The 57,671-nt window shown below is 42.9% G+C and carries 51 protein-coding genes, 1 tRNA gene and 1 other annotated feature (1 of these 53 running past the window's edge); of the genes, 3 read left to right on the top strand and 49 right to left on the bottom strand.

Translation table 11 applies throughout. The features are described 5' to 3' along the window. Positions 1-208: 208 nt before the first annotated feature. Entirely contained in the window at positions 209-538 is a 330-nt protein-coding gene (gene yneA, locus GT575_RS09610; protein ID WP_055222647.1) for a cell division suppressor protein YneA, read from the bottom strand. 312 nt (positions 539-850) lie between these two features. Here yneA and lexA point away from each other — a divergent pair, with 312 nt between their 5' ends. Beyond that, complete coding sequence (gene lexA, locus GT575_RS09615; protein WP_022216463.1) at positions 851-1,471, top strand: transcriptional repressor LexA; 621 nt, start codon at positions 851-853, stop codon at positions 1,469-1,471. 295 nt (positions 1,472-1,766) lie between these two features. Here lexA and GT575_RS09620 read toward each other — a convergent pair whose 3' ends face one another. The 38 genes from GT575_RS09620 to GT575_RS09805 form a co-directional block, all read right to left on the bottom strand. Beyond that, positions 1,767-2,954: an HD-GYP domain-containing protein gene (locus tag GT575_RS09620; RefSeq protein WP_161171918.1), complete on the bottom strand. Its 1,188-nt coding sequence runs from the start codon at positions 2,952-2,954 to the stop codon at positions 1,767-1,769. A gap of 54 nt (positions 2,955-3,008) precedes the next feature. Further along, on the bottom strand, positions 3,009-3,359 hold the full coding sequence (gene rsfS / locus GT575_RS09625) for a ribosome silencing factor (RefSeq protein WP_015534942.1): 351 nt from the start codon (positions 3,357-3,359) through the stop codon (positions 3,009-3,011). A gap of 1 nt (position 3,360) precedes the next feature. Further along, a complete protein-coding gene (yqeK, locus tag GT575_RS09630; protein WP_161171919.1) occupies positions 3,361-3,939 on the bottom strand; it encodes a bis(5'-nucleosyl)-tetraphosphatase (symmetrical) YqeK in 579 nt (192 codons plus the stop codon). A gap of 69 nt (positions 3,940-4,008) precedes the next feature. After that, positions 4,009-4,632, bottom strand: a complete 624-nt coding sequence (gene nadD, locus GT575_RS09635) for a nicotinate (nicotinamide) nucleotide adenylyltransferase (protein WP_022216459.1) — start codon at positions 4,630-4,632, stop codon at positions 4,009-4,011. 13 nt (positions 4,633-4,645) lie between these two features. Next, positions 4,646-4,933, bottom strand: a complete 288-nt coding sequence (gene yhbY / locus GT575_RS09640) for a ribosome assembly RNA-binding protein YhbY (RefSeq protein ID WP_022216458.1) — start codon at positions 4,931-4,933, stop codon at positions 4,646-4,648. 14 nt (positions 4,934-4,947) lie between these two features. After that, positions 4,948-6,243, bottom strand: a complete 1,296-nt coding sequence (gene obgE, locus GT575_RS09645) for a GTPase ObgE (protein WP_120123029.1) — start codon at positions 6,241-6,243, stop codon at positions 4,948-4,950. A 193-nt stretch (positions 6,244-6,436) separates the two neighbouring features. Next, positions 6,437-6,724 carry a 50S ribosomal protein L27 gene (gene rpmA / locus GT575_RS09650; protein WP_004850948.1) on the bottom strand — a complete coding sequence of 96 codons (288 nt, stop codon included), beginning with the start codon at positions 6,722-6,724 and terminating at the stop codon, positions 6,437-6,439. Positions 6,725-6,729: 5 nt separating this feature from the next. Then, positions 6,730-7,056: a ribosomal-processing cysteine protease Prp gene (locus tag GT575_RS09655; RefSeq protein WP_015534943.1), complete on the bottom strand. Its 327-nt coding sequence runs from the start codon at positions 7,054-7,056 to the stop codon at positions 6,730-6,732. A 28-nt stretch (positions 7,057-7,084) separates the two neighbouring features. Next, positions 7,085-7,393, bottom strand: coding sequence for a 50S ribosomal protein L21 (gene rplU / locus GT575_RS09660; protein ID WP_004850943.1), 309 nt, complete (start codon positions 7,391-7,393; stop codon positions 7,085-7,087). Positions 7,394-7,549: 156 nt separating this feature from the next. Further along, a complete protein-coding gene (locus GT575_RS09665) occupies positions 7,550-8,716 on the bottom strand; it encodes a ribonuclease E/G (RefSeq protein ID WP_161171920.1) in 1,167 nt (388 codons plus the stop codon). A 46-nt stretch (positions 8,717-8,762) separates the two neighbouring features. Further along, positions 8,763-9,461 (bottom strand): TIGR03936 family radical SAM-associated protein, encoded by a 699-nt coding sequence (locus GT575_RS09670; protein ID WP_055222657.1) that lies wholly within the window; start codon positions 9,459-9,461, stop codon positions 8,763-8,765. Next, positions 9,445-11,313, bottom strand: a complete 1,869-nt coding sequence (locus tag GT575_RS09675) for a TIGR03960 family B12-binding radical SAM protein (RefSeq protein ID WP_161171921.1) — start codon at positions 11,311-11,313, stop codon at positions 9,445-9,447. Before GT575_RS09675 ends, GT575_RS09670 begins: the two co-directional genes overlap by 17 nt. A gap of 169 nt (positions 11,314-11,482) precedes the next feature. Then, entirely contained in the window at positions 11,483-12,847 is a 1,365-nt protein-coding gene (locus GT575_RS09680; RefSeq protein ID WP_022216453.1) for a PFL family protein, read from the bottom strand. A 36-nt stretch (positions 12,848-12,883) separates the two neighbouring features. Continuing rightward, positions 12,884-13,156, bottom strand: a complete 273-nt coding sequence (locus GT575_RS09685; protein ID WP_015534945.1) for an ACT domain-containing protein — start codon at positions 13,154-13,156, stop codon at positions 12,884-12,886. 73 nt (positions 13,157-13,229) lie between these two features. Next, positions 13,230-14,027, bottom strand: a complete 798-nt coding sequence (locus GT575_RS09690; protein ID WP_161171922.1) for an MBL fold metallo-hydrolase — start codon at positions 14,025-14,027, stop codon at positions 13,230-13,232. Continuing rightward, complete coding sequence (locus GT575_RS09695) at positions 14,024-15,463, bottom strand: ASKHA domain-containing protein (protein WP_055280065.1); 1,440 nt, start codon at positions 15,461-15,463, stop codon at positions 14,024-14,026. The genes GT575_RS09690 and GT575_RS09695 overlap by 4 nt, the downstream gene beginning before the upstream one ends. Before the next feature lie 15 nt (positions 15,464-15,478). After that, the gene (gene ilvA, locus GT575_RS09700; RefSeq protein WP_015534949.1) at positions 15,479-16,723 is read right to left on the bottom strand and encodes a threonine ammonia-lyase; all 1,245 of its coding nucleotides are present in this window, start codon (positions 16,721-16,723) and stop codon (positions 15,479-15,481) included. Positions 16,724-16,830: 107 nt separating this feature from the next. Further along, on the bottom strand, positions 16,831-17,808 hold the full coding sequence (gene ftsY / locus GT575_RS09705) for a signal recognition particle-docking protein FtsY (RefSeq protein ID WP_022216450.1): 978 nt from the start codon (positions 17,806-17,808) through the stop codon (positions 16,831-16,833). Positions 17,809-17,838: 30 nt separating this feature from the next. Beyond that, positions 17,839-21,396 (bottom strand): chromosome segregation protein SMC, encoded by a 3,558-nt coding sequence (gene smc, locus GT575_RS09710; protein ID WP_161171923.1) that lies wholly within the window; start codon positions 21,394-21,396, stop codon positions 17,839-17,841. 3 nt (positions 21,397-21,399) lie between these two features. Further along, on the bottom strand, positions 21,400-22,089 hold the full coding sequence (rnc, locus tag GT575_RS09715; RefSeq protein ID WP_022216448.1) for a ribonuclease III: 690 nt from the start codon (positions 22,087-22,089) through the stop codon (positions 21,400-21,402). Continuing rightward, positions 22,089-23,099: a phosphate acyltransferase PlsX gene (plsX, locus tag GT575_RS09720; protein WP_022216447.1), complete on the bottom strand. Its 1,011-nt coding sequence runs from the start codon at positions 23,097-23,099 to the stop codon at positions 22,089-22,091. The genes rnc and plsX overlap by 1 nt, the downstream gene beginning before the upstream one ends. Before the next feature lie 229 nt (positions 23,100-23,328). Next, on the bottom strand, positions 23,329-23,511 hold the full coding sequence (gene rpmF / locus GT575_RS09725) for a 50S ribosomal protein L32 (protein ID WP_004850916.1): 183 nt from the start codon (positions 23,509-23,511) through the stop codon (positions 23,329-23,331). 13 nt (positions 23,512-23,524) lie between these two features. Beyond that, positions 23,525-24,040 carry a YceD family protein gene (locus GT575_RS09730; RefSeq protein ID WP_015534953.1) on the bottom strand — a complete coding sequence of 172 codons (516 nt, stop codon included), beginning with the start codon at positions 24,038-24,040 and terminating at the stop codon, positions 23,525-23,527. A gap of 118 nt (positions 24,041-24,158) precedes the next feature. Next, entirely contained in the window at positions 24,159-25,352 is a 1,194-nt protein-coding gene (locus tag GT575_RS09735; RefSeq protein ID WP_161171924.1) for an acetate/propionate family kinase, read from the bottom strand. Positions 25,353-25,409: 57 nt separating this feature from the next. Continuing rightward, on the bottom strand, positions 25,410-26,441 hold the full coding sequence (gene pta / locus GT575_RS09740) for a phosphate acetyltransferase (protein WP_015534954.1): 1,032 nt from the start codon (positions 26,439-26,441) through the stop codon (positions 25,410-25,412). Between the two features lie 132 nt (positions 26,442-26,573). Further along, positions 26,574-27,182, bottom strand: coding sequence for a dephospho-CoA kinase (coaE, locus tag GT575_RS09745; RefSeq protein WP_242992605.1), 609 nt, complete (start codon positions 27,180-27,182; stop codon positions 26,574-26,576). After that, the gene (gene polA, locus GT575_RS09750; RefSeq protein ID WP_161171925.1) at positions 27,169-29,814 is read right to left on the bottom strand and encodes a DNA polymerase I; all 2,646 of its coding nucleotides are present in this window, start codon (positions 29,812-29,814) and stop codon (positions 27,169-27,171) included. Before polA ends, coaE begins: the two co-directional genes overlap by 14 nt. A gap of 42 nt (positions 29,815-29,856) precedes the next feature. Further along, positions 29,857-30,396, bottom strand: coding sequence for an anti-sigma factor family protein (locus tag GT575_RS09755; protein ID WP_022216444.1), 540 nt, complete (start codon positions 30,394-30,396; stop codon positions 29,857-29,859). Positions 30,397-30,405: 9 nt separating this feature from the next. Then, positions 30,406-30,903, bottom strand: coding sequence for a transcription elongation factor GreA (gene greA / locus GT575_RS09760; RefSeq protein ID WP_015534956.1), 498 nt, complete (start codon positions 30,901-30,903; stop codon positions 30,406-30,408). 203 nt (positions 30,904-31,106) lie between these two features. Next, on the bottom strand, positions 31,107-32,132 hold the full coding sequence (gene ilvC / locus GT575_RS09765; RefSeq protein WP_015534957.1) for a ketol-acid reductoisomerase: 1,026 nt from the start codon (positions 32,130-32,132) through the stop codon (positions 31,107-31,109). A 70-nt stretch (positions 32,133-32,202) separates the two neighbouring features. After that, positions 32,203-32,679 carry an acetolactate synthase small subunit gene (gene ilvN, locus GT575_RS09770; RefSeq protein WP_015534958.1) on the bottom strand — a complete coding sequence of 159 codons (477 nt, stop codon included), beginning with the start codon at positions 32,677-32,679 and terminating at the stop codon, positions 32,203-32,205. 186 nt (positions 32,680-32,865) lie between these two features. Continuing rightward, entirely contained in the window at positions 32,866-35,292 is a 2,427-nt protein-coding gene (locus tag GT575_RS09775) for a homocysteine S-methyltransferase family protein (protein ID WP_161171926.1), read from the bottom strand. A gap of 17 nt (positions 35,293-35,309) precedes the next feature. After that, complete coding sequence (gene rnhA, locus GT575_RS09780) at positions 35,310-35,792, bottom strand: ribonuclease HI (protein WP_022216442.1); 483 nt, start codon at positions 35,790-35,792, stop codon at positions 35,310-35,312. Positions 35,793-35,807: 15 nt separating this feature from the next. Beyond that, entirely contained in the window at positions 35,808-36,623 is an 816-nt protein-coding gene (locus tag GT575_RS09785) for a purine-nucleoside phosphorylase (protein ID WP_242849647.1), read from the bottom strand. 68 nt (positions 36,624-36,691) lie between these two features. Then, a tRNA-Ser gene (locus GT575_RS09790) sits at positions 36,692-36,779 on the bottom strand. 9 nt (positions 36,780-36,788) lie between these two features. After that, positions 36,789-38,393: a L,D-transpeptidase family protein gene (locus tag GT575_RS09795; RefSeq protein WP_161171927.1), complete on the bottom strand. Its 1,605-nt coding sequence runs from the start codon at positions 38,391-38,393 to the stop codon at positions 36,789-36,791. Positions 38,394-38,519: 126 nt separating this feature from the next. Next, positions 38,520-39,374, bottom strand: coding sequence for a metallophosphoesterase (locus tag GT575_RS09800; protein ID WP_243147873.1), 855 nt, complete (start codon positions 39,372-39,374; stop codon positions 38,520-38,522). Between the two features lie 10 nt (positions 39,375-39,384). Next, positions 39,385-40,632 (bottom strand): D-alanyl-D-alanine carboxypeptidase family protein, encoded by a 1,248-nt coding sequence (locus GT575_RS09805; RefSeq protein WP_161171928.1) that lies wholly within the window; start codon positions 40,630-40,632, stop codon positions 39,385-39,387. Between the two features lie 149 nt (positions 40,633-40,781). Between GT575_RS09805 and GT575_RS09810 the strand changes: the two genes are divergently transcribed. Further along, the gene (locus GT575_RS09810) at positions 40,782-41,810 is read left to right on the top strand and encodes a 3-deoxy-7-phosphoheptulonate synthase (RefSeq protein WP_022216437.1); all 1,029 of its coding nucleotides are present in this window, start codon (positions 40,782-40,784) and stop codon (positions 41,808-41,810) included. A 109-nt stretch (positions 41,811-41,919) separates the two neighbouring features. On the opposite strand, the gene GT575_RS09815 is transcribed toward GT575_RS09810, so the two are convergent. The 7 genes from GT575_RS09815 to GT575_RS09845 form a co-directional block, all read right to left on the bottom strand. Next, positions 41,920-42,249 carry an SCP-2 sterol transfer family gene (locus tag GT575_RS09815; protein ID WP_015534963.1) on the bottom strand — a complete coding sequence of 110 codons (330 nt, stop codon included), beginning with the start codon at positions 42,247-42,249 and terminating at the stop codon, positions 41,920-41,922. A 15-nt stretch (positions 42,250-42,264) separates the two neighbouring features. Beyond that, positions 42,265-42,927 carry a DivIVA domain-containing protein gene (locus GT575_RS09820; protein WP_055144408.1) on the bottom strand — a complete coding sequence of 221 codons (663 nt, stop codon included), beginning with the start codon at positions 42,925-42,927 and terminating at the stop codon, positions 42,265-42,267. Between the two features lie 166 nt (positions 42,928-43,093). Next, positions 43,094-43,540, bottom strand: a complete 447-nt coding sequence (gene dtd / locus GT575_RS09825; protein WP_022216435.1) for a D-aminoacyl-tRNA deacylase — start codon at positions 43,538-43,540, stop codon at positions 43,094-43,096. A 76-nt stretch (positions 43,541-43,616) separates the two neighbouring features. Further along, positions 43,617-44,123, bottom strand: coding sequence for an acetolactate synthase small subunit (gene ilvN / locus GT575_RS09830; RefSeq protein ID WP_022216434.1), 507 nt, complete (start codon positions 44,121-44,123; stop codon positions 43,617-43,619). An 81-nt stretch (positions 44,124-44,204) separates the two neighbouring features. Further along, on the bottom strand, positions 44,205-45,929 hold the full coding sequence (gene ilvB / locus GT575_RS09835) for a biosynthetic-type acetolactate synthase large subunit (RefSeq protein WP_055222683.1): 1,725 nt from the start codon (positions 45,927-45,929) through the stop codon (positions 44,205-44,207). A gap of 101 nt (positions 45,930-46,030) precedes the next feature. Beyond that, positions 46,031-46,319: a binding site (T-box leader), on the bottom strand. 74 nt (positions 46,320-46,393) lie between these two features. After that, positions 46,394-47,704, bottom strand: coding sequence for a GNAT family N-acetyltransferase (locus GT575_RS15140; protein ID WP_243147874.1), 1,311 nt, complete (start codon positions 47,702-47,704; stop codon positions 46,394-46,396). Between the two features lie 77 nt (positions 47,705-47,781). After that, on the bottom strand, positions 47,782-49,167 hold the full coding sequence (locus GT575_RS09845; RefSeq protein WP_161171929.1) for an MATE family efflux transporter: 1,386 nt from the start codon (positions 49,165-49,167) through the stop codon (positions 47,782-47,784). 210 nt (positions 49,168-49,377) lie between these two features. Here GT575_RS09845 and asnB point away from each other — a divergent pair, with 210 nt between their 5' ends. Beyond that, on the top strand, positions 49,378-51,234 hold the full coding sequence (asnB, locus tag GT575_RS09850; protein WP_161171930.1) for an asparagine synthase (glutamine-hydrolyzing): 1,857 nt from the start codon (positions 49,378-49,380) through the stop codon (positions 51,232-51,234). Between the two features lie 106 nt (positions 51,235-51,340). Here the strand turns inward: asnB and GT575_RS09855 are convergent, their stop codons facing one another. The 3 genes from GT575_RS09855 to GT575_RS09865 all read right to left on the bottom strand — a co-directional run. Continuing rightward, positions 51,341-55,942, bottom strand: coding sequence for a leucine-rich repeat protein (locus tag GT575_RS09855; protein WP_161171931.1), 4,602 nt, complete (start codon positions 55,940-55,942; stop codon positions 51,341-51,343). A gap of 42 nt (positions 55,943-55,984) precedes the next feature. Then, entirely contained in the window at positions 55,985-56,638 is a 654-nt protein-coding gene (locus GT575_RS09860; protein WP_022216428.1) for a TetR/AcrR family transcriptional regulator, read from the bottom strand. 163 nt (positions 56,639-56,801) lie between these two features. Then, on the bottom strand, positions 56,802-57,671 hold the 3' portion of the coding sequence (locus GT575_RS09865; protein ID WP_015534970.1) for a HipA domain-containing protein. The gene runs 81 nt beyond the window's last position; 870 of the gene's 951 nt are visible here — the last part of the coding sequence; the start codon falls outside the window, past its right edge — the gene reads right to left on this strand; the stop codon is at positions 56,802-56,804.

The raw sequence follows: 57,671 nt of genomic DNA on the forward strand, positions 1-57,671 counted from the left end.
AATGCCTTAAAATGCGAATGTAGGGGTTAATTCGTAATATGAATATGATTTAGTTGCATTAACTTTGTCATTCAAGCAATACATTCCAATTGCACTGCTTTCACTGATTCTTACGACTCTCTAAGCAAAAATCTAAACAGAAAACGCATATAGAATCTATCATTTAATAGAATCTATATGCGTTGATCAAGAACATCTAATTCCTTGTTTAATTGAGATCAGTCACTTCATAATATGGTATTACCAGGTTGGTTCCGGCTACTATCGATGAATCGTTGTTCAGATTGTTGATCGAGACAACTTCATCGATATAATCCTGGGTTGATGTATATTCATCAGTCATATACTTCTGGGCTATATCCCAAAGTGAATCGCCAGACTCAACGGATATACATGTGTAATACTTGGTGCTGGCATTGGTGGCATCAGCTTCGGATGCATCCATGTGTGTGATCGAAACATATAATACTGCTACTATGATTATGGCTACAATTATTGTCACCTTTTTATTGCTAATGAAATTAAATAATCTATTCATCTCTATCCCTCCTGAACGTATGTTTGTTACTATGTTCGTATTATATCGAACAGATGTTTTGTTGTCAAGTGATTTTCGAACACTTGTACGACTGCAGTTCGTATTGTAACTCTGAATCCTTAATACTCCTATATTATGCACTATCAGGTGTCCATTTTTATTCCCACGAAAGAATAGATCCGGTCAAGAATATTCAAAACAAAGCAAAATTAAAACAGAACATTCGTTTGCAATATCAGAACATATGTGCTATCATATTTTGTATACAACAGATTATGTTAAATAGAATTTATTTGTGGAGGTTCAATATACATGGGAAAAGGAAAGATATCTGATAAACAGACAGAGATTTTGGAATATATCAAGGAAGAACAGCTTAAGAAGGGCTATCCACCTTCAGTAAGAGAGATCTGCAAGGCTGTTGGACTCAAGTCTACATCATCAGTACATGCTCATCTCGCATCTCTTGAGGAGAACGGATATATAAGGCGTGATCCAACAAAACCAAGGGCTATAGAGATAATAGATGATGATTTTGCATTGTCAAGGCGTGAGGTTATTAATATACCTGTTGTTGGACAGGTTGCAGCGGGACTTCCTATCCTTGCCACACAGAATATTATGGATTATTTTCCTATTCCACCGGAATATTTACATAACACCAATAATCAGACATTCATGCTTCGCGTTAAGGGCGAAAGTATGATCAACATCGGAATCAACGATGGTGATCTCCTTATTGTTGAACAATGCTCTTCTGCTTCCAATCGTGATATTGTGGTTGCACTTATCGATGATGGGGCTACAGTAAAGAGATATTTTAAGGAGAATGGTCATATAAGACTTCAGCCGGAAAATGATTATATGGATCCAATTATCGTAGACCACTGCGATATACTCGGAAAGGTTATCGGATTATTTAGGCAGATGTAATTACAATATAATATAATAAATCCATTAAGAAAGAGATCCCCAGGTCAACATACGTCAGCAACATTTACGTATATGACCTGGGGATCAATTTATGTCATATTTTTTAAGAGGGGGCTTATTAAAAGTAAATTAACTTCAAAATAGTTAATTTATATCAACTTGTTAATTACATTATACCAATTAATTAGCTTATTTCAAGCCTAAATTCAACAAAAATAGGCTAAAAAACCATAAAAAACAGCTTTTTAGCCTATTAGCTTAATGTATATTTAGCCTATTTTTAAGTAATCACATTTTAGTATATGTGCTTATCAGCATTCTGTTCTGCTATCTGTTTGAATTCCTTGAAATGAGCCTGGAATAATAATACCACCTTTGGATCAAACTGTTTACCACTCTGGCTTACTATCTCGGTATAAGCCTCCTCCATAGACCAGCCTTTCTTGTAGTATCTTGCTGATGTAAGGGCATCGAATACATCACATACAGCCATAAGCCTGCTGATATATGCGATCTCTTCTCCCTTCATATGCAGATATCCAGAGCCATCCCACTTCTCATGATGTTCCTTGGCGATCGTTCTTGCAATCTGAAGGATCTGTCCCGGACATTTTGAGAGAAGTGCGTCACCATATAATACATGACTCTTCATAATGGCGAACTCCTCATCTGTAAGACGGGAAGGTTTGTTGAGTATTTCCTCGCTGATCATCAGTTTGCCGATATCGTGCATCATGGCTGCGGTTGAAAGCATGTCAACATAATCGTCATCAAAACCGGATGCCTTTCCAAGAACCTCCATGTATTTTGCAACTCTCTTGATGTGCTCACCTGTTGATTTTGACTTGCTCTCTGAGAGCTCGGCAAACGCATATATGAGTTCCTTCTGATTAGTTTTGACCTCTTCAGCATGGTCTATAACATTATTGAGCATTGTTGAGTTTCTTGATACTATGAAATATGATACAAATGACATGATAAAAATGGCTATAACACATGGCGCTATGACCAGTATCATATTGTCAGCAAAATCATCATGTGCGGGTGGAATAACAAGATCACATAATCTGTAATTGACTATATCTGCAGCGAATACACCGACTGTAGATAAAAGCGCAGTATAGAGAACCATTGTCTTGTTATAATAAAGGGAAGCTACAAGCATAGGAAATATCCAGACGATCATAGCTGTGTACGATAAAGTTGTATTGAGTATGGAGCATATGAGTACAGCCAATGCAATTACCACATATTTTATACATTTGCCCTCATTGTTCTTAAGTAGATCAATAAAAATCGTAGGTATAAGGGTCAGAATACAGCATATTCCCATGCAGGAACACAGGAGCACTATATTGCACTGCCCTCCAATATATGTAAATACCCAGTACAAAAGTATCAATATAGCAAAAAGCCTCATACATTTGGAGGCAATATGATTGATCTTGATATAATTGTCGCTTAATAGCCTGTTACTCTCCATGTTTTAATCCCCAAATTCTTACTTGCAACCCAATCTTATTTTAAACTGAATATCTTATATGCTGTCCAGAGATATAATATCTCCGTCACTCCATATCTTCTCTATGTTGTAGAATCTTCTTGATTCTTCAGAAAATATATGGATTATTATATCATAATAATCCAGCAAAATCCATCCACCTTCAGAATATCCCTCCACTCCCTTGTGGGAATATCCAGCTTCGTGCATATTGTCCTCAACATTATCGCTGAGTGCCTGAACCTGTTTTTTATTTGTTCCGTCAGCTATCACTATATAATCACATAAGGTTGAAATTCTGCTTATGTCTATGATCTTAATGTCAAATGCTTTTTTATCCTCAAGAGCAGCACATGCTATCTTGAGCATCTCTCTGGAATCTGCCATATTAGTCCTCACTGTTCAATGATGTATAATATTTATATGTCCGGACAGACATTTCGTCCGTGTCTCCACAGCTGCCACTGTCCAGATAAGTTAAAGTATTCTTTAATATGTGGGCCACCGAAGCGTCAATATCGGAGAATGCCTCATTTCTTATTTCATCTATCTCCGGCAAAGGCTTACGGTTCGGCTCTATATAGTCAGCCACAAAAACAATCTTTTCCAGAAGCGACATAGCCGGTCTTCCAGTGGTATGGAATTCTATAGCCGATCGGATGTCCTCATCGTCAACTTCGTATTTTTCTCTTGCGTAATATGCTCCCAGCTTTGCGTGTAAAAGCTCAGGGTTAGCAAATTCGACCTGGCTTATTGGAAGTCCGTGTTTTTTGCATCTTGCTATCTTCTCGTCTGCAGGCAGACATTTGGCGCAGTCATGTAGAAGTCCGGCAGTCAAAGCTTTGTTAACATCTGCTCCGTGAACCATGGCCAGGCAGCCTGATACATATTCCACACCAAGTGAATGTTCAAATCTTTTCTTTGTGAGCTTGTTTTCAAGGCGCTCACGCATCTCAAATCTGTTCATCTTATCTCCTATCTGTTGCAAATGTTCAAGTATAAGTAATATTCAATATATGTTGTTATACCTGCCAGATCAAACGTGATATAGACCATTGTCCCTGATATATGTTATCACGCTGTCGGGAACCATATCCCTGATATCTTCTCCTGACCGCACAGCAGCTCTTATATCACTTGAGGATATATCGTGCTGGTGGATGTACTCCCGGCGGATATCAGAAGCCGGAAACAGGCTTTGCAGGCTTGCTATCTTGTCGTTGATCATATCCTCAGGAGCTCCACTTCTTGTTGTGACAAGCAGCGTTGCATGCCTTGATATGATGTCAGGTCTGTGCCAGTGGTCAAAATACATAATGGAATCCCCGCCCATGATAAAATACCAGTGAACGTCAGGATATAACTCATGAAGGGCCTCAAGCGTATCTGAGGTGTATGTGATCCCGGGACGTCTGAGCTCAAAATCAGAATACTCCAACCCTTTTATGCCATCTATGGCAAGTTTTATCATGTTGACCCGGTGATCTGTTGTAACTTCGTTGGAAATATCTTTATAACCAGGCTTATTGTTGGGCATCACAAGCACTTTATCCAGTCTAAACTGTTCCAGTGCCTGTACGCCAAGCTCTATATGTCCATAGTGTATAGGATTGAATGTTCCGCCGAGTATACCTACATGTCCTGCTTTTTGTGCCAGCATGGCTTATTCCCCCCTATGGAAGTTCGATCTTTTTATGTTCCTTTGACTCCTTGTACAGAACGATCTTTCTGCCGATCACCTGAACTACCTGTGAGTGAGTTCTCTCACCGAGCATAGCTGCTATCTCACGAGGATCGTCAAGACAGTTCTTGAGAACAGAGATCTTGATTAGTTCTCTCGCCTCAAGAGCCTCTGCAACAGATTCTGTGAACTCAGGTGTGAGTGATGATTTGCCTATGTTGAGTATAGGCTGGATGGTCTGTGCCAGCCCCTTTAAATATGCTCTCTGTTTGCTATTCATACGTGTTTATTCCTTTACTTATAATAATCAAATTCAAGGAAATACATTCTTACAGTATCTCCGTCTACACAGCCAAGCTCCTCAAGCTGTGCAAGTATTCCGTTGTCTCTGAGGAACTTCTGGAAGAAATCAAAGCCCTTCTCAGATTCAAGGTTCGTATATCCGAGCATCTTCTCGATTCGTGGACCCTCGACGATATATACACCCTCCTCCTCGTCTGACTTTCTGACTTCAAATGGAAGCTCAGGATCATCCTGCATGGACAGATCTATCTCAGGTTCAAATTCGATGATCTCCCTTGGAGACTGCTTTACAAGGTCATTGACATACCAGAGAAGTTCATTGATACCCTTTCCTGATACTGCAGATATAGGGAATATCTTATATCCTTCATCCTCCGGGAATTCCTCCTTAAGCATCTCTATGACAGTCTCATAGCCCATATCATCCAGAAGATCGACCTTGTTGGCTGCTATAACCTGTGGACGGTTCTCGATGTCTTTATTGTACTTCTTGAGCTCTTCATTGATTACGTGGATATCATTGATCGGATCTCTTCCATCCACCGAGGCTGCATCCACGATGTGGATTATAACCTTTGTACGCTCTATATGTCTTAAGAACTGAAGTCCAAGACCTGTTCCTTCTGACGCACCTTCAATTATGCCTGGAATGTCTGCGATCACGAAGCCGTTCTTATCCCCGAGATCCACCACACCCAGGTTCGGAACTAAAGTGGTAAAATGATATGCCGCGATCTTAGGACGGGCATTCGTAACTCTTGCAAGGAAGGTTGATTTACCTACACTTGGGTATCCGACAAGTCCTACGTCAGCTATACACTTGAGTTCAAGATCTACTGTAAGCTCCTTGGCTGGCTGACCAGGCTGTGCATACTTTGGCGCCTGCATGGTTGAAGTTACATATGTTCTGTTGCCACGGCCACCACGGCCTCCTTTAAGGAAAACAACAGGTTCCTTCTTGTATGCCATATCGAGAATAACCTTACCTGTCTCTGAATCTTTGACAACAGTTCCAGGTGGAACCTTGAGCACGATATCGGCACCATTGCTGCCATGGCAGTTCTTCTTGCCGCCCTCTTCACCGTCTCCGGCTCTGTATTTTGTTACATGTCTATAGTTAGTGAGTGTGTTCATTCCCTCGTCGACAACAAAGATAACGTCACCGCCATTACCTCCGTCACCGCCGTCAGGACCGCCGTTTGGAACATATTTCTCTCTTCTGAAGGATACATGCCCGTCACCGCCCTTGCCTGATCTCACATATATTCTGGCTCTATCGGCAAACATAATATACCGCCTTTCTATGTCAGATATTCTATACCGAATATTCAATGTCTAAATTACCTGTGTCAAGTTCTGCAGATACATCTGCACACTATTTCATAGTATACCCCATATCTGCACTTTTGTCTGTAAAAAAAGACTGGAATAATAAAAATTACTCCAGTCTCTTGATAGTATTACTTATATATATCCAATATTACTCGTTAACTACTGGATAGATAGAAACCTGCTTCTTGTCTCTACCCTTTCTCTCAAATCTAACGATACCATCAGCTGTAGCGAACAGTGTGTCATCTCCGCCGATACCAACGTTAAGACCTGGATGAATCTTTGTTCCACGCTGTCTGTAAAGGATGTTACCAGCCTTTACGAACTGACCGTCAGCTCTCTTAGCGCCAAGTCTCTTGGACTCTGAGTCTCTGCCGTTCTTTGTAGAACCTACACCTTTCTTATGAGCGAAAAACTGAAGTTCCATCTTCATCATGTCAATTACACCTCCTTAAAGGTCATACAAATATAATCGCCATAGGATTCTTCGATTCCGGATATACCGATCACAAGCGCCTGCATCAAAGTCTGTGCCTTGATATCCGGCTCCTCTGTGAATATGAAATCCATATGTCCGCTCTCCTGATCGCAGTCAAGTGTGAAATTCACATCTGAAAGCTTCTCAACAGAGTTCAGGATGGTTATCGTGATCGCTGAAACTGCGCTACAGACGATATCTTGTCCAGGATCATCATATTCCGCATGTCCATCTGTCTTAAATCCTATATATTCCGAATTGCTGTTCTGATAAATAACTACATCAATCATGTCTTATAATCGATACAATCAATACCAATTAAGCGTTGATCTTCTTGATCTCAACCTTAGTATATGACTGTCTGTGACCATTCTTCTTGTGATAGCCAGTCTTTCTCTTGTACTTGTAAACAATAACTTTCTTAGACTTGCCTTCACCAACTACTGATGCTGTTACAGATGCATTAGCAACTGCATCTCCACACTTAACGTCTGAATCAGTGCTTACTAAGATAACATCATCAAATGTTACTTCGCTTCCAGCCTCTGCTGCGAGCTTCTCAACCTTGATCACGTCTCCTTCAGCTACCTTGTACTGCTTACCGCCTGTTGCTATAATTGCGTACATGGTTAATACCTCCTTAATCAAACTCGCCAGTTTTGGTGGTGTCTGTTGACACACTTATACCTAACTGTGCGGCATACTCATATAATCTACCATTGAGATGATTATTTGTCAATAATTTTCTGATATATTTTTACAATATTTTTTGATTTATTTTCATCAAAGCTTAACCATTTCGTGAAGCGGTCTCTTTAACTTCTTTCTGGTCAGCTCTATAAGTCCAAGCTTGGTGATATCTACGAATTTGGCTGGTACAGGATCGTCTGCCAGCTCTCTTATCAGGGTATCACGTATCCTGAGGATATCATCGGGATTCTTCATGTTTATAAAGTCTATGACTACTATCCCTGACAGATTGCGGAGTCTTAACTGACGGCAGGTTTCGATGGCAGCCTCGGTGTTGACCTTCAGCATGTGCTGTTCCATATCTCTGCCTGATATAGCCTTGCCTGTATTCACATCCACAACTACCATGGCCTCAGTCTGCTGGATTATAAGGTAGGCACCTGACTTAAGCCATACTCTCTCCTTTAGAGCTCCCTCCACTTCTTTATTGAGATTGTAGATTGCCGTAAGCGGACATTCTGTATCGGTATGAAGCGTTAAGTCTATTGTTCCAGGCTGTTTTTTCTCTATGTAATCCTCAAATACGTGGAATATTTCTTCATCATCGGTTACCAGTGAATCTAGCTTATTACTTCCCATGAAAGTTATGTTTTCTATATATTCCGGTGGATTCCGGTACAGACAGGAAAAGCATTTTCTGGTTGCTGCGGCCTTCAGGATCTGTGTGAGACGACCGCCCAGCTCATTCAGTTCACGTTTTATGAGTTCAGGGTCCGCATCCACAGCATTTGTCCTAATGATACAACCTATACCCGCCGGGAGGGTATTTCGCGCGATGTCCTTAAGCTCGTCCCGGAGCTTTCTGCTGCTTATCTTGTTCGATACACCGATCTGTTCCCCGGTGTGGACCACACAGTAATCCCCGCGGAGGGTGAGCTCCGATGAACCAACAGGGTTCTTGGTCTTGACTGCGTCACGGCTGATCTGAACGACTATCTCATCGCCGATCCTGAGCTTTGTGTGTTTCCTGCCATCGGCGTATATAATATCATTGTCATCCAGACTGTAGTAGCAGGGAAGTCTGTCACCGTAATCCACAAAGCAGGCATTTATATTGTTTACGATGTTGGCCACCTTGCCCACATAGATATTGCCGAGGACTGTACTGCCCTTTGACAGATTAAGATCTGTGACTTTGCCATCCTGTATAACAGCCTGTAATATTTTGTTGTCGTAGTGTGTAACTACCAGCTTTTTCATGTGATATTCCCCTTATAATCTTTCAAATATACGGTCAGGCAGACTCTTAGAATGGTGAACCGGCCTTGTATAGAGGTATTATATTGCCATCAGGGCCATCCATGTACGTCTCCAGTCTGTGAATATGATAATGGAACTGGTTGTGACTGACACCCGCATACGCGCAGAGAGCCTGCATGACGAGCTCCGGCTTGAGGTTGTATTCACTTCCGGTTGACAGCAGCATATATATCTGATCGTCCCTCAGCTCGCAGGTCATGATACCAGGTTTTATATTCTCCTCGCGTTCGCTCTTCTTTGTCTTTTTCAGAATGACGATCTGATCCTGCGACATGAAGGATTCCACACTGTCCAGTATATTATGCCGTTCTTCAGTTCCTGCTTTGTCAAGGAATGAGATGACATAGTCCGATGCTGACACAACTGACATGGAGTTCTTTGCATCATCGGGAAGAAGTACACACTCAGTGACCTTCATCTCATCAACCGATACGGCATTCAATGCGTCGATCATCTCTCTGGATGTTGTAACGGATTCAAATTCTCCGTCAAAGTATTCGCCATCAGAAGTGATTCCCATGGCCAGTGGAGCGGCAAACGAGATGATCTGGTGAGGCGAATATCCCTTGGAATAGCTCACATCCAGACCGGCACGTCTTATCTCCTTCTGGAAATATCTCATAACGTCAAGGTGTCCTATAAATCTGAGGTTACCGAGCTTGGAGTATTTAATTCTTATTTTCAAAACATACACCTCCTCCAAATCTTGCGGCACCACAGCCGGAACACTGCTGTCTGCAGTTAGGGGTTACCTTTTCGTTCTGGGCGTTCTCCCACTCTCTCTCAAGGAACTTTCTTGTGACTCCTATATCAATGAAATCCCATGGAAGTATCTCATCAACATTTCTGTCCCTGTATGTGTAGAAATCTATATCCAGACCGTGCTTTGCCATGGCGTTGTCCCAGTTTTCTTTTTTGAAGAACTCTGTCCATGCGTCAAATATCTGACCGGCCTTATAGACATCATATATTACATCGCAGAGCTTCCTGTCGCCTCGAGCAAGCAGTCCCTCAAGTATGGTGATATCTGCTTCGTGGTACTGGAACTTAAGACTCTTATGGTTCTTCTCTGCGCGGAATCTGTCCTTCACAAAGTATGCACGCTTGACAAATTCCTCAGGCCTTATCATCGGAGCCCACTGGAACGGAGTAAATGGCTTTGGCACAAAATATGATGCCGATGCGGTGACCATGACACGTCCATTTCGTTCTTCTCTTGGGATATTTGCAAAGAAAAGCTCAGTGATCTCCTCCGACAGGTCTGCAATCCCGGCAATATCGTCATATGTCTCAGTAGGAAGGCCCATCATGAAGTACAGCTTCACCTTATCCCAGCCGCCTTTGAAGGCCTTCAGGGCACCATCCATTATGTTCTCCTTTGTGAGACCCTTGTTTATAACATTTCTGAGTCTCTGCGTTCCTGCCTCAGGGGCAAATGTAAGTGAACTCTTCTTCACATCCTGGATCTTGCTCATGACATCCAGAGAGAAGGCGTCTATACGGAGCGATGGCAGAGAGATATTTACATGCTCATTGTCCATCTTCTCGATCAGGCAGTCTGTGAGCTCCGGAAGCTCCTCGTAATCACTCGACGACAGACTGCTGAAGGTTATCTCCTCGTGTCCTGTACTTGCCAGCATTTTCTCAGCATAGCCCTTTAACAGATTGACATCCTTAGGTCTGGTTGGTCTGTATATCATTCCAGCCTGGCAGAATCTGCAGCCTCTTATACATCCGCGCATGATCTCAAGAACAACTCTGTCCTGAGTGAGCTTCATGAATGACACAACAGGCTTCTCTGGGTATGAGACTTTGCTGTGATCCATGACGACCGTCTTGGTTATCGTGGCAGGCACATCTTCAAATCTAGGAGCAAATGAAGCTATCGTGCCATCTTCCTTGTATGTGACTTCATAGAGCTCAGGAACGTATAATCCCGGAATGTTGGACACCTTTATGAGAAATTCTTCCCTAGTCATATCAGAGTGCTTATACACCTTGTAAAGCTCCAGAAGTGCATCATATGATACTTCGCCCTCGCCCATATAGAATATGTCAAAGAAGTCTGCTATAGGCTCAGGATTGTATGAGCATGGGCCTCCGCCTACAACAAGTGTGTCTCCCTTTTTTCTGTCTCTTGTACGGAGTGGGATCCCAGCCAGATCAAGCACCTGAAGAATATTGGTGTAACACATCTCGTACTGGAGTGTTATTCCAAGGAAATCAAAATCCTTTATAGGATCCTGGGATTCCAGCGCGAACAGAGGGATGTCATGTTCTCTCATCTCCGCGTCCAGATCAGGCCATGGCGAATAAACTCTTTCACACCATGTGTCCTCTCTCCTGTTGAACATATCGTACAGTATCTGAATTCCGAGATGGGACATACCTATCTCGTATACATCAGGAAAACACATGCAGAAACGCACATCAACCTTGTCCTTGTCCTTCATAACACTGTTGTATTCTCCACCTATATATCTGGCGGGCTTTTCAACCTTCATCAGTATTTCATCCGGTAAAGCTAATCTTCTCATAAAATAATATCCTTAAATAATTTTCTTGTAATCATATTATCTGATATCTCCAAATGGAAATATTCAATTACAGCAAAAGAGATGCGCACGGAATTTCCGTATTCAGTGCGCATCCTCTATATATCTATATCGTATCAGAAACTGTGATCCTATATCGCATTATCCAATATTAGTTTTTGAAACTATGGATAGGGGCTGGAATACGTCCACCTCTGTTGACAAACTTATCACATGCAAATCTGTTGACAGGCATGATAGGTGCGTATCCGAGAAGTCCACCAAATTCAGCCTGATCTCCAACTGTCTTACCGATAACAGGGATAAGTCTTACAGCGGTTGTCTTCTGGTTGATCATACCAAGAGCCATCTCATCAGCGATAATTCCTGATATGGTTGCAGGTGATGTATCACCAGGAATTGCTATCATATCAAGACCTACTGAACATACACATGTCATGGCCTCAAGTTTCTCAAGAGTTAATGCTCCTGCGGAAACTGCATCGATCATTCTCTGGTCCTCAGATACAGGGATGAATGCACCGGAGAGTCCTCCGACGTATGATGAAGCCATAACTCCTCCCTTCTTAACCTGATCGTTGAGGAGCGCAAGTGCTGCTGTTGTACCAGGAGCTCCGGCGTATTCAAGACCGATCTCCTCGAGAATCTCACCTACACTGTCTCCGACTGCAGGAGTAGGGGCAAGTGACAGGTCAACTATACCAAATGGTACGCCGAGCATCTTGGATGCTTCTTTTGCAACGAGCTGTCCAACTCTGGTTACCTTGAAAGCTGTTTTCTTGATGGTCTCGCAGAGTTCCTCAAAGTTTTCTCCTCTTACCTTCTCAAGGGCTTTCTTTACAACACCAGGGCCGCTGACTCCGACATTGATGACACAGTCTCCCTCGGTAACACCGTGGAATGCACCGGCCATAAATGGGTTGTCATCAGGTGCGTTACAGAATACTACAAGCTTTGCACAACCGATGGAATCTGCTTCCTTGGTGAGCTCAGCAGTGTCTTTGATCATCTCTCCGAGAATCTTGACTGCATCCATATCTATACCGGTTTTGGTTGAACCTACATTTATGGAGCTGCACACCTTTCCTGTGCTTGAGAGTGCTTCAGGAATTGAACGGATAAGAAGCTCATCAGCAGGAGTCATGCCCTTATTTACAAGCGCTGAATATCCTCCGATGAAGTTGACTCCTATGGTGTCTGCAGCCTTGTCAAGAGCCTTTGCTATCTTTACAAAATCTCCGGTGGTCTTACATACGGAACCACCAACCAGTGCTATAGGTGTTACAGAAACTCTCTTGTTGACGATTGGTATACCATATCTTCTTGATATCTCCTGACCTGTTGATACAAGATCCTTGGCATATGTTGTTATTTTGTTATATATCTTTGTACATGTATCATCCACATCTGTGCCTACACAATCCAAAAGACTGATTCCCATTGTGATGGTACGAACATCCAGATTCATGTCTGAGATCATCTTATTGGTCTCGATTACTTCATTTATGCTAATCATGTATATCCTCTTTTCTGTCTGTCAGACTGTATATTATTAGATTCTGTGCATTGTCTCAAAGATCTTCTCGTGCTGTACCTTTATCTGTACTCCAATCTCTTCTCCGATCTGTCCGAGCTCTGATGCGATGAGCTCTGTTGATTTGGATGACTCCTGTGTATCAACCACCATCATCATGTTGAAGTACCCTGCAACTATAGTCTGTGATATGTCAAGTATATTGATCTGGTTGTTTGCCAGATATACACATACCTTAGCTGTGATTCCCACGCTGTCCTTACCTACTACAGTTATGATTCTCTTTTTCATTTCATTTATCCTCCTTGTTGATGATGGAGCCTGTACATACAGAACCCATCTTTATTCACTCCTAAAAATCAGCCTATGCCTCTATGGCAGCCATAGGCATGTCTCTTCTGGCTACTGCCAGCCCAAATTCCCTTACATCGTTGGCGTATGAATTGTTTTCAAGCTCCAGCTTGACTGTCTCGTATGCCAGCTCTTCAAAATTGTTCTCCTTGCTCAGATGTCCCAGAAGAATACCCTTCACATGGTCATTCAGAAGTTTGTATATGAGCTGCCCTGACAATTCGTTGGACAGATGACCATAGTTGCCAAGGATTCGTCTCTTGAGATAATAAGGATATGGTCCCGCCTCAAGCATTCTGACATCATGATTGGCCTCAACTACCATTATATCTGAGTTGTCAAGCTTATCTACAATATAATCATTATAATTGCCCATATCAGTCGCTATGGACACTTTTTTGCCATCTCCATACAGGCTGTAGCATACCGGATCCGCTGCGTCATGCCAGATGGATGATGGATCAACGGTTATATCCTTTATTAGTATCTTTTCATCAGGACGAATCTCATGAAACAGTCCCTCATCGATACTGCCAAGGGAGGTCATCTTCTTCATCTCAGCTATGGTTCCTGCAGTGGCATATATAGGAACACCGTGCTTTCTTGCCAGAACACCTATGCCCTTCACATGATCTATATGCTCATGCGTTACAAGAACACCATCGAGTTCAGACGGCTTTATTCTCTCATCCTTAAGGGCGTTTTCAACCCTCTTGCAGCTTATGCCTACATCCACAAGAAGATGGGTAGCGCTATTGCCGACGTAATAGCAGTTACCGCTGCTACCGCTTGCTATACTTAGTAATTTCATAATCTACTCTTCTGTTGTAATTTATTTGTACCATGTGACTGTGCGGTCCATGGTCTGAGATCCATATGACTGTAATATCTTCTGTCAAAGCCCTCAAGCTCACCGAGATTCACAGCAGTCAGGGTCTCTTTAAACGCATATATTCTATCAATAAAACTCTTATCAATCAAGCACTTATGTGCTCCGTGCAGGGATGTATTTCCTACAAATTCTGATTTTCCCTGAAAACTGTCCGGAAAAAGTCCAAGGCTTACCGCACTTGATATATTAAGACTGCACCCGAAGCCTCCTGCCAGATATACACGTGATACGTCCTCTGCCGTTATCCCCGCCATATCCATGAGGGATTCTATACCTGCACATATGGCTGCCTTTGCAAGGAGAAAGCTTCTGATCATATCCATGTCAATTGTCACTCCACCTGCAAGTCTGTAGCCTCCGTCTATATACTGATCAACCAGGACTCCATCGTCATTCACTATGTGTAGCAAATTAAGTCTGTTCAGCAGATCAAAGGCTGTGGTTGGAGCTGCAACACCTCTCCTCAGCATTCCCTCAAATGCCGGACCACATGCACATGAGGTGGCATAACCGATGCCCTGCTTTGCAAGTATAAGCTCTCCATTTGTTCCGAGATCTGCAAACAACTGATATTTGTCAGACCTGTCAATGTTACAGACGACTGCACCGCACAATGCGTCAGCTCCAACAAATGCGCTGAGGTTAGGAAGACATGTGACTTCCGCACTGCAAAATCTTTCATCATCAAAGAAATCCTTCCCTGATACTGTTATACTGTCAGGATTCCTGATCTCAAATGGTGCATGCCCGAGATTGTCCAGAAGCAGCCGCTCCAGTATTGCATTCATGGTGGTGTTTCCGGAAATAATTATCCTTGATATATCTGCAGGGGCATACCCCATTCCGGCCAACTCTGAGGAAATCCTTGTGACTACTGAGCTTCTGAGCTTTGCCAGTCCATCTTCTGTGGAGCCTGTTCGGATCCTTGATATGACATCGCTGCCATATTCAATTTGCGGATTCATAAATCCACATCTGTCCGTGACACTTCCATCAGACATATCTATCTGTTCTATGGCGATGGTGGTGGTGCCTAAATCTATAGCTATGCCTATATCACGACCATCGCCATTATATACGTTGTTGGATTCAGCAGCACCCTTGTACGAAGCAAGGACTGACATGTTATCCTCAACTATGGTTACCTGTATGTTATCAGTGATAGTGTAGGTACAGCTTTTTACCGTGCCCGCACCTTTTACATCCACCAGACATCTCTGACACCTTCCAAGACCTCCGCAGTTTCCACTGAACACATATCCGGCGCTGCACAGCACCTTGAACAGATTGTCACCGCGTCTGCAGGCGATTATTTTGTTGTCATTTACGGTTAAAGTGAGTTCATCGTTAATCATCGATATCAACTACAATTAATTGTATATTCCCTTTGTCATGACTTCCTTTGGCTTGTAGCCCTTATCAGCAAGTGTGTTGATGATGAGCTGCTTGTGCTCAGGGCCAAATGCCTCCATAGTGATAACAAGCTCAACTGCCGAATTCCTGTTGATGGATACGAACTGGTTGTGCTCAAGCTTGATAACATTTCCCTGGAGATCAGCGATAACCTTTGAAATGTTCATGAGTGCACCCGGCTTGTCAGGAAGAAGTGTTGAAACTGTGAAGATCCTGCTTCTTGCGATAAGTCCGTGCTGTACAAGTGAGGCAAATGTTATCATATCCATATTGCCGCCCGACAGTATGCTTACGACCTTGGCACCCTTTACATCGAGATGCTTAAGTGCTGCCACTGTGAGAAGGCCTGAATTCTCAACAAGAAGCTTGTGATTCTCAAGCATATCGAGGAATGAAACGATGAGTTCGTTATCCTCTACAGTTATAATATCATCTATGTTCTTCTGTATATATGGGAAAATCTTGCTTCCCGGTGTCTTTACTGCAGTTCCATCTGCAATGGTGTCGACATATGGAAGTGTTGTAACCTTCTTGTTCTTCAGTGAGACCTGCATACAGTTTGCTCCGGCAGGCTCAACACCTATGACCTTGATGTTCGGATTCATCATCTTGGCAAGTGTGGACACACCTGTTGCCAGACCGCCACCTCCGATAGGAACAAGGATATAGTCAACGAAAGGAAGCTCCTTTATGATCTCCATCGCAACCGAGCCCTGTCCTGTGGCAACATCGAGATCATCGAACGGATGAATGAATGTATAACCCTTGTCCTCTGCAAGCTCAAGAGCGTATGCACATGATTCATCATATACGTCTCCATACAGTATAACCTCTGCGCCGTATGCCTTAGTTCTGTTAACCTTGATGAGAGGTGTAGATGAAGGCATAACGATGGTCGCCTTTACTCCATATGCTTTTGCAGCATATGCCACACCCTGGGCATGATTTCCAGCCGAAGCTGTTATCAGTCCCTTCTGTCTCTCTTCATCTGAAAGAGTGCTTATCTTGTAATATGCACCCCTGATCTTGTATGCACCGGTCTTCTGAAGGTTCTCAGGTTTGAAGTATACCTTGTTGCCTGTTATCCCACTGAAATAGTCACTGTATATGAGCTTTGTAGGGAGAACCACCTTATGTACAATGTCGTAGGCCTCCTCAAATTTCGCAAGTGTCAGTTTGTCTGTTGTGTTCTGTTCTGCCATTTGTTAATGTCTCCTTATGTAAAAATCCTTTTGAAAATCATATATGGTTGTGCACAGATATAAGTACATTGACATACATACATATGATCATTATATATGCCGTAGTATTACATGTCATCGCCGATGAGCATATCGATCTCGGATCTGTCCTCGTCAAAATCTGCGAACAATGCGTTGACATATTCCTGAGGGTCAAATCTCTGGAGATCACCGATCTTCTCACCAACTCCGATAAACTTGACCGGTACGTCAAGCTCTGCCTGGATCGCTATCGCAATACCACCCTTGGCAGTTCCATCAAGCTTGGTGATAACTATACCGTCAAGCTCAGTTACATTGCTGAACTGTCTTGCCTGTTCAAGGGCATTCTGACCTGTTGTTCCGTCCAGAACTATGAGCGCCTCAACATTTGCCTCCGGATAATCCCTTGTGATGATCCTTCTCATCTTTGCAAGCTCGTCCATGAGATTCTTCTTGTTGTGAAGTCTTCCCGCTGTATCAACGAGAAGGATATCCGTATCTCTTGCCTTGGCGGCAGCCACTGCGTCGTATACAACTGCAGCGGGATCAGCGCCCTCATTGTGTGAAATTATATCAACCTGTGCCCTGTCAGCCCAGGTCTTTAACTGATCTATGGCGGCAGCTCTGAATGTATCGGCAGCAGCCATGAGAACCTTCTTGCCTCTCTGGCGGTACTGGGCAGCAAGCTTTCCGATGGTCGTTGTCTTGCCGACACCATTTACCCCGATGACCAGCACAACGGACTTCTTATTCTCGAAGTCGTACGCTGAATCGTCCACAGACATCTGGTTCTTGATTATATTGATCACAAGTTCCTTGCAGGCAGCAGGTTCTTTGATGTGTGAATCCTCAACCTTCTGCTTAAGTCCCTCTATAACCTTCTCAGTCGTCTCATATCCCATATCAGCCATGATAAATGTCTCTTCAAGATTCTCATAGAAATCATCATCTATATGGGATGCACCGAATACATCTGTAAAGCTTTCTACTATATTATCTCTTGTCTTTGCAAGACCAGCCTTAAGTCTCGCAAAAAATCCTTTTTTCTCTTTTTCCTCTGCCATGACATACCTCCTGTTTAATATCTTCTATTGTTATTTATCCAGATCGTTCTCAATAAGGTTGACTGATACGAGGGTAGATACACCCTTCTCCTGCATGGTTATACCGTACAGGATATCAGCAGCCTCCATGGTTCCTTTTCTGTGTGATATAACTATGAACTGCGTATCCTTTGTAAGCCTGTTGAGATACTGTGCAAATCTTCTTACATTCGAGTCGTCAAGAGCCGCCTCTATCTCGTCCAGCAGACAGAAAGGTGATGGCTTCAGACTCTGAATTGCAAATAACAGTGCTATGGCGGTGAGGGACTTCTCTCCACCTGACAACTGCATCATATTCTGGAGCTTCTTTCCAGGTGGCTGTGCTATGATCCTGATACCTGTTTCAAGAAGATCCTCGGTATCAACCAGCTCAAGTGCACCACGTCCACCACCGAACAGCTCCTTGAATACCTTGTCGAACATGACCTGTATCTCCTTGAACTTCTCGGCAAACTGCTCCTGCATTGATTTTTCAAGCTCCGCAATGATATTTACAAGGTTGGTCTCCGCACTGACTATATCGTCATGCTGTCCCTTGAGAAATTCGTATCTCTCAGAGACTTCCTTGTAGTCATCTATGGCATTGACGTTGACATCTCCAAGGGATTTGATCTTGGCCTTTACTGCAACGATCTCCTTCTTTAGTGCCGGCAGTTCAGGAAGATTATCGTCCTTGAGTTCCTGGGCACTGCTGTATGTAAGCTCATACTCCTCCCACATATAGTTGCTGAGTTCGTCTGCTTTCTCAGTGTTCTTCTCGATTATCGATGTGAGCTTGTATGAGTCCTTCTCGAGTCCTGCAATCTTTTCGGAAAGTTCTTCTCGTCTGGCAAAGAATTCCTTGTGGCTCTGCTGTAATTCCTCTCTCTTGACTGAGAATTCGTTTACCTTGTCCTCGTTGTCAGCGATACTTCCGGTTCTGCTTGCGATATCTGTCTTTATAGCAGCTATCCTGTCTTCCAGCTCTGTGATCTCACTGAATGATGACTCCACGCGGCTTGTAAAGCCCTCAAGTTCTTCCTTGTATTTTTCGATATCCATATTTATTCTTCGGATATTTTCTACAATGAAGTCCTCTTTCTGCTTGACGGAATTAAACTTAATCATAAGCTCAGATACCCTTGCGTTTGCAGCGGTGAGCTTATCCTTGTTCTCCTGTCCCTGTCCCTCAAGTTCTTCCACTCTTGCCTCCGCTTCAAGCCTCATGGCTTCATGCTTTTTGTTGTTGTCGGCAAGAGAATTCTTATTGTTGTTTATCTCCGTTATCTGATTATTGAGCTCTGCTACCTCTTTCTCAATCGAGACAAATACTCTTTCAGATTCGGCAAGTTTTTCTTTGACCTGGTCAATACTCATGGTCAGAGTATTCTTTTTCAGATATGCCTGCTGCAGTTCGGAGTTGTATTTGTCTATATCCTGTCTGAGCTGATCTCTTGAAGTCTTAAGTTGTGCATCGAGAGCCGCAGCCTTTGACGCTGTTGATTTCAGGTTATCGATCTGCTCCTTGAGTTCATCCAGCTCCCTCTTCCTTCCGAGAAGGTTACTGGAATTCCTGAATGCACCTCCGGTCATTGATCCGCCCGGATTTATCAGTTCTCCCTCTATGGTGACAAGTCTGAGCGACTGATTGTTCTTACGCGCTACTGCCAGGGCATTATCGATATTGTCGACAACTATGATCCTGCCTAAAAGGTTCTTTACCAGCGTGTTGAATTTGGAATCGACCTCAACAAGATCTGATGCAACTCCTATGACTCCTTTTTCCCTGAGCACATCATTTCTGACGGAACCGCGGTCTGTTATGGTGTTAAGCGGAAGAAATGTTGCACGTCCGAGTCTGTTGGTCTTCAGATATGAGATCATTCTCTTGGCAGTGGCATCGTCCTCAGTGACAATGTTCTGTATACTTCCGCCAAGGGCAGTCTCCACAGCGACCTCGTACTTCTGATTTACCGTGATTATGTCCGCAACAACGCCTATTATGCCCGGATTCCACTGCTTCTGTTCCATGACTCGTCTGATACTGTTGCCGTATCCGTCGTATCTCTCAGTTATATTTCTGAGAGCCTCCATCTTGGACTCTGTGGCCGAAAGCATCTCGTTGGTGTTGTGGATCAGCTCACGGTTAGTTTTGTTTCTATTCTGATTCTGGGCAAGCTGATCGGTTGCACTGTCCAATCCCGCGAGAATGACCTTTACTCCCGCCTCAAGTTCGGCAAGCTGTGATGACAGTGACTCATATTCCTTCTTGTCCCCGGCATCGTCGCTCTTAAACTGCAGAAGTCTCTGGTTGAGCTGTGTCTTTCTAAAGTTGATATTCTCCAGCATGGCGTCATATCTTCCGACCTTTGCCTGGAGATTACCGCTCTCATGCATATATTCTATGATGTCAGCCTTGCAGCTCTCAATCTCCTGCTGGCAGGCCTCTATGTAGGAGGTCATGTCGGAGCTTTCCTTCTGGGCTGTTTTAAGTGCCTGTTCAACTTCTGAGATAGAGTCATCCAGTTCATCTTTCTGGGATGTGTAATCTGCGAGTTCTTCCTCGCCGGACTCGATCTGGCTGTTGATTCGGTCTATCTGATCATGTATGTTCTGATCGTTCATTTTGAGTGTGATTATCTGCTGGTTGATAACATTTATCTCACCTTCAGCACGCTCTTTTGCAAGCCTGTTCTCATGAATCTCGTTTTTAGATGACTCAATTATGGAATTGAGCTGCTCTATAGCAGTCTCTATCTGGTCGTATTCTTCCTTTGTCTGTTCATACGCCTGCTTGCTCTCATCTATATCATCGTTTACGATAGTGAGCCTGTTCTGATCTTCCTCGAGAGCTGTTTTAAGTTTCTCTGTCTCGAGAAGGAATGCATTCACATCGAGTTTTTTTAATTCATTTTTAAATGCCAGGTATTTCCTTGCGGTCTCAGACTGCTCCTTGAGTGGTCCGACCTGTTTTTCAAGCTCCTTGAGAATGTCGTTGACACGGCTGAGATTGTCCCTCTCTGCTTCAAGTGATTTCTCCGCAGCAGCCTTGTTCTTCTTGAACTTTACGATTCCGGCAGCCTCGTCAAAAAGCTCTCGTCTCTCCTCAGGTTTACCATTGAGGATCTTCTCGATCTGGCCCTGTCCGATGATTGAATAACCCTCCTTACCGATACCGGTGTCAAAGAAGAGAGAATATACATCCTTCAGTCTGCTGACAGTACCGTTAATCAGATATTCAGACTCTCCTGATCTGTATACTCGTCTTGCAACTGTGACTTCATTATAATCTATAGGAAGGCTGTGATCGCTGTTGTCAAGAGTTATGGCAACATATGCGGAGCCCTGCGGCTTTCTGAGCTGTGTTCCCGAGAAAATGACATCCTCCATCTTGGAACCACGGAGACTCTTGGCACTCTGTTCACCCAGAACCCATCTCACTGCATCCGCTACATTGCTCTTACCCGAACCATTAGGTCCAACGATACAGGTTATTCCGTGATTGAATTTGAATACTATCTTGTTTGCAAATGACTTGAAGCCATTTACCTCTATACTCTTTAAATACATAAATTAATCCTGCTTTTTTCTTAATTGTAACAATGTTTTGTATGCAGCCATCTGTTCGGAGTTTTTTCTGTTTGAACCCTCACCTCTGGCTGTAGCCTGGCCATCTATCATGGCATCCGATACAAATATCTTGTTATGTTCAGGCCCCTTCTCCTCTATGAGCTCATACTTTAATTCTTTTCCATTCTTCTGGCAGAATTCCTGAAGGGTTGACTTTGCATCGTAGAACAATGATTTTGTCTCAACGTCATCCAGCAGGAACTGATGGACAAACTTCTTGGCGACATCCATTCCGCCATCAAGATACATCGCACCGAGAACGGATTCAAAGAGATCACACAGAATGGATTTCCTTGTCCTTCCGCCTGTCTGGGCTTCACCCTTGCTAAGAAGGACAAATTTGCCATATCCAAGACTCTCGGATATCTGTGAAAGAGTAAATTCGCATACAAGACTTGCCCTCAGCTTTGTGAGTTTTCCCTCCTCATATTCTCTCTTCTTGCGGAAGAGATAGTCACTCACAATATACTCAAGGATGGCATCCCCGAGAAACTCAAGTCTCTCATATGACTCAGTTTTATTAACCTTAAGCTCATTTGCAAATGACGTGTGTGTCAGAGCCGTTATCAGAAGTCTTATATCCTTGAATTCGTATCCTATTCTTTTTTCAAGCTCACCATAATCCTTCTTCATTATGCCTGCTCCTCACTCAGCTTTTCAGCAATCTTGGCGTTTACTCCGGTCTCACTGAAGTTGATGCACTGGAATATTGCACTCTTAACTTCTTCGTTGTGTGAGTTGCCGTGGATCTTTACCACGAGTCCCTTAAGTCCAAGAAGAGGTGCTCCACCCTTTGTCTTGGCGTTGAATCTCTCCTTGAGCTCTCCGAGGGAATCCTTTATAAGTGCACCGCCGATCTTTGACTTGAATGAAGACATGACCGCTTTCTTGATCTCTCCAAGCAGCATTTTTGCAAGTCCCTCGTACAGCTTGAGGATAACATTTCCCACAAATGCTTCACATACGATGACATCTGCAGCACCATTTGGAATCTCACGAGCTTCTATACTTCCAACAAAATTGATGTCCTTACATTCCTTGAGCAGTGGGTATGTCTCCTTTACGAGGGCGTTACCCTTCTCCTCCTCGTCACCAATATTGACGATGGCTACTCTTGGCTTCTCGATCTTCTCGATGTTCTCCATATATATGGAACCCATCTTTGCAAACTGAAGCAGATGCTCAGGTCTCGCATCGACATTAGCACCGCAGTCAATAAGAAGCGAATATCCCTTGGTCGTAGGGATGAGTGGTGCCAGAGGCGATCTCTTCACACCTTTGGATCTTCCGACGATAAGCTGTCCTCCTGCAAGAATGGCTCCTGAGCTTCCGGCTGAGATTATTGCGTCAGCCTCTCCACTTTTTACCATATTCATTCCAACTGTAAGTGATGAGTCTTTCTTGCTTCTGATTGCCTGAACAGGTGCATCGTGACATGTGATCTCCTCAGTACAGTTCTTTATCTCTATCTTGGAGGTGTCATATGTGTATTTTGCAAGCTCACCCTTTATGACAGCCTCTTTTCCAGTGAGAATTATATGAGCCTTTGCCCCTTCGTTCACAGCTTCTACAGCACCTCTTATGATCCACTCCGGTGCATAATCTCCGCCCATAGCATCTACTACAATTCTTGTATCGCCCATATCAAAACTCTCCTATCTTACGTGTATTATGGGATATCCCACCATATAATTATTTTTAGGTGCAAACGCACAAGGTCATTATATATTTCTGAATTGTCAAAGTCAAATATTTCAGTACAAATATACAAACCGCCATGTATATATGTGCACGAAAAAAGACCTTCCTTATTATAAAAATAAGAAAGGTCTTGTTTATTCTACTACTCAAATACCGAGTGAGAACTGGAAATTACTCAGCAACTGAGATAATCTCTTTCTTGTTGTATGAACCGCAGTTCTTACAAACTCTGTGTGGAACCATTAACTCGCCACACTTGCTGCACTTAACTAATGCTGGTGCAGACATCTTCCAGTTAGCTCTTCTCTTATCTCTTCTAGCCTTTGAGCTCTTATTCTTTGGACAAATTGACATTATTCACACCTCCTCAATTCTTTAAGATGTCATTAAAAACTGATAATCTCGGATCAGGAACAAAATCATCACAGTTACATGTACCATGATTCAGATTCGTTCCACACACCTTACAGAGTCCCTTGCAGTCATCCCTGCACAGAATCTGTATTGGAACTAAACCCATCAGTTCCTTTTTCAACAGTGCGTCCATATCGATATTACAGTCTTCAAAATAGCTTAACTCATCTATCTCATCTACCTTATCAGAATCCAAAACGGAAGTATCAATAACTGTGTCGATATCTATATGGAAAGTTCTTTCAAACTCCTCCAGACATCTGTCACACACAAGCTCCATGACAACATCAGTGCTTCCGGTAACCTTGACTCTGTTCTTGCCGTCATTCGACAGATTCAGTTGAAAATCATCTGCCTGTCCAATCCGGTAGTCCATTCCCTTAAACTGGAAACTATCAAAGTCTACATGTACTTCAACGCTTTTAGTCAATCCCTCAGTGGATAAAATCTCAGATAAATCAATTAACATAATATCTCCTAAAAATCGCACATCTGCTATTATACATATACAGATATTTATTGTCAACAAAATATTGCAAAATTTTTATACAATTCCGTCAACTGAATCCTGTCGTTATACAGAAGACTTATTTTGTAACAAGCTCTACAGTCTCTCTTGCAATGGCAAGCTCTTCGTTTGTAGGAACTACCCATACCTGAACCTTTGAAGCGTCAGTGGATATCTTCTGCTCTTCGCCGCGGATCTCGTTCTTAGTCTCATCTATATCGATACCCATAAATGAAAGATCCATTGTTGATACTCTTCTTACATATGGATTGTTCTCTCCGATTCCTGCCGTAAACGCTATCGCATCAAGGCCTCCCATTGCGGCTGCATATGCTCCAATATATTTCTTGACACTGTAGCAGAATACATCGAGAGCAAGACGGCATCTGTCATTGCCATCCTTCATGCCGGCGTCAAGATCTCTGAAATCACTTGATACGCCTGAAAGTCCTGATACACCTGACTTCTTATTAAGAATAGTTGTTATCTCCTCAACGCTCTTGCCCTCTTTGCCGGCAATGAACTCAAGAATCGCAGGATCTATATCACCGCTTCTTGTGCCCATAGGAAGACCTGCAAGAGGTGTGAGTCCCATGGAAGTGTCCACTGACTTACCGCCGTCAACTGCTGTGATACTTGATCCGTTTCCAAGGTGGCATACGATAAGCTTGGTATCTTTGATATCCCTGCCTATAAGCTCTGCCAGTCTCTTGGATACAAAGCTGTGGCTTGTTCCGTGGAAACCGTATCTTCTTATCTTATAATTCTCGTAATATTCGTAAGGTATTGCATATGTATATGCTTTATCAGGCATGGTCTGGTGGAATGCTGTATCAAATACCGCAACCATAGGAACACCCGGCATATGTGCCTGACATGCTCTGATTCCAATGAGGTTGGCAGGGTTGTGAAGTGGTGCAAGATCATTACACTCTTCTATGGCCGCCATTACTTCGTCTGTTATAACTACTGAATTCGCAAACTTCTCACCGCCGTGAACTATTCTGTGTCCAACAGCGTCGATCTCTGACAGTGAAGCGATAGCTCCCTTATCTGTATCAAGAAGAGCGTCAAGAACAAATTTTACAGCAGCATTGTGATCCGGCATAGCGGCATCCACTGTATACTTATCCTTACCCATGGTCTGATGTGTGAGCTTTCCGTCGATACCGATCCTCTCACACAGTCCTTTTGCTATAACAGCCTCTGTATCAGAATCAATAAGCTGATACTTCAGTGATGAACTACCACAATTAATTACAAGAACCTTCATTTCAATCCTCCTGCACAACTTATGTGTAAATAAATCATCTTTAAAAATTATCTTTTACTATCTCTCTTTTGGAGTTACCTTCATTCTGCCGTCCTCCTGAGCCTGAGCCTGGATAGCTGTTATGGCAACAACTCCAACTATATCGTCTGCAACACAGCCTCTTGACAGGTCGTTTACAGGCTTTGCAATACCCTGTGTAACAGGACCATATGCATCAGCTTTTGCGAGTCTCTGTACAAGCTTGTATCCGATGTTCGCTGCATCAAGATCAGGGAACACAAGAACATTCGCTTGTCCTGCAACCTTGCTTCCAGGTGCCTTTGATGCTGCAACCTCAGGAACGAGTGCTGCATCTGACTGAAGCTCACCATCACACAGAAGGTCAGGGAACTCAGCGTTAACGATCTCTGTAGCTTCAATAACCTTGTCAACGTCAGGATGCTTTGCGCTTCCCTTTGTTGAATGTGACAGCATAGCCACAACAGGTGTCTCATCAACCAGAAGTTCAAATGACTTCGCTGACTGCTCTGCGATATCTGCAAGCTCTGACGCTGACGGGCTCTGATTGAGTCCTGCATCTGCAAATACAAATGTTCCGTTGGCACCATACTGACAATCTGGAACTACAACCAGGAAGAATGCTGATACGATTCTTGTTCCCGGAGCAGTCTTCAGTGTCTGAAGTGCTGCACGGAGCACATCTGCTGATGCATTGATCGCACCGGCAACCATACCGTCTGCATCATCCTGCTTAACCATCATACATCCAAAATATAATGGGTTTGTTAAAAGCAGTTCCTTGGCTCTTGCCTCGGTCATGCCCTTCTTTCTTCTCATCTCTACAAAAGCATCCACGTATTCATCAAATTTCTCATAATTCTTAGGGTCAACAAATGATGCTCCGCTGAGATCGATATCACCAGCTCTGCTCATGATATCTTCCTTGTCTCCAACCAGGATAATGTTCGCAATGCCCTCTGCCAATACCTTGCCGGCTGCCTCGATTGTTCTCATGTCTGATGTCTCAGGCAGTACGATCGTTTTCTTATTCTGTTTGGCTTTTTCTTTTAACTGATCAATAAACTTCATGTTTATTTCCCCCTTTGAAATAATGAAAACACACATAGTTAAAGTTTAACTCATTGCCCCATTATTCTCAATAGAAATAGCCAAAAAAATTGTCTTTTTATCCGTACAATCCGTGATAATAACTAAAAAAATCTAACACTCAATTCCCATCGCCAGCTTAAGCTGGTTTCTCAATTTTTCTAAATTGCCTGAATTGTCTATCTTTTTTGAGCAATTTTCCTCATAATAGCTGTCAGGCTCCTGCGAAGCGATGACTTTTCTTGCCTTTTCATCGGTAAATCCGCGATAAGCACACAAACGTTCAATTCGTTTTGAAACGTCTGCATAGACATACCACATCTCATCGCAGATGTCCAAATACCCATCCTGGATAAGCAGTGCAGCTTCAAGAACGTATAGTCTGCATCCGGACTTTTTCTGCTCCTCCATGGATTCAAGAATGGCCTTTTTTACATTTGGGTGGGTTATGGAATTGAGGATATCGAGCTGCTTCTGATCGCTGAAAACGACCGCTGAAAGCTTTGCTCTGTCGATTCTGCTGTCTTCATCAAGAATATCTCTTCCAAAGTGTTCCACTATGTCATTGTATGATATCTGTCCCGGTTCCATGAGTCTGTGAGCCAGAGCGTCGGCCTCCATAATGAATGCTCCGTAGTCTCGCTGCATTATATCAAGCACAGCAGTTTTTCCAGAACCGATACCACCAGTTATTCCTATGATCTTCATATTATTTTGCCTCATACCAGTTATTTCCTGATGCAACGCCCACCTCAAGAGGTACGGTCATATCTGCGGCATGCATCATCTCATCAACGAGAAGCTTCTTCACTATGTCCACTTCATCCTCGGCAGCCTCTATAAGAAGCTCATCGTGTATCTGCAGGATAAGCTGTGACTTCAGTCCGAGCTCCTTGAGCTTCATGTTAACTCTCACCATGGCGATCTTGATTATGTCCGCAGCGGTTCCCTGTATAGGCGAATTCATGGCAACCCTCTCGCCAAAACTCCTCTGCATAAAGTTGGATGACTTCAGCTCAGGGATAGGCCTGATCCTTCCGAACATGGTCGTCACATAGCCTTTTTCCTTTGCGTGGGCTACCTGTTCATCCAAATACGCTTTTATACTCTTATAGGTGTCGTAATACTTTGCAATGAAATCTGAAGCCTCTTTTCTGGATATACCCAGATCCTCACTCAGACCAAATGCGCTGATTCCGTACACGATTCCGAAGTTGACTGCCTTGGCATGCCGTCTCTGAAGAGATGTAACCTCATCGATAGGAACCTCAAACACCTCAGATGCCGTAGTGGCATGAATATCCACGTTATTCAGAAAGGCATTCTTCATAACCTCATCTCCCGACAGATGGGCAAGTACACGAAGCTCTACCTGTGAGTAATCGGCATCTACAAATATATATCCCTCCTTAGGGATAAATGCCTTTCTGATAAGTCTTCCGAGTTCCAGCTTCATAGGTATATTCTGAAGGTTAGGCTCTGTTGAGCTTATTCTTCCGGTTGCCGTGATAGTCTGGTTAAAGGTTCCGTGAATACGTCCGTCATCCGATATATAGTTCACAAGTCCCACTGCGTATGTGGAATTGAGTTTTGTGAGCTGTCTGTATTCCAGAATATCTCCGATGATAGGATGTTCGTTTTTGACCTTTTCAAGTACATCCACACTTGTTGAGTAGCCCGTCTTGGTCTTTTTGCCGCCCGGTATGCCCATATCTTCAAAAAGGATAGGTCCAAGCTGCTTCGGAGAATTGATATTGAACTCTTTTCCTGCGTAACCGATTATCGAATCGTGAAGCTCCTGAATCCTCTTCTCAAGCTTTTTGCTGTATTCCTCAAGCTCTGCCTTATCGACTCTTATTCCGCGTTTTTCCATGTCGTATAAGGTGTAAACGGTAGGGAGCTCAACCTTATTGTACAATTCAAGCATGCCTTCTTTGGCAAGCTTATCCATGACGATATCCTTTGCAATGAGCGGAACGACCGCCTTGTACGAAAATACTTCAAGAAAATTATCACTTATAAATGTAAATATATTCAATTCATCTTTGCCGATGAGTTCCTTCTCAGAAGGAAGTATGTTGCCAAGATATTCCTTTGCGACATCATCGTAATCGTATGAATCCTCCATCGGATTGAGGAGATATGCTGCCACTCCTATATCAAGTACATTTGTGTCACATTCATGAAAATCTACATATTTCAGCGCGCTCTTAAGATCCTCCATGCATATGATGATTCCGGCATTCTTCAGATCGTATATGAATTTGACTGCCTCATCAGGATCTATACCCGATGAACAGTTTATCACGTACACATCCTTTGAATCACAGGCAACGGCTATGCCGAGCATCATGTCATCACTGTGGGCAACGTATACACCGACAGCTCCTGATTTCTTTGCAGCATCCTCGATATGAGCAAAGTCGGCTGTAGAATTTACCACTGTTATATCCGGTTTCAGTTCACTTACAGTCTGCTGGTTGTCAAACTTCTTTAAGAGACTCTTGAATTCCAGTCTTTTGAAAATGTTGTATGAATTGTCATTAAACGCATTCTCATATGTGGTATCCTCAAGCTTGAAATCCAGTTCACAGTCAAGCTTGATCGCTGCAAGCTCTCTGGACATTATTGCCTGTTCTGAGAACTCCGCAAGATTTTTCTGGGCTTTAGGAGGCTTGATCTCGTCTATATGTTCAAGAGCTCCTGCCACAGATCCCCACTGCTGAATGATCTTTGAGGCGGTCTTTTCACCTATTCCAGGAACCCCCGGGATGTTATCTGACGTATCACCCATAAGTCCCTTCATATCTATAAACTGGACTGGGGTAACTCCATAGAGATCCTTCACATCGTCTGCGTAATAGTTCTCTATCGTGGTTCCGCCTGCTTTTGTCTTCGGAATACGGACAAGGATATTGTCTGTTGCAAGCTGCAGAAGATCCCTGTCACCCGATACTATCACAACCTTGTATCCGGCAGAATCTGCAACTCTTGACAATGTGCCTATGATGTCATCAGCCTCATAACCACCTTTCTCAACTATGGTGACGTTCATCGCTGTCAAGACTTCTTTTATGAGTGGTACCTGCTCCCGCAGTTCATCCGGCATAGGCTTTCTTGTGCCCTTATACTCTTTGTACATAAGATGTCTGAATGTAGGCTGTTTAACGTCAAATGCCACACATACATTTGTCGGATTCTCTTCGTCGATTATCTTGAATATAATATTAAGAAAACCGAGGACAGCATTCGTGTGAAGTCCCTCATAGTTGGTGAGATCCGGAAGCCCGTAAAAAGCTCTGTTAAGTATGCTGTGTCCATCTATTATCAATATCTTTTTACCTGTATCTGGCATGAAAACCTCCTCTTATTTACCGCTCGCCATAGAGTATTCTGACTATTCGATACCCTTATGATTCGCATTATATTTTTTGATATTCTGCATAAATTCCGTACTTTCATCCCTGACTTTGTTTTGTTCTTCGTAATATCTGTCGATATCACTGAGATCATAGCGGGAATCGTCCAAAAGTCTTGAGCCAAAGAATTCAGCATAATAGTATTCAGGTTGCTCACTGAGTTTGGAATTCTGTTCATAGTTGTAGACCTTGTCAAGAGCACCGCTGTACAGCCATATAAGTCCGGCAACAACGGCTGCAATTCCGACCAGTATCGTGGAATTCGCTATTCTCTTTACCGTGGTAAGTCTGTTCATCTCTTCCTCAAGATGCTTATCCAGGGCATTCTTAAAATCTGTAGATATATTATCAGACTCGTCCAGTTGTTTCATACCAACTATAAGCGTGTAATAGATATCCAGCTCTTCATAGCAGTTTTTGCATGATCTGACATGCTTAATAAACTCTCTGAGTTCATCGTCAGGGAGTTTATTCTCAATAAACGCCATTATCTTTGACTGTGCTTCCAAACAATTCATACGATCCACCTAGTTAATCTCAAATGATCCATCATCCTGTGTGTTTTCAATCTTTCTTATGACCAGATAATATGGTTCACCCTTCTCTGGAACGACCTGGACTCTGTCGCCAACCTTGTGTCCCATGATCGCCCTGCCTATAGGTGATACGTTGCTCACCCTTCCGTCAAGCACATCAGCACGAACGCTTGTGACAACTCTGTATGTTTCCTCCTCGTCGTCATCCTCAAAATAAACGGTTACCGTGTTATCAATTCCAACCTCATCGTCTGCTGAAGTATCATCTATTATATCTGCAGTCCTGACAAGCCTGTCCAGATATCTGATTCTTCGCTCATTGGCATTCTTGTCTTTCTTTGCTGCATAATATTCGAAATTCTCACTGAGATCCCCCTGAGCTCTGGCCTCCTTTACGGCTTCAAGCTTCTCCTTCCTGACTACACATTTTCTATATTCGATCTCCTGTTCCATCTTTTCGATGTCTTTTTTTGTAAGCTGCTTACCCATATCGATACGCCTCCAAATCTAACGCAATACTTTATATATACTATCACAAAATCCATTCAAAGTAAAATGAGGTGTTGCTGCACTGGTTATCATAACGGCTGCCTGTATCCAGTGCGGATACGGTCCTCAAAAAAAATACCCGGCAACCACTGCATGCAGTAATTACCGGGTAAAGTGTATACGTTTAAATATATAACCAGAAATTAGTTGTTGATAAGCTTGTCTGACTCGTTGTTCCAGCTATAAAGTGCTCTGATCTGCTCTCCAACCTTCTCTGATGGATGCTCTGAAGCAAGCTTTCTCATAGCCTTGAAGTGAACCTGACGTCCTGCTGGTGACATGTCAAGGAGGAACTCCTTAGCAAATGAACCATCCTGGATGTCCTTAAGGATCTGCTTCATAGCCTTCTTTGTCTCTGCTGTAACGATCTTAGGACCTGTTATATAGTCACCGTACTCTGCTGTGTTAGAGATTGAATATCTCATTCCAGCGAATCCTGACTGGTAGATAAGGTCTACGATAAGCTTCATCTCATGGATACACTCGAAGTATGCGTTTCTTGGATCATAACCAGCCTCGCAAAGTGTCTCGAAACCAGCCTGCATAAGTGCACAAACACCACCACAAAGGACTGCCTGCTCACCGAAGAGGTCTGTCTCTGTCTCTGTTCTGAATGTTGTCTCAAGAACGCCGGCTCTTGCTCCACCGATTGCAAGTGCATATGCAAGTGCAAGGTCAAGTGCCTTACCTGTAGCATCCTGCTCTACAGCAACAAGACAAGGTGTACCCTTTCCTGCCTGGTACTCTGAACGTACTGTGTGTCCAGGTGCCTTTGGAGCGATCATTGTTACGTCAACATCCTTTGGTGGCTTGATACAACCGAAGTGAATGTTGAAACCATGAGCGAACATAAGCATGTTACCTGGCTCAAGGTTTGGCTCGATATCCTTCTTGTACATATCTGCCTGTAACTCATCGTTGATAAGAATCATAATTATATCAGCCTGCTTTGCAGCCTCAGCGGCTGTGTATACCTTAAATCCCTGTGCCTCAGCCTTAGCCCATGACTTGCTTCCCTCGTAAAGACCGATGATGACATTGCATCCTGACTCCTTAGCGTTGAGGGCATGTGCATGACCCTGACTACCATATCCTATGATTGCGATTGTCTTTCCATCAAGTAATGAAAGATTGCAATCCTGCTGATAATAAATCTTTGCTTCTGCCATTTCTTTAATCCTCCTAAATATGTATAAAATGACTTATATATTAACTACCACTTGGATAATTAAAAACGTGTTAACCTCTGATGAGACCTGTGAGACCTGTGCGTACAAGCTCAACTATCTCATGTCCATCGAGCAGTCTGAGGAACGCCTCACACTTGGTTGTTGTTCCCGTAAGTTCTATAATAACCGAATCTTTGGAAACGTCAACTATATTCGCTCTGAAAATATCTGCAACTGAGATAATATCCTTTCTCTCAGATGGATTTGCCTTGACCTTGACAAGTACAAGCTCTCTGCACACAGACTTGCCCGGCTCAAGTTCTACGATATCTACTACATCCTCAAGTTTGTTGAGCTGCTTTTTAATCTGGATGAGACTGGCTTCATCGCCACTAACCGCAACAGTCATTCTGGAATAAGCAGGATTCTCAGTCTCTCCTACTGTCACACTGTCAATGTTATAGCCTCTTCTACTGAACAGTCCTGACACTCTGCTCAAAACTCCTGATGTGTTGTCAACAAGCAGTGACAAAACAATATTACCCATCTATATGTACCACCTTTCAACTCGTCTCTTTAAAATGTACTAAATTATTATAGTTATAAACCACTTTAATGTCAATTTATAACGTGAATTTTGTAATTATTTTTATCTGTTATTTCTGATAATTTTTGTTGTGTATTTACAAATACCCCAAAACTTATAGTGAGATATCCGGATTTTTCCAAATATTTACTCTATGCCCAGAAGATTCTTGACTACAACCACGCAGTTTGCCGCATCCTCGGAATATCCATCCGCACCGATCTCCTCGGCGTAGCTCTCGGTTATAACTGCACCGCCTATAACAACTTTACTGTCCAGGCCATTCTCCTTCACAGCTTCAACAACATCCTTCATCTTGACCATGGTGGTTGTCATGAGGGCTGACAGTCCGATTATGCTGGCGTTATTATCCTTTGCCGCTTGTATTATCACATCACAAGGAACATCCTTGCCGAGATCTATAACATTAAATCCATAGTTTCTGAGCATAAGAACCACGAGGTTCTTACCTATATCATGTATATCGCCCTCAACTGTCGCCACGACTATGGTAGGCATATCAGAGCTGTCCTTGTCCTTCAGAACAAGTGGACTTATAACACCTATCGCCATCTCCATGGTCTCAGCACTTGATATGAGCTGTGGCAGGAAATATTTTTTCTTCTCGAAGAGTCGTCCAACCTCATTTATCGCACCTATCAGATCGTTATCTATGATGGACTGGGGATCAGCTCCGCTGTCAAGCACAGCGTGTACATCGTCAAGTATTGATCTCTTATTTCCCTTGAGAACATCTATGTATATCTGGCTTTTTCCCTCCAGATCAGATCCTGCTTTGCCGCCGGATGCACCCGCTCCCGGTGAGGCAAGCTCAAGAGGTTTGACATTCTCAATATAACGGACATCGCTCTCATCCTTGAAAAGCAGCATATCAGAAGCAAATGCAGCATTCATGAGCATGGTCTGGGAAGGATTTGCTATAGCCATCGTAAGTCCACGAGAGATAGCCATGGTGAGGAATGCTGTATTTACAAACATTCTCTCAGGAAGTCCAAATGAAATGTTGGACAGACCACAGATGGTTGCAAGTCCGTTGTTATAACAGTAGTTTATGGTTTTCAGGCAGTTGATGGCAGCGTCCTTCTGGGCACCGACCGTTGCAACAAGTCCGTCCACAACCACATCATTCTTCGTAAATCCCATCTCATACGCAGTGCCAAGCACCGTGTTGATTATGTCCTCCTTCTCCTGTGGACTCTCCGGAAGCCCCTTATCCGACAGAGGAAGAAGAATAAACATAGCTCCGTACTTCTTTACAAGAGGCAGTATCTCTTCCATCTTCACCTTCTCAAGGGATACTGAATTGACAAGCGCACGTCCCGGATAGATACGAAGTGCCGCCTCAAGTACCTCTGGTGAGCTGGAATCAAGGCATAACGGAAGGTTTACAGCCTGCGATACCTGATATACTACCTTAAGCATCATATCTCTCTCATCGATACCATTCATACCGACATTGATATCAAGTATTGAAGCGCCTTTATCTACCTGCTCTTCGGCCATATTCATGACAAGCTCAAGAGATCCCTCCCTGAGCTCAGCCTGAAGCTTCTTCTTTCCAGTCGGGTTGATTCTCTCTCCAACAACCTTAAACGGAGCATCCAGATCTATTATGAGAGATGAACGCTCAGATGATATACATCTGACATGCTCTGAACTTATCTCAGGAACAGGCATCTTGGAAGCCATATCAGCAAGAGCCTTTATGTGTTCAGGTCTCGTACCGCAACAGCCACCAACCATTCCGGCCCCGGCCTCGATTATCATCTTCATATCTTCAGCAAATTCCTCAGGGGTCATCCGATATACGCTTTTATCATTTACAAGCTCCGGCATTCCGGCGTTCGGCTTTGCAAATACAGGGATAAATGCGATGCTCTTCATCTGTCTAACAAGCTCGACCATCTTATCAGGGCCTGTGGAACAGTTTACACCTATAGCTGCCACTCCAAGATTCTGAAGAACATTTACTGCTGTCACAGGATCGGTTCCATACAGGGTACGTCCATCCTCGTTGAATGTAAGGCTGGCGATTATAGGGAGATCTGACACTTCATTTGCCGCAATAACCGCAGCTCTGGTCTCAGCGAGGCTCATCATGGTCTCGACCACAAGCAGGTCACAACCACTCTCGTCTATGACCTTTATCTGTTCCTTATACACGTCGACCAGCTCTTCAAACTTCAGTTTTCCCATAGGATAGAGCATCTCGCCGGTCATGGTGATATCGCCCGCCACGAGGCCATGGCCTGCAGCCTTGACCGCTTCCTTAGACAATTCTACAAGTCTTCTGTTCATGTCCTCAAGATCATCGGCAAGCCCATACTCGTTGAGTTTTATCCTGTTACATGTAAAGGTTGGAGCATACAGAATATCTGTGCCGGCGTTCAGATATGCAACCTGGAGGTCAAACATTATCTGTGGACGTTCAAGTATCCATTTCTCGGGGCACACGCCAAGAGGCATGCCTGCATTCATAAGATTTGTTCCTGTGGCTCCATCAAGTATAAGTATCTTATCATCAAACAGTTTTCTGAAATCTGCCTTTTTCATGTCTTATCTCCTCGTACTCAGGCCTGATCCAGACCTTCATCAGTTATTTTTCCATCGCCGTCTGCGGCTGCTGTTGCCAGCATGTCACATCTCTCATTTCCAGGGTTGCCGGCATGACCTTTGACCCACAGGAATTCCACGTTGTGTGGTGCTTTTGCTGCAAGCAGACGTTCCCACAGATCCCGGTTTTTGACCGGTTCATTCTTGCCGCGCTTCCAGCCTTTTTTGATCCAGCCCTCTATCCAGTGCTGGTTAAATGCGTTGCACAGATACTGTGAATCTGAATACAATTTCACATTACATGGCTTTATAAGAGCCTCAAGCCCGACTATCGCCGCCATAAGCTCCATTCTATTGTTTGTTGTCTTTATATATCCCTGGCTGTATTCTCTCTCATGAAGCTGTCCCTTTGCATCGATAAACTGAAGAACAGCACCATATCCACCAGGTCCATTTGGATTGCCTCTGGCAGATCCATCAGTGTACAATATTACATCCATATATGATCTCCATAATTATATTTTCTGTATAAATGAGTCTATGATACGAACAAGTCTTCCTGACGCTTCATCGCCCGCCGCAATGATCTCCTCGTGCGAAAGCTCTCCGCCGAGGCCTGCAGCTTTGTTGCATATTGAGGAAAGACCTGCGACACGCATTCCCATATGTCTTGCAGCTATGGCTTCACATACAGTGCTCATTCCAACTGCATCTGCCCCCATTCCCGCAAACATTCTTATCTCTGCAGGAGTCTCATACTGAGGACCGGTGACCTGAATATATACACCCGACCTGAAATCAATATCATTTTCAGCAAATGCTTCTCTGATATAGCTATTCAGCTCCACATCGTAGACATGTGTCATATCGGGAAATCTCACACCCAATTTATTATAGTAACTGCAAATGAGTGGCGATGGTACAAATGTTGAAATGTGATCACTTATCATCATGATATCGCCCGGCTCAAGCTTCTCAGATATTCCGCCTGCAGCATTTGTGAGCAGAAGCTTATCTACACCAAGCAGCCCTATTACACGGACAGGCATGACAACCTGGCTCATATCGTATCCTTCATAATAATGGACCCGTCCCTGCATGATAAGGACCTTTTTCCCGTGGATACATCCGTATACGAAGCGGCCTCTGTGTCCTGCTACTGTAGATACAGGAAAATGTGGAATATCTCCGTAATCCACATACACAGGGTTCTCAATAACGTCCGCCATATGTCCCAGACCACTGCCCAGGATAAAGGCTATATCAGGAACATCTCCTATCGCATGTCTCAAATACGAGGCAGCCTCCGTCAACTGATCGTATGTTACCAAATCATCACCCCCATAATACAAAACAAGGTCAGGATATTATTCCTGACCAGGATCTATATAAGTTATAACGGAGACGGAGGGATTTGAACCCTCGCGCCGGTTGCCCGACCTACCGCATTTCGAGTGCGGACCCTTCAACCTCTTGGGTACGTCTCCAATTACACTTTAATAATAGCAGATGACAGGCATTCCGTCATATACTATATTAAACAACTGTTCTGCCGCGGATACAGGAAGATTTACACATCCATGGGATCCGCTGTTCTTGTATATATCACCGCCGAATGAACTTCTCCACGATGCATCATGGAATCCGATTCCCAGCTCGCCTATGAATGGCATCCAGTATGTTACAGGAGTCTCATAGTCATCGCCGATAAGCACAGCAGGTGTCTTCTTATACAGGATCGTATATACACCTTCAGGTGTTCTGTATTTGCCATTGTTTGCAAGGCTTCCGGTTACGCAGTCGGAATCCCACACAAGATTGCCGTCTACATATGCATATACATGCTGCTGGCCAAAATCACATTCGATATATGAATCACCGATATCATCGCCGCCATCGTGATAAACTGCAGCGTAGCAGTCAAACGGCGGTGTATGTGTTGTGGACTCTCCGGCTTCAAGAAGCTTCATGAGCTCTTCTGTCTCACCGTCCACATCGATCATCCAGCCATACCAGGTATTCGCCAGAGTGATGACATCACCATTATGAGTTCTGAAATTCCTCGGCACACCGTATGTATCGTATCTGCTTGCGATATTCTCGACATACTCACGCACCTTGTCTTCTGAGAATTTCCATTTTCCTTTTACGTTGCTGATCCAGTCGCCATATTCCTTGCTGGTAAGCTTCCATGACACCTGATCTATCTCATATGTAATGGTCATCTCAAGGATCTTTGCAAGTTCCTTCTGCTCATTTACTATCTCTTCACTGTCGGCTGTGAGCTCAGGACTCTCGTATGCGTCACTTTCCGATACATCAAGCACGGATTCACCTTTAACAATCGCCTCATCTATTATACAGCATAATCTGTCAAAATCAAGATAATTTCCTTCAGATTCAGGAATAATTGTTGATTCTCCATCCTTGATCGTAACATAGGCATCTTCCGGTTTCTCCATCTTGGACTCGTCAAGACTGTCATAGCTCTTCAAAAGATTCTCGAGAGCATCCTTGTCATACGACGCTGAATAGTAAAGGTCATAATCTTTTCTCTTTAGCATGTAATAAGGCCAGAGGAAACCATTTTGTTCGCTTATGATCTTCTTGGCTGTTATATTCGGCTTTATATCAAGCGATATATCTTCTGGTTTTATGACATGTTCCTCACCGCCCCTGAGCTTGAGTGTGAGGGAATAATCCTGTATGTAACTCTCTATGTATGCATCGACATCATCAAGTGAGTAAAACGAATAGTCTATATCATTGATGTATGTCTTGTAGTTGTAATGGAACATGAACCATATCGATATAACTATATATGTACATACGACCACCGCTCCAAATATAGCCGCTGTGATCTTCAAAGCCCTGTGAGTCTTTTTTGCAGGCTTGTCATCCGGTTCGTCCGCTTCATCAGAAGCTTCATTATCTGGGAATATCGGTATCCCTGCTCCATCGGGAATGGCTGCATCCGATGCCGCAGTCTCCGGTTCGGTCTCTGTCCCCCCGAATATTGTCTCTTCAGCAACTATCTCTTCAGCGGCATCAGTGTTCACATTATCTTTATCTATATTGTTATCATCTGTGTTATTGTTCATAAAATCACGCTCTTCCCCTTCGCACATAATTCCATGCGAACTTACATCCAACATACATAATATTATATGCTATATTACTATAATTCAACACTTAATTATGTTTAAATATAAGAGGCTAACGCACTGTTATCTGGACAAATTGATGGTCACCAGATCCGGTTCGTTATTAACTCTGATTCGGATAGTGTGAAGTCCGAGTCCTGCACAGACTATCATATTATGTCCATCGCAGGAATATAACCCCTTATAGTACTTTGGAAACAGTCTGATCATAGGCGATATCACGCCTCCGAGAAATGGCAGGATCACAAGTCCACCATGTACATGGCCGGATACAGTAAGATCAGCGCCCCATCGGGAATATTCTTCAAAATAATCGGGATCATGTCCTATAAGTATATTGTAATCGGATCTGCTTATCGGTGGAAGTTCATTCAGCAGATACTCTTCATCCATATCGAGCTTTTTGAATCTTCTGTAATATTCCGTCTTCATGTCAAGTCCGTATATCGTGACATTGTATTCATCAAGATGAACACTTTCATTTATAAGCCAGGTGATGTTATCTTTTGTTCCTTCATATAACCTGTTCCACATATCACCATATTTTTCATATATGGATGCGCGCATCTCATGATTTCCTTTTCCCATATACACAGGAAAACGCTTGCCAAGTTCATTCAGGAAATGTATACCTATATCTACTGTAAGTCCCGGCTTTCCGACTATTATATCCCCCGCCACCAGTATGAAATCCGGATTGATCTTTTCTATACAGCTTATAAGCTTCTCGTTGTCCTTTCCAAATTCCGCACTGTGGAGATCTGATATCATGACTATCCGGGCTTTTTTTCTTATTCTCCTGTCATGCAGTTGATAATTTGAAAACGAGATTCTTCTGTTTTCGCGGTAACTCTCTATCAAAACATTAACAAGCGTTATAATGCATAGTACGATAACTACAACTAAAAAAATCTTCATGTATTTAACCTCAATATGTAAATTGTAACTTGAGCACTTTAACGAAAGCGTACTTCATACTCATGGAATCAACCTTCTCCGCCGCATATATCGGCACTGAACCGATGCACCTCTCGCCAATATAATAGCTCATCTTTCCAAGCTCTTCACCACTGTCAACCGGGGCAGTCAGCGGATCTCTCATCTCCAGTTTCTTCTTCACATCCTCCGCGTGTTCTCCCGCAAGCAGGATCCCGGTGAATTGTGAGTCGGTCTTAATTGTAACACAACTTTCGGTGCCATTGTCTATGGAAATCTCTTTTTCCTGAAGAATATTCAGATCTGTATATTTCTGGCACATCGAATATCCATAATCAAGCAGCCTGCAGGCGTCTTTGTTTCTGATATCCTTTGTATCAGCTCCCATGATGACAGCAATAAGCTGTATGCCGTCCTTCTCAGCAGTCGCCGACATGCAATATTTTGCGGTATTTGTGAAACCTGTCTTAAGGCCGGTTGCTCCTGTATACATATTCAAAAATTTATTTGTGTTGACGAGATCAAACCGACTCTCGCCCCTTCGTGTTTTATGTATGATCGAATCCATCCATATGCCTGAATAATCAAAGATGGCAGGATATTTTGTTATGAGTTCTCTGGACATTATAGAGATATCCCGTGCTGACATTTTATGTCCATCCACATCCAGGCCACACGCATTTTTGAAACTTGCATTTGTCATCCCCAGCTCAGCAGCCCTCTCATTCATCTTTTTCACAAACGCTTCTTCGCTTCCGGCAACCTTTTCCGCCATGGCAACAGCCGCATCGTTTCCGGATGCAATTATAATACACTTTATCATATCTTCAACAGTCTGTTCTTCTCCTGCCTCAAAGAAGCATTGCGATCCGCCCATGGACGCAGCATGTTCACTCACAGTTACAATATCATCAAGAGTCATTTGTCCGGCCTCTATCGCCTCAAAAGCCAGAAGAAGCGTCATAACCTTTGTAACCGAAGCCGGAGCCATGGCTTCATCACAGTTTTTTTCAAATAACACCTGACCTGTGGATGCCTCAACGAGTATACAGCTTGGAGATTCCACCTCCAGAACTTCTGTCTGGTCTGCCGCCTGAGTCTCTGTCTGTTCCTCTGCATATACCATAAGATTCGTACTCATTGTGTTTGCAAATATGATAAAGATGAGTACCGTTATAACAGATAATCTTCTGATATTTTTCTTCCTGCCCATCTTTTTTCTATCCGGAAAATGCAGCATACAACTCCTCTTTCAGTTTCTGTTTATATATTATATTATGCATTTATCCGGCAATATGACTTTTTATCCCACCAATATAGTATTATTTTCTTTATTTTGTAAAGTTTTTCTGATATAATCAATGGCTAGAAAAAAGGAGGACATGTTTCATGAGTATGAAATTAGTTAAACGAGTACCAACTGGCGATGAGATCAAGGAACTATACCCTCTTTCAAGCGAGTTGAAAGCCATCAAAGCCAGAAGAGATGAAGAAATCAGAAAAATTTTCGTAGGCGATGATGACCGATTTATATTTATTATCGGACCTTGTTCAGCAGATAATGAGGATGCTGTTTGCGATTATCAGAATCGTCTTGCAAAGGTTGCAGATGAAGTTAAGGATAAGATACTGGTCATTCCACGTATATATACTAACAAGCCAAGAACTACTGGTGATGGTTACAAAGGAATGCTCCATCAGCCTGATCCTACAAAGGCATCAGACATGCTCGAGGGCCTTTACGCCATCAGAAAAATGCATATAAGAGCTATCAGGGAGACAGGACTCACCGCTGCTGATGAGATGCTTTATTCAGAAAACTGGCAGTATGTAGATGATATCCTCTCTTACGTTGCCATAGGCGCACGTTCTGTTGAGGATCAGCAGCACAGACTTACCGCAAGTGGAATGGATGTTCCTGTAGGTATGAAGAATCCTACAAGTGGTGACTACAACGTTATGATGAATTCCTGTATAGCAGGACAGCATCACCACACATTCCTTTATTCTGGATGGGAGGCACATACAGACGGAAATCCTTTGACACATTGTATATTGAGAGGTGCACTGAATAAGCATGGACAGTCTATATCCAATTATCACTATGAGGATCTCAGGCTCCTTGCTGACACATACAAGAAGTTCAACCTCGTAAATCATGCATGTATAGTTGATGCCAACCACAATAATTCTGGCAAGAAATTTATTGAACAGCCAAGAATTGTCAAAGAGATAATCCACAGCAGGAATTACGATTCTGAGATCAAGAATCTTGTAAAGGGTGTTATGGTTGAGAGTTATATCGAAGACGGCAACCAGCCAGTAGATGGTGGATGCTATGGTAAGTCTATCACAGATCCTTGTCTTGGATGGGATAAGACAGAGAGACTTCTCAAAGAAGTTGCTGATCTTCTGTAAAAAATACATTTTAAGCCTGCGCGCTTATACAATTACACATGCTGTGCTTATACAACAAAAGAAAACCGGCGGATCTATCATGATACCACCGGTTTTCTTTATTTATCTGTCAGGCCGAAGCCTCGCAGAGTTTGACGAGTATGCATCTTCCCAAAGACACATCTCCCATCATCTTATATTTACTTGTAGTATACGCATACATCGGATCGACAACTCTTCTCAAAAGTCTTGAAAGAACTGGAACTGTAAATACATATTTAACCTTATACTCCCTGTCCGAATTCTCTGTTAATCTGGCAACATGATCCCTTATATCTATGTAGAACACCCCACTATCATTGCCGATAACATTGAACTGAAGACAACAATCATCAATATCCGCCAATTCCAAAGAACTGAGAACGCCGTCGATACACTCCACGCATTCTTTATACGTCATATAAACACCCAATCTTTATAAGAACTCGAAGTCTGCATCCTCATCGCCATCTCCGATAAGTACCTGATTACGCTTTACTCCTTCTTCTACTTCACCAACAATAAGTTCTTCCTCTTCTTCCTCCTGAGCAGCCTGAGCACTCTTACCTGTGAATGCTGCCGGCTTTGGCTCTGCCTCTGGAGCAGCCTTTGGTGTCATCTTGAGCTTCTGAGGTGCATCTCCGCCCTGCGACTTCATCTTAAGCTTTGTTATAGGATCCGCCTCAACTGCAGCTTCAACCTTATTTGCAGCCTCAGCAACCTTTGCACTTGATCCGCTCTTGAGTGTCTCCATCTCTTCCTTGAGCTTGGCAAGCTCAGCCTTTGCATTTGCGATAACCTCGTTAGCCTTCTTCTTAGCGTCGTTTATTATCTTGTTAGCCTCAGCATTTGCTGCGTTGGCTTCCTTCTTGGAACCAGGAGCAGCCTGCTCGAGCTGCTTCTCAAGCTCATAAATCTTTACGCTGTTCTCCATAAGGTTCTTCTTTGACACTTCGTTCTCTGACTCAAGAGCTGCATACTTTGTCTCAAGTTCTGCATAATCTTCTGCAACTGAGCGCAGGAAGCTGTTAACCTCATCCTTATTATATCCAAAAAGTCCTTTTTTAAAGGTTTTAGATTCAATCTGATCCTTTGTCATTGTATAGTTCTCCTTTTCAGTATTAGTTCTCTCTATAATATTATCCTTTGCATATAGAAACTCCACTTGTAATTATATTAACAAATATTCATTTTTTCAACAATATTGTTGGATTTTATAAAATTTTCCCAATATATTACAATTTTTTCGGCAAATCATGGATATATTACAATTCATTACTGTCAAGTAATATGGTAAATGGCCCATCATTGGACAGATCCACTTTCATATCTGCGCCAAATTCTCCATGTTCCACCACAGGAACAAACTCACGGCATCTTTCAATTATATACTCATACATCTCATTGGCCATATCAGGCGCTCCTGCACCAGTAAATGATGGTCTGTTGCCCTTCCGGCAGTCTGCGCACAAGGTAAACTGTGAAACGATCAGGAGTTGGCCGTTTACACTGTTTATGTCAAGATTTGTCTTGCCATTTTCGTCGGCAAATATCCTCATCTTCACAAGCTTGTTTATCATCTTGTCAGCAATCTCTTTGGTATCCGAATCGTATACTCCGACAAAAACCAGAAAACCTTTCTGTATGCTGCCGATCACTTTGCCATCCACCTCTACTGATGCGTGATTTACACGCTGTATAACAAATTTCATTTTACGGATCCTTTCATAATCTTTTTACAGACTATTTTTTCAACAATATCATTGTGACAGTTCTTTTCTGGTCATACTATCTGTCCGACATGCTTATCGCTTCAACTGCAACACTGCCGCCTCTTACAACCTCTATCCTGTTAGGGAAGCTCTCCTTGAACAGCTTTATGGCATTGTCGTTCTTTGCATCCGTCTGGACACACTCAACAAGCACAGATTTCTTATTATAATCTGTTATCTTATAGCCAAATGCATTTGCAATTCGGAACACCTCGTCCTTATCTTCATTTGAGCAGCTATTGACCTTGACATATAAGATCTCGTTGTTGTGGATTGCAATATCTGTGTAGTCGACGACCTTGATAACCTCCACACTTCTATTGAGCTGTTTTTTCACCTGCTCAAATGTCCTGTCATCACTGGTGAAACCGATGGTCATTCTGGATATTGTCTCATCCTCGGTTACTCCAACGGTTATAGTATCTATATTGTATGATTTGCTTGAAAACAAACCTGAAATTCTTGCAAGTACACCTACCTCATTCTCTACGAACAGGCATATCCATCTCTTCTTTACGCTCATTCTATATACCCCTTTCATCTGGATAATATACAAATCTATATATGTACATTCTATTACTAATATAAAATCAATTTATCAATATCAGCAGTCAAGTATCATGTCATTCAGTGACTTTCCACCCGGAACCATAGGAAATACGTTGGCCGTAGGATCGATGAAGAATTCTATAACTGTAGGTCCGTTTGTATTTGCCCTGGCAGCCTCAAATGCCGGCCTGATTTCCTCAGGCTTTGTAACTCTGATGCCCTTTGCATCATAGCTCTCTGCCAGTTTTACAAAGTCAGGAGAATACTTTGGACAGCATTTATCCGGATTCTGACAGTCTCTGTTGCATCTTCTTCTATATCTGAGACATGTACTGCTGTATCTCTTATTGAAGAACAGCTCCTGCCACTGGCGTACATTGCCGAGATAGCCGTTGTTCAGTATACAGAGGGTAACAGGAAGCTCAAGCGCAACAGCTGTAGCCATCTCCTGAATGTTCATCTGGACTCCGCCGTCTCCGGATATACAGATAACATCTTTATCCATGTTGCCAAGCTTTGCGCCTATGGCAGCAGGAAATCCATAACCCATGGTTCCAAGACCTCCAGAAGTTAAGAGCTGTTTGTTCTCGTCTATATCAATGTACTGCGTTGTCCAGAGCTGATTCTGTCCAACATCAGTTGTAACGATGAGATTGCTGTACATATCGTTTATGGTTCTGATGATAGCCTCAGGGGTCACACCATCATATCTGTTCATGTTGATAGGATACTCAGCCTTGACATTCATAATGTCATCCACCCAGCCTTTGATATCAAGAGGTTCTGCATATTCAAGCATCTTGGATATGGCAACCTTGGCATCAGCAACGATAGGTATATCTACCTTTATATTTCTTGATATGGACGCTGCATCTATATCAACATGTATGATCTTGGCATTCTTGGCAAATGTATCTATAGTACCTGTTATTCGGTCGTTAAATCTACATCCGATGGAGAAAAGTACATCGCTCTCCATGATAGCTTTGTTGGATGCCAAGTTACCATGCATACCGATGTTACCTACATACAGTGGATGATCTGTAGGTATCGCACCTTTTCCCATGATGGTTGTGACTACAGGGATACCTGTCTTCTCCGCAAGCTGCTGCATCTCTTTTCTTGCATGGGCGATATTTACACCACCGCCACAAAGGAACACAGGCTTCTTTGCATTCTTAAGCTCCGCAAGGGCTCTCTTGATCTGTCCGACATGTACGCCCTCTGAAGGCTTGTAACCTCTGATATTTACCTCTGATGGATACTCGTCACTTCCCATGGCAAGCTGTATATCCTTAGGAATATCAACAACTACAGGACCCGGCTTTCCGGTTCTTGCTATGTAAAAAGCATTTTTAATGATCCTTGCAAGATCCTCTCTCTTTCTTACTGTGACTGCGTACTTGCATATGCTTCTTGTAATCCCTACTATGTCAACCTCCTGAAAAGCATCATTTCCAATAAGGTTCAACGGAACCTGTCCTGTAAAACATACCAGTGGCACACTGTCGTAGTTGGCTGTGGCAATTCCTGTTACAAGGTTTGTCGCACCCGGACCGCTTGTTACCAGACACACTCCAACTCTTCCTGTTGAACGTGCATATCCGTCCGCTGCATGAACAAGTGCCTGCTCGTGTCTTGGAAGTATCATATCAATACCTTCTGCATCATACAACGCATCAAACAGGTCTATCGCTGTTCCACCAGGGTATGCGAACAGAGTGTCTACTCCCTCTTCCTGCAACGCTTTTACAAACATCTTTGCTCCATTGATCTCCATATCTTATACCTCCTGTAAAGTTCATGATAATCTAAACTTACGCCTCGGGATGTATATATGCACCCCTTGCATAGAAAAAGCCCTAAGCGCAACTGTTTTACGCTTAGGGCGAATATGTTCATATCCGTGGTACCACCTAAATTCAGACAAATGTCTGCACTCATCAGATACTATAATAAATTATCACTGTAATCATTATTAATATCTTATTCCTGTAACGGGGAAAACCGTTGAAACCTACTCGACAACAGCCGACAAATATGTATGCTGCAATCTTTCAATCCACTGCTCGAAGGCTACCTTCCACACATTCCTGATGAAGACTCTCACCACCGTCTTCTCTCTGTTGATCGGGGGGATGCATGTACTCCTCCTCGTCATAGCATTTGACTATTTCCCGGTCGTTTTACGACCCTTAGATGTGATTATTTTATCATTAACATGAAGATGTGTCAACGATTCTTTTACTTGCCCGCCAGCAGTTCAAACCAGAACACATCATAACCTGCCGCAGCGGCAACTCTCTGGGAGGCTATATGGGACATGCCAGTTCCATAATATGGTATCCTGCCACTTCTGAGTATATCCATAGTGAGTTCAGATACCAGCGATGTACCCACATGCCTTCCCTCAGCATCTTGAACAACATTTATACCAATCTGCCAGAAGTCGTCACTGTCAGCGCTTGCGCCAGCCATACCAATAATCTCACCATCTGATACAGCAGCCACAGCCAGCACATCAGGAGTGTTATCATCAAAGCAAAATGCTTCATTCCATCTGTCATCTCCTTTGAATTGCAGGATCTCATCCCCCGTATACCTGACAAGGTTAAAATCTTCTTTAAACTTCGAATCAATCAGTTTATCTGTAGTATCTTTTCTCACTGCCTGTTCGCTCAGTTCCGTCGGAAGGTAAAATGGGTGGGCAGATTTCAATTTACATCCGTAGCTGGAAAGAATACTGTCAAGCTCACGAAATTTCTCTATATCCATGAACCATTTGCCAGATGCATTCTCATAGCGTTTTCTGCATTCATCTACAATCTCTCTACGACCGGTAAATAACAGCTTGCCATTTACCACAGCTATTTTGAGTGGGCACTTTTCCTGTCCTTTGAACCGTCTTTGTCCTTCTATCTGTCTGTATTCAGAAAATATATTGTCACTGGAATATATATCAGCCGCATCACAGCAGTAATCCCTGGCCAGCTGATCATACAGTGAATTCTTCATCTTTCCACACAGCCAATGTTTTCTCGTCATAATATTCGTATGTCCTATCCGGATTTCATTCAAAAGAGGCACATCCACTTCATCACAGGTATGATGAAACACAAATCCAAGCTTTTCCTGTACTATGCGGGACTTGGAATTGCCATCGTAGTAACCGCACCATATTGTTCTCATGCCCAGATCAAGAAATCCATGTTCTATGAGTCTCCTGGCCGCCTCCGGTGCGTATTCGTTGCCCCAGTGAGGCTTTCCTATCCAGTATCCGAGTTCACATTCGTCATCGCGGTCTGTCATATCTGTCCTTCCGTTTAACAGTAATTCAATGGCTCCGACAACCAGGCCGCTGTCCTTCAGACACACAGCATAACACTCCGGCCCATTAAATACATTCCGTATCACATCAAGGCTATATTCCCTGCTCTCATGCACAGGCCAGCCAGCTATAGGTCCCACATCAGGGTCACTTGCATATTCAAATAATATATCTACGTCACTCTCCTGCCAGTGACGTAATATTAATCTATTAGTTTCTAAAATCAAATCATATTCCCCTTTCATATAAGACTTTATTTTCTGATACACCTATTCTAAATTATATATACCACTAAATGTAGCACTCACTGTTTAGCTAATTCAGTCTTCTTATCCCAGTCTGTGCTTCCCCAGTTCTTCACTATCCTCAGATATTTACCGAGATTGATAAATGCTCTCACAATCTCGTCCACTATGACTGCAAGGAAAACTCCGGCTATTCCAAGCTTAAGGACAAACACGAACAAAAGTGCCACAGAAACCACCCACAACGTGCCAAACAGCTGTGTTATGAGCATCCATATCGTGTTGCCACTGCCCCTGATCGCATTGCCAACAACTATGTTTGCTGATTTTGCGAAAAGATTGATGCTGATAAAGATCAGATATATCCCACACGATGCAATTATACTCTTGTCGTTGGTGAAAAGTGATATGATCTGCTGTGGAAACGCAAGACAGACACCGAGTGTGATGATTCCAACTACTATACACAAGCCATACGCACAGACACATACACCCTTGTATTTACCCAGATCATTGTTTCCTTTTGCCTCACCGGTTAGTGTCATTGTACCGTTTCCTATCGCTCCAATGATGACAACCGCCAGAACTTCAACACTGAATATGATGGAATAAATTCCGGCAGCCATCTCATTTATGGCGTTGAGAATCCTTATAAGCAGCAGATTGCCAAGATTCCATGCAAAATCCTCAAGAGCAGTGTTCACTCCCAGCTTTGCCGACAAAAGATACGGCTTTATATGTGCCTTTACTACCCATTTCATAGATGGTTTAGTGTTAAGTTTCTTGCTTGATACCACGAATATCACTGCAAATATAAGTCCAGAGTACTCCGCTATTGTCGTCGCTATGGCTGCACCCTTTATCCCCATGGCTGGAAACCCAAATCTTCCAAATATCATAACCCAGTCAAGGAGTATATTTACACCAGATCTTAATATTCCATATACAACAAGTGGTTTGGTATAGTTTGATGTCTGGAGTATGACGCTGAATGCACCGCCCAGTCCTGTTATCAAAAATACGGGCGCATAATACCTGGAATAATCAAGACACATCGGCATCAGGCCATCTGACACACCCATGAGTCTGAATACAAATTCAGCGCAGAATGTCCAGAAGAAAAATAACAGTATCGGTATGATATTATTGTATTTCACCATGGCACCGGAGTATTCCTCTATGTGTTCGGTATCTCCTGCACCAACACCCTGACTTATCAGTATAGACGCTCCTGTCACGATGGAGAAACAGAACGACATGGTGGTCCACATCGGTGAAGTCACATTGCCAAGTGCGCTCATGTACATGCTGTTTACGTGTCCTAAAAATATTCTGTCTATAAGCATCTGAAGCTGCGATATAAGATTGCTCAGCATGATTGGAACCGCGATGTTTAAAAGTCCCGGAAGGTATTTTTTGTTAGTCTTTATTAAAGTGTTTTTCATTGCAGTATTTCTCTTTCTATTATCAATATTTTGTAGGTTCAAATGTCATGATGCTTATTGCCGATTTTGTGTTCATACTCACCGAAAACAAATATGATACATTATATCAATACTTAACATATCTTGCATCAAACTTATAGTATTATATAAAAGTTCTATAAAATCAACTCCCCAATATAATATATAGATACCACAAAAAGAGGTAAATATATGTGTTCCATCGCAGGATTCTATAACTCCAACAGGATTTTCAATACCGAACATGAACGATACTCATACATATTGAACGACATGAATAAGGCACTTGCTCACAGAGGTCCGGATGCACAAAATACAGTGCTGTCATCGCACTGTGGAATGGCACACACAAGACTTTCCATACGTGACGTAGCAAGAGGCGAACAGCCTATGAAAAAGGTCATCGGCGAAAATACTATATACATAGTGTACAACGGCGAGATCTACAACACAAAGGAACTGAAATCGGAGCTGCTCGCCCTTGGATATACATTTGATACAACTTCGGACACAGAGGTTATTCTCAACTGTTTTCTTCACTTCGGTCCCGATTTTGTTCACAGGCTGAACGGAATATTTGCATTTGCGATATATGACGAACATATCCAGACCATATATCTGTACAGGGATCACTTCGGTGTGAAGCCGCTGTACTACTCAGTAACTGATGACGGAACACTTGTCTTCGCCTCAGAGATCAAAGGACTGCTCTACTATCCAGGTATAAGGCCTGTCATTGATGCACGGGGACTATGTGAGGTGTTCGGAATCGGGCCGTCCAAGACTCCAGGCTGTGGAGTATTTCAGAATATAGACGAAGTAAAGCCGGGACATTTCATGAAATTCTCACCCTACGGAATGACAGACTTCACATATTACCGCATAACCAGCAATCCTCACACTGACAGCTATGAAGACACTGTGGAAAAAGTCCGTTATCTTGTCAAGGACAGTATAGAGAGACAGATCGTATCGGATGTGCCTGTATGTACATTTCTCTCGGGGGGCATCGACTCATCAATCGTCAGCAGCGTATGCGCCGCAAAACTCAGGGAGCAAGGGAAAAAGCTGCACACTTTCTCATTTGATTTCAAAGATAATTCTAAATATTTCAAGTCAAATGCATTCCAGCCGGAGCAGGATCGACCATATGTAGATATGATGGTAGCCCACATAGGTTCAGACCACACATATCTCACCTGCAATTACAGTGATCTTGCAGACTATCTGTATACTTCCGTGGAATCAAGGGATATGCCGACCATGGCGGACGTGGATTCATCACTTCTGTACTTCTGTTCATTGGTGGCAAAGGAATACAAAGTTGTACTAACAGGGGAATGCGCGGATGAGATATTTGGAGGATACCCATGGTTCTACAGAGAAGAACTGCTTTCATCTGATACATTCCCATGGATGAAGGATCTGTCGCCAAGGCTCTCAGTACTGTCGCCGGACATCATAGATAGTCTTGATATACCGGGATATGTGTCATCACTATACAATTCTCTCCTGTCCGAGATCAATCTTCTTCCGGGGGAATCCGATACAGAAAAGCGGCGCAGGCAGATATCTTATCTGAATATCAGGATGTTCATGCAGACATTGCTTGACCGAATGGACAGAACAAGCATGGCAAGCGGACTTGAGGCGAGAGTTCCATTTGCAGATCCACGAATACTTGATTATGTATTCAACGTACCATGGGAATTCAAATATTCCGAAGGCTGTGAGAAAAAGCTTCTGAGAGAAGCCATGAAGGATTACGTACCGCACGAGATCATGTACAGAAAGAAAAGCCCATATCCAAAGTCATATGACCCTCATTATGAACAGGAGCTTGCAAAGAGGCTTCTCTGCGTGCTAAATGATCCGGAAAGTCCTCTTCTGCCTCTCATCGACAGAGAATATGTGAAAAACTTCATAAACGCGCCAAAGGATTACGGCAGGCCGTGGTTCGGTCAGCTCATGGCAGGACCTCAGATGATGGCATATCTTCTTCAGATTGATCACTGGCTGAGAAAATATGCTATTGTCCTTGACATATAAAAAGACTTCCAGACTTCTGTATACATGCGGCGTATCGAAAATGGCGAATACGCTGCATGTACAAGAGTTCTGAAAGTCTTGTTTTTACAGGCAATTTATATATTTGTTATTTATAGATTGCTTTCGCAGAAGGACTGCCCTTCTTTATCAGTTTCTTGTATGCTGTGGCCTTATTCCTAGGTACTGCAAATGTAATTTTGCTGTATGTTCCACTGAAGGCTTTTGCGCCAACGCTCTTGAGCTTAGCTGACTTTATCGTCATCTTCTTAAGGTTTTTGCATGATAAAAATGCGTTTGCCCCTATGCTTGTCACATTGTTGCCGATAGTGACATTCTTAAGAGCAGTGTATCTGCTGAATGCATTTGCGCTTACAGATGTTATCTTAAACCTTACATCACCTATAACTACAGTGTCTGCGATGGTCAGTGATGCAAATCTTTTATCTGACCTTGAGTACGTTGTTCCGGCAATTGCAACTGTTCCTGTGCCGTCTGCCTTTGCTCCGGTTATTGTGTACCTGAACTTTCCAACTGTATATGTCTTTCCCTTAGCAGCCTTTACTATGGCAAATGTCTTTGTTATTTTACCAGAATATGCATTCTTACCACATATTGTCACACTTGCCTTGCCCACCGCTTTGTTCTTGCTGTAGGTGACAGTGTAATCCTTGTTCAGTCTGAGCGTCTTTGTGCCAGCCTTGACAACAAGCGATCTCTGGGTGTGCGCTCTTCCATTGTAGATCTTGTTCTCTATTCCGGAAACCGTGATCTTGCTTGTCTTTTTGCTTATATCAGTTGTTGCAAGTTTGGCAATACTTGCTGTTTTCGCAGCCTTGCACACGGTACATGTGTATGTCCTCACACCGGCTGCTGTGTATGTAGGTTTCTTTGTTACCCTGCCGGAATTCCACTTATGTCCAAGTTCCTTTACACACACACCTGTGCTCATGACATCGCCGCAGACTGAGCACTCTGTATGTCCTGTTCCTGCCTTTGTGCAGGTTGGAGCCTTCTCTCCTTTTAGTGTATACTTTACAGTCTTACCATCTGAACATGGTGCTCTGTATATGGTTACCTTTAGCTCTGTGCTGTCATAGTTTTCCTTGTCATCGCCAGCGTATACAGCTGTTGCCACCACTGATCCGCCTGCCTTTATCGCAGTGGCTGTGTCAGCAGCAAGCCATACCCAGTCTCCCGGAAGTGCGATACTTCCAACGGTCTTATGTGTATTATCTACACTTAACAGCAGATTCGGCATTGCAGCCTTGCTCACATTTACCGTGATCTCAATTTCTGCTGTGTTGTAATTCACACTGTCAGCCGGCGTAAATACAACGGTGTACAGCGTCTTGTCACTGTCAGATACAAACGGCTTTAGAGAATCATCCTTCCATGCAAATGTTCCAAATATCTCAACCTTGTTAATACCGTCAAAATATGCTGTTCCTCCGTATAAAACAGACTTTGCAAGGCTGTCGCCATATGTTATTGCACTTGCTGTCGGCAGATCAGCTATGTTTACATTGGCCTTTAAGACATTTACCTGAATAGTTCCCCTGATCGAATTGTAGTGTTTCTGGTCATCCGGGGTAAATACTACATCATAGTCTGTTACATCAACCACAGGAACTGTGGAATCGTCAGCCCAGCTCCATGTTCCGGTTATGTTTTCTCCTGAAACTCCGATTACGGCTCCGCCCGAAATGCTTGCTTCATTTAAGGTTTTGTGTGGATCGTAACTTATCGGATCTGCCACCGGAAGTTCACTTATAACCGGATCAGCTTTAACTATATCGAATTCAGCCTTGCAGTTTATATCGTAATTTCCGCCCGTGGCATCCGTGATGGTTATCGTTGCTGTTCCAACTTCTGTGTTATCACTGTAAGATACTTCATATTCGCTTGAAGGAATGACTGTCTCACCGTCCATAAGAGCAAACTCAGGCTCTACCTTCTGTCCTGTGTATGTGTACTCAGGCTTAAGTCCGTCAAATGTTGGACTGCTGATCTTCTTTGGCTCAATGGTAAATGTCACGTTCTTTGTTCCTGAGTAAGCACCGATTCCTGTTACAATCGCAGTCGCTGTGCCAGCGTTGATATTGTCGGAATACGTTACATTATAATCTGAGCCTTCTTTTAGCTGTACAGAAAACATATTGTCCCAATTATAATATACCTTTACAGATGGTTTTAACTCACTTCCGGAGTAGATGATGTTTTTATTTTCATCTAACTCTGCATATACTTTATCGTTCAGCAATGCTCCAATTCTAAGCTTATTATCTTCTATACTTGTTGACAGATCAATTATAGAATCATCTGATGATGCGTTGAACCAATCTGACTTTAACGCAATGCCATCACCTGCTACAGCATATGCAGCACCTTGTTGTACACCTATTCCATCCAGAACAATCGGAATAACATTATGAGGCTCTGCATTTATAATTATTTTTTCTCCGTATATTCCATACAAATATATTCCGTCATTGATTTTTATATCACTGTTGTTAAAGTATAATTTTATTGTTTCATCAGCTAGAATTATCTTGTTTATATCTCCACCATTTAGTATCAATTGACCCATAGTATGTATCGTTCCCGAAATTTTTACATTACCAATTGTTACTGTTGAATCTTTTTTTATATCTAAATGACCTTTTACGTCTCCTCCCGTCTTAGAATCAATTATCGTTATTTTTCCGTTTTTTACATCAATATCATCTGTCTTATGTCCATTTATGTCTATAGTAAAATCAGAATCGGGATTGTTTATATCAAGAGCTGTATTTGTATCTTCCATAACGGTGACAACACTGTCCGGCATGTTTTCGGCATAACTTATTGCTTCTGGCAGTGAAACACAGGATATAGTCTCATCACCTTTTGTGACTGTCGCTGCAAGTTTCTCACCGCAGTATCTGCATATGCCATCCTCGAAGTTATGTTTGCCAAATACATCCTTTTTCTCATTGCTGTATGACACCGAGGCAATTTCAGATGAATCGTTACAGCCCATATAAGTTATGCTCTTATATACCTTCGGACCATGTAATACAGGATAGGTGTCTGTTCCGATGGTCTGTCCCCAGATTTCTTCTGACTGACCGTTCTGCAGGAGATACGCAACTTCACCTGTTTTGAATTGCTCTGTCGTTTTACCTTCAACCTTTTCAGTGGTTCCGTCATTCGCGCCTATCGCATTTCCAGTATAAATAGTGCTGCCGTAATAACAGTTTGTAATGCTTGCATTGGATTCATTACGTCCGATCACACCTCCTACATTAACCCCTGTACCACTGACACTACCGGTATTATAACAGTTTGTGATAATTCCTTTATTCCATCCGTTCACGCCTCCTACATATCCACTACCACCAACACTACCGACATTATAGCAGTTTGTGATAGTTCCTCCGTCATTATATCCGCTCACGCCTCCTACATAACGTTCTGTACCACTGACGCTACCGGCATTATAACTATTTGTGATGGTTCCTCCGTCATTATATCCGTTCACACCTCCCACATTACCTTCGCTACCACTGACGCTACCGATATTATAGCAGTCTGTGATGCTTCCGGTATAATTAATTCCGCTCACGCCTCCTACATATTCTAAGCCACTGACGCTGCCGGCATTATAACTGTTTATGATAGTTCCTTTACTATTATATCCGCTCACGCCTCCTACAAAACCGCTACTACCACTGACGTTTCCGGTATTATAACAGTTTGTGATGCTTCCGGTATAATTATATCCACTCACGCCTCCTGCTGTTCCTATACCACTAACGCTGCCGGTATTATAACAGTTTGAGATAGTTCCGGTATAATTATTTCCACACATGCCTCCTACCTTGCTGGTACCATAGAAATAAGAATCCAAAATACCTGCATTGGCAATCTTACCATTGTTACGACCGAACAATCCTACATCATAACTATTCTCTTGATTGAAATACAATCCACTGATTGTGTGGTTTTGTCCATCAAATATACCAGTGTATGGACTTGCGCTAGTTGCAATCGGTGTCCATTCCTTAAATGTTCCCTCATTCAAGGTTCCATCCGACTTCAGAACATTTGCATTCACAACAATATCCGCTGTCAGGACTGCATTGGCTGATTTATTCTGCGCTACGCCTGAAAGTGTGCCATTTACAAGTCCGGCAAACCAGTAGAGCTGACCTGCATTACTGATCTCGTAAACCGCATCCTTTGTCCCGTCCTCATTAATATCATACTTGTCCGTAGTGAGCACCGCCGGCTGATATGCGTCGCAATCTGTACAAAATCCCTGCGAATTATAATTGTGTGCTTCCGTCTCTTTAGTCACATATCCGATCGGACAGTCTTTGCATGCTACTCCTTTTGTATGTTCTTTGTCATCTTGCCAAATGTATGTAATATCACCGTTTGTATTATGTTTGTGTTCAGCTCCATCTACCAGAATTGTGGCTCCATCTTCAACAATAAGCTTGTCCAGATTGGTGATGCTTGCACTACTCTCAAATTCTATGCTTTCTCCACTTGCAATCGTTAAATCTTCTTTTAAAGCGGCTTTACCATATACATATGTTTTCGTTACATCATCACCGGTCTCAATGTCGTTCCATTGCTTTGTGATCACCGGCGCAGGCGACGTAACCACCGCTGCAGCAAGTGCAAATATAATTCCCTTCTTAAATACTAATCCCTTTCTCATTCCATACCTCCATTTCCATAACAGTCTCTCCTGTGAATTCTGTTACTTTATCCCTTTTGTTGCGTAATCAAGTATCATTTCCTTAATCATTATCAGCTCGTCCGTGTAGTCCTTGTTGTCGTCCGATCCCCATATGAAGCCCTCCGCATAATGAGCGCAGGCCGTCATCATGGAGTGGACGGTGACACGCATGAATTCTGCTTCCGGTATGTCTGTCCGGATAGTTTTGTCCACCCTCGCTTTCTCGTACATCATGTGAAGTCTTGTATCCACCGAATACAGTGAACTGTGAAAATCTACAAGCTGATCATTGTTCTTGCCTTCATGTGTCACATAGTAGTTGAAGTTGTCATTGTACCTGAGCAATGCCTTGTGATGCTGATACATATCTATGTAGCTGTCCATGGTAAATCTCAGTCTGTCTATGGCTGGTATGTCATGTACAGACGATATAGGTCTTCTCGCGTCCAGGCCATCCAGGTATCTCTTCCACTGATCAGCACATACCGCTATGACCAGCTCAAGCTTACTTGGATAGTACCTAAACAATGTAGCCCTTCCCACGTCGGCAGCCCTTGCGATATCTCCCATGCTCACCGCCTCTATCTTCTTGTCTACGAACAGCTCAAATGCAACATCAAGGATCTTTCTTTTGCGCTCGTCCATTTCCTCTTTCAGTTTTTCCGGATCTCTCATATATTACTTTTCACTCCAAAGTTATATTGTGATACTCCCTGTCTCACAATAAATATTTTACAGGACTATCTTATGTCAGTCAACAAAAATCCCAGAAGTCACATTTCGAATCACATTTCGATAGTAAGTAACTTCTGGGATTTCGTATTATATTAAATTTTTATCAATCTGCCAAAATCAGCATTCTTTCCTCAATCAAATGATTGAAGTCTGATTTCATTTTTTCAGGTATATAAGATTCGTCACACATCTTTTTCATTTTATCCTTATTTTTAACTACCAAACTTATCATCTTCTCCGCTGATATCCGACTTAAACCACATACATCAGCAAATATAAGGAAATCTTTTCTTCTCACATTTCTCTTTTTCCCATTCATCGGTATCGCCAATTGCTCTGTATCCTCAGGCATGATAACATTTATCGGCAGCAGATCATAGGCTGGTGAGAGAACATAATCTCCGCTTCCCACCTCTGTTTCAATAAGCGAAAAATTCTTCAAATGCATATCGGAATTGCCAGTCACGAAAGAAAATACAATTCTCATATAGAATTCTGCCATATCCAGACCTACACGACTTGAATATTTTTCTATGATCTTTGCACATCGCTCGTATGAACCTTTATATTTGTCCTGTGTAAGACGATAGTCCAACTGACAGAAATCTTCCATTGCAAGCATTTCAACAGTTGTTTTCTCGAATATCCTATCCACTCTTTTAGTAATATATGCCATCTGCCCATTTCCTTTGATCAATGCATGCGGCACCGTTGAAATTCCTATCATATCAGCCATAGACATCACAAGCTGCTCCGCTTCAGGCATCGCTTTAAATTGATCAACCTGAGGTTTAAGTATATATCCTGTTGGGTAGTTTACCAATGTAAGTCTTGGATTACCTGGTTCAGAAAGCAGGTGTAACGACAGTTTCTTCTGTACACCCGGGACCGTATACCCCTTGTTTATACTTTCCTCTGCAAGAACTTTTAGTTTCTGATCATCTATATCTATGTCTGGCAGCTTAGTCGTCAT

The sequence above is a fragment of the Coprococcus sp. BIOML-A2 genome (assembly GCF_009875795.1).
Taxonomy (GTDB): Bacteria; Bacillota; Clostridia; order Lachnospirales; family Lachnospiraceae; genus Coprococcus; species Coprococcus aceti.

Bases quoted from the DNA above. Each gene is read 5' to 3' on its own strand.
- yneA (WP_055222647.1), bottom strand. From the start codon at position 538: ATGAATAGATTATTTAATTTCATTAGCAATAAAAAGGTGACAATAATT.
- plsX (WP_022216447.1), bottom strand. From the start codon at position 23,099: ATGGGCGATACAAGAATTGTAGTAGATGCTATGGGCGGAGATTATGCA.
- yhbY (WP_022216458.1), bottom strand. From the start codon at position 4,933: ATGAATAGCAAACAGAGAGCATATTTAAAGGGGCTGGCACAGACCATC.
- GT575_RS09775 (WP_161171926.1), bottom strand. From the start codon at position 35,292: ATGAAAAAGGCAGATTTCAGAAAACTGTTTGATGATAAGATACTTATA.
- GT575_RS09800 (WP_243147873.1), bottom strand. From the start codon at position 39,374: ATGAAGATTTTTTTAGTTGTAGTTATCGTACTATGCATTATAACGCTT.
- GT575_RS09810 (WP_022216437.1), top strand. From the start codon at position 40,782: ATGAGTATGAAATTAGTTAAACGAGTACCAACTGGCGATGAGATCAAG.
- GT575_RS09795 (WP_161171927.1), bottom strand. From the start codon at position 38,393: ATGAACAATAACACAGATGATAACAATATAGATAAAGATAATGTGAAC.
- obgE (WP_120123029.1), bottom strand. From the start codon at position 6,243: ATGTTTGCCGATAGAGCCAGAATATATGTGAGATCAGGCAAGGGCGGT.
- ilvB (WP_055222683.1), bottom strand. From the start codon at position 45,929: ATGGAGATCAATGGAGCAAAGATGTTTGTAAAAGCGTTGCAGGAAGAG.
- GT575_RS09815 (WP_015534963.1), bottom strand. From the start codon at position 42,249: ATGACGTATAAAGAATGCGTGGAGTGTATCGACGGCGTTCTCAGTTCT.
- GT575_RS09690 (WP_161171922.1), bottom strand. From the start codon at position 14,027: ATGAAATTACTAAGTATAGCAAGCGGTAGCAGCGGTAACTGCTATTAC.
- coaE (WP_242992605.1), bottom strand. From the start codon at position 27,182: ATGAGGCAAAATAATATGAAGATCATAGGAATAACTGGTGGTATCGGT.
- polA (WP_161171925.1), bottom strand. From the start codon at position 29,814: ATGCCAGATACAGGTAAAAAGATATTGATAATAGATGGACACAGCATA.
- GT575_RS09685 (WP_015534945.1), bottom strand. From the start codon at position 13,156: ATGAAAAAGAGAATCATAACTGTAGTAGGTAAGGACAGCGTGGGAATC.
- lexA (WP_022216463.1), top strand. From the start codon at position 851: ATGGGAAAAGGAAAGATATCTGATAAACAGACAGAGATTTTGGAATAT.
- ilvA (WP_015534949.1), bottom strand. From the start codon at position 16,723: ATGGCAGAACAGAACACAACAGACAAACTGACACTTGCGAAATTTGAG.
- GT575_RS09860 (WP_022216428.1), bottom strand. From the start codon at position 56,638: ATGAGAGATCCGGAAAAACTGAAAGAGGAAATGGACGAGCGCAAAAGA.
- GT575_RS09620 (WP_161171918.1), bottom strand. From the start codon at position 2,954: ATGGAGAGTAACAGGCTATTAAGCGACAATTATATCAAGATCAATCAT.
- GT575_RS09755 (WP_022216444.1), bottom strand. From the start codon at position 30,396: ATGAATTGTTTGGAAGCACAGTCAAAGATAATGGCGTTTATTGAGAAT.
- rpmA (WP_004850948.1), bottom strand. From the start codon at position 6,724: ATGATGAAGATGGAACTTCAGTTTTTCGCTCATAAGAAAGGTGTAGGT.
- GT575_RS09730 (WP_015534953.1), bottom strand. From the start codon at position 24,040: ATGTTAATTGATTTATCTGAGATTTTATCCACTGAGGGATTGACTAAA.
- nadD (WP_022216459.1), bottom strand. From the start codon at position 4,632: ATGCTGGCACAAAAAGCAGGACATGTAGGTATACTCGGCGGAACATTC.
- GT575_RS09845 (WP_161171929.1), bottom strand. From the start codon at position 49,167: ATGAAAAACACTTTAATAAAGACTAACAAAAAATACCTTCCGGGACTT.
- GT575_RS09805 (WP_161171928.1), bottom strand. From the start codon at position 40,632: ATGCTGCATTTTCCGGATAGAAAAAAGATGGGCAGGAAGAAAAATATC.
- rsfS (WP_015534942.1), bottom strand. From the start codon at position 3,359: ATGGCAGATTCCAGAGAGATGCTCAAGATAGCATGTGCTGCTCTTGAG.
- GT575_RS09655 (WP_015534943.1), bottom strand. From the start codon at position 7,056: ATGATTGATGTAGTTATTTATCAGAACAGCAATTCGGAATATATAGGA.
- rpmF (WP_004850916.1), bottom strand. From the start codon at position 23,511: ATGTCAATTTGTCCAAAGAATAAGAGCTCAAAGGCTAGAAGAGATAAG.
- rnc (WP_022216448.1), bottom strand. From the start codon at position 22,089: ATGAAGAAGGATTATGGTGAGCTTGAAAAAAGAATAGGATACGAATTC.
- GT575_RS09735 (WP_161171924.1), bottom strand. From the start codon at position 25,352: ATGAAGGTTCTTGTAATTAATTGTGGTAGTTCATCACTGAAGTATCAG.
- rnhA (WP_022216442.1), bottom strand. From the start codon at position 35,792: ATGGATGTAATATTGTACACTGATGGATCTGCCAGAGGCAATCCAAAT.
- asnB (WP_161171930.1), top strand. From the start codon at position 49,378: ATGTGTTCCATCGCAGGATTCTATAACTCCAACAGGATTTTCAATACC.
- ilvC (WP_015534957.1), bottom strand. From the start codon at position 32,132: ATGGCAGAAGCAAAGATTTATTATCAGCAGGATTGCAATCTTTCATTA.
- dtd (WP_022216435.1), bottom strand. From the start codon at position 43,540: ATGAAATTTGTTATACAGCGTGTAAATCACGCATCAGTAGAGGTGGAT.
- pta (WP_015534954.1), bottom strand. From the start codon at position 26,441: ATGAAGTTTATTGATCAGTTAAAAGAAAAAGCCAAACAGAATAAGAAA.
- smc (WP_161171923.1), bottom strand. From the start codon at position 21,396: ATGTATTTAAAGAGTATAGAGGTAAATGGCTTCAAGTCATTTGCAAAC.
- GT575_RS09665 (WP_161171920.1), bottom strand. From the start codon at position 8,716: ATGAAAAAGCTGGTAGTTACACACTACGACAACAAAATATTACAGGCT.
- ilvN (WP_015534958.1), bottom strand. From the start codon at position 32,679: ATGGGTAATATTGTTTTGTCACTGCTTGTTGACAACACATCAGGAGTT.
- GT575_RS09680 (WP_022216453.1), bottom strand. From the start codon at position 12,847: ATGATTAGCATAAATGAAGTAATCGAGACCAATAAGATGATCTCAGAC.
- GT575_RS09820 (WP_055144408.1), bottom strand. From the start codon at position 42,927: ATGACAAAGGATCAGATTGAATCTAAAACCTTTAAAAAAGGACTTTTT.
- ilvN (WP_022216434.1), bottom strand. From the start codon at position 44,123: ATGAGCGTAAAGAAGAGATGGATATGCCTGTTCGTAGAGAATGAGGTA.
- greA (WP_015534956.1), bottom strand. From the start codon at position 30,903: ATGGGTAAGCAGCTTACAAAAAAAGACATCGAAAAGATGGAACAGGAG.
- ftsY (WP_022216450.1), bottom strand. From the start codon at position 17,808: ATGGCAGAGGAAAAAGAGAAAAAAGGATTTTTTGCGAGACTTAAGGCT.
- GT575_RS09675 (WP_161171921.1), bottom strand. From the start codon at position 11,313: ATGAGAAGATTAGCTTTACCGGATGAAATACTGATGAAGGTTGAAAAG.
- rplU (WP_004850943.1), bottom strand. From the start codon at position 7,393: ATGTACGCAATTATAGCAACAGGCGGTAAGCAGTACAAGGTAGCTGAA.
- GT575_RS09855 (WP_161171931.1), bottom strand. From the start codon at position 55,942: ATGAGAAAGGGATTAGTATTTAAGAAGGGAATTATATTTGCACTTGCT.
- GT575_RS09695 (WP_055280065.1), bottom strand. From the start codon at position 15,463: ATGATTAACGATGAACTCACTTTAACCGTAAATGACAACAAAATAATC.
- yqeK (WP_161171919.1), bottom strand. From the start codon at position 3,939: ATGAACAGATTTGAGATGCGTGAGCGCCTTGAAAACAAGCTCACAAAG.